We start from the raw sequence: 56,740 nt of genomic DNA on the forward strand, positions 1-56,740 counted from the left end.
GTTTCAGTCCCATAGTCAGTCTACTTTGTTGCAGTAAATGCTATCAAAGGAGCGGCATCAAACCGCGACAGGTCCAATCGCGATGCCAAGGAGTTTACATGCATGGGTAAACTGCCTGCTGATCGTGCTTGTATTATATGGGAAAACCCGAACTATCTCTCGTTCGCCATCGCGTGCAATGATATGTTTTGCCTCGTCGGTCAGAGTTGTGATGGTGTCGATGCCCTCTGGGCGCCGCGGTTGCTTCATGCCGGTTACAAGGATTTCGTCTTCTTCACAATCATCCGATCTGATGCTCGTGATTTCGGACTGGCGTCTACATTCAAAAATTGCGAACGCAAAAACCTAATGCATCGGAATGCACGGCTTGTTTCTTTCATACAGACTTGAGAAATGCTGCATTCGCTTTTCGAGCTCTTCATCGGTAGGCTGCCGATCTCGCACTTGGGATGTACCTGCAAGGCCATGCCGACGAGCAGCTCTTTTCCTTCGATCGAGCGCGTCTAAGCACACATCATACGCAGAACCAAAATCATCCTCGGCGACAGCGAGGATGTGACAAACATGGGTCAGGTAACTGGATACGATAGCTGGTGCGCGGTTCCCGAGCGCCAGTTCTTCCGCAAAGTCACGTACATCGTGGGAGGAAACGTTTTCAAGTTTGATTTCGGAAAACCTGTACCTGCCATCAGCAACAAACTTGATCACCTACAGTCTGGGACTTTTCAATAGGACCCTATTGCTCTCGATATATTTTGTCACAGCATAAGCTACGGTGAGGGACAGCTCAGGCTTTTGCGTAAATGTTGTGGGGCCGTCACTCTTGATCTGTTGCTCCATCTTCTGTGCCCATGCATTTGCCGTAATACGGCGGTCAAATGTGGCAGGTTTCTTGTGCCGCTTGCCATCAACACGCATGACAACCGCGACCTTGTATGCGGAAGTGTCGTCCGCGCGTTTACGTTTTTCGATAGATGCCATATTCAGTCCTCTAGTGGTCGGTGCTAACCTGTCCCCCATATCAGAATAGTGTCTCCTACGTGGGGGGCAGAACAATCAAAAGAGCGAGAATGTGCTGGAAATGTCTGATATAAGACAACCTTTAGGACAAAGAGTTTCCCAGCGAAATATGGGAAAAGCCATGGTTTCAAGAGCGGCGCGTCTGAGTGTGGCGCCGATGATGGACTGGACCGACACCCATTGCCGGACGTTACACCGCCTCATGAGCCGTCACACGCTGCTTTATACCGAGATGGTAACATCGCCTGCTTTGGTGCGCGGGCATGCACTTCATCTGTTGGATCACAATCCGAGTGAGCATCCCGTGGCCCTGCAACTGGGCGGGTCTGATCCGGCAGAGTTGGCGGAGGCGGCTCGGCTGGGAGCGCAAGCAGGATATGACGAGATTAACCTCAATGTCGGGTGTCCGTCGGACCGTGTTCAGTCTGGTGCCTTTGGCGCAGTACTGATGAAGGATCCTGCTTTGGTCGCGAAATGCGTCAATGCCATGCAACGCGCAGTGGATGTCGAGGTCACGGTGAAGTGCCGCATCGGCGTCGATGATCAAAACGCAGAAGAAGTTCTGCCTGAGTTCTTGAGCCGGATGGTGGGGGCGGGCATTGAGCGGATGACAATCCATGCGCGTAAGGCGTGGCTAAACGGGCTGAGTCCGAAAGAAAACCGCGATATCCCGCCGCTGGATTATCCACTCGTCCACCGCATGAAAGAGCTGTTCCCCAATCTGCACATCTCTCTCAATGGCGGGATCACCACGCTCGAGGCGGCGGAGGCAGCGCTTGATGGGGGGATGGACGGTGTGATGATCGGACGCGCGGCCTATCACCAACCCGCCGAGATCCTGTGTCAGGCGGATCGTCGTATTTTTGGCGAGGGCGAGGATACCTCTGCCGAGGATGTCGTTCTTGCCATGCTGCCATACATCGAGGCGCATTTGGACAAGGGCGGTAAGCTGCAACAAGTCACGCGGCATATGATGGGCCTTTTTGCGGGCCGCCCCGGTGCGCGTATCTGGCGACGTATATTGTCCGAAGGTGCGCATGTAGAGGGGGCGGGGACTGCCCTTGTCAAAGAAGCGCTTGACCAAATCGCGCATCAAAGCGCTCTGGCAAGCGAAGCGCGTGCAGTGTAGCACTTTGACAAATCAAACAGGAGCGCCACGATGCCAGAGACATTTTTACTGATCCAGATGGCTGTGCTGCTTTTGGTAATTGGCGCTTTTGCTGGTGTACTGGCCGGTCTTTTGGGTGTGGGAGGCGGCATCGTACTGGTGCCTGCGTTTTTCTATGCGTTTCAGACGCTTGGCTATGGCGGTGACCAGTTGATGCAGATCTGTCTGGCAACGTCGCTGGCAACGATTATCGTTACCTCTGTCCGCTCGGTTCTGTCGCACAATAAGAAAGGCGCGGTGGATTGGGAAATACTGCGTACGTGGGCGCCGGGCATTGTGATTGGTGCTGTAGTAGGCATGCTTGTGGTGTCTGGTCTACGCTCTAGCACATTGCAGGCCATCTTTGGTGTGCTGGCCCTCATTGTTGGCCTTTACATGGGATTTGGCCGTTCGGAATGGCGGCTGGGGCAGGCGATGCCAAAGGGTGTTGCGCGTGCGGCCTTGTCACCTGCTGTCGGGTTTCTGTCTGTGTTGATGGGCATTGGTGGCGGCAGTTTCGGTGTGCCGTTGATGAGTTTGTACAACACTGCCATTCACCGCGCAGTGGCGACTGCCGCAGGGTTTGGCGTTGTGATCGCAACACCTGCGGTGGTCGGTTTCCTTTTTGTGACGGTTGATCCTTTAACGCGACCTCCGTTTACCATTGGTGCGGTTAATCTCGTGGCCTTTGTGCTGGTGATTGCAATGACGCTGATCACGGCCCCCCTTGGGGCAAAACTGGCCCATGCCATGGACCCCAAACCGCTCAAGCGGGTCTTTGCCGTGTTCTTGGTGCTGGTGGCGCTCAACATGTTGCGTAAGGCGCTGATGGGGTGACGGGGGCAGACGGTTTCAGGGTTTTTGACCATGATCCGCGTACAGCCGCCTGGGCGCAGGCCGCATTGGGCGAAGCGCGCAAGATCGCCGCTGATCCAAAGATGCGAGGCCCTGATAATCTGCGCCACGGTCAGACTTGGTTTGTTGGTGTTGACGCTTTGGCCAGCGGACATGATGGCAGCATCGCTGGCGTGCCCCTTGCAGGACCGTGGAAGCCTTTCGTAGCGGAGTTGCCGCAACACAAGGCGCAACTGTCGATTATCTATGCAGGCTATCCCAAACAGGATGCGGATGAGAGTGACGCCAACCATCGTTACCGCCGCACCCGCGCGGCGGCTCATGTGGATGGATTGTTACCAATGGGTAAATTGCGGCGGCGCTTTGCGCTGGAATACCACGCATATATTCTATCGCTCCCCCTGAACGACGTGACACATAGCCCAACCGTCGTCTGGAGGGGAAGTCAGCAGATCATGCAGGCCGCCCTGCGCCGCGCCATCGGTGAGGGGCCTGTAGCGCAGGTTGATATTACCGATGCCTATCAAGCAGCCCGCCGCGAGGTGTTCGAGACCTGCGAGCAGGTACCGCTCCTGCTTAAACCCGGCCAAAGCGCGCTGCTGCATCCCTTTGTGTTGCATGGCACACAGGCGTGGGGTGATGACCCAGATCCCACAGGTGAGGGGCGTATGATCGCGTTTTTGCGACCTGAATGCGCGGGTGGTGCAACCGAATGGCTGGCCACCCCGTGACCACAACAGTCTTTTTCGCCGTCCTTACCGCCGCGTTTTTGCACGCTGCATGGAACGCGATGGTGAAGGGGGGCGTGGATAAGCGGGTCACGATGGCGGCTGTCATGTTGGGCCATGTGCCTCCCGCGACACTGGCGCTTTTATTCGTCCCGACCCCGTCAATCGAGAGTTTACCATGGATGTTTGCAGGGATACTGGCCCATCTTGGGTATCAGGTGTTCTTACTGGGAGCCTATACAAAAGGCGACCTGAGCCAAGTCTATCCTATCGCCCGTGGATTGGCACCGCTGCTGGTCACGGGGGTGTCCGTTGTGATGCTCGGCGAGCGGCTGTCGCTGCTGGAAACCGTCGCCGTTGGCATGATTGCGATGGGGTTGATGAGCATGGCATTACTGAGGGGCGCTGACGGTGCACGCAATGCTGAAGCGGTGAAACTTGCGCTGACGACCGGCTGCTTCATAGCGTCCTATTCATTGATCGACGGTTATGGTGCGCGTGTTTCGGGCAGCCCTGTGGGGTTTTATGCGTATCTCGGGACGGTCAATGCGGTGCTCTTTGCGATCTATATCCGCCTGCGCCACCCCGGTGTGTTGACCACAATGGCCACCAGTGCGCGGCGTGTGTTCATCATCGGGGGCACAGCGTCTTTTGCTGCCTATGCCATTGTTATCTGGTCCTTTACCCAAGCGCCGATCGCACTTGTTACAGCCCTGCGGGAGACAAGCATCGTATTTGCGGTCCTGATTGGCGTAGTGATTTTCAAAGAACGGCTGGACCGCAGCAAGGTAATCGCCGTGGCCGCGACCCTGCTGGGTGCCGGTCTTTTGCGTGTGGCACAATTGTAACCGTTTCGCCTCTGCACACAATTATCTTTTCCTTGCCATATTGTTGCCCAAACGAATTGGGATGTACGCTCAACGCACGCCCCCGCAAGAGGGGCAATTTGAGCATGAGGCAGGGCTATGAAACAGATCATTACAGGACCATTTGGCCGATTGGCCTATCACGATGCAGGGATGAGCGATACTGGTCTCTACCCGGCACTGAACGCGCCATGCTGTGAGTTCGCGCGGGGCAAGAAATTGGTCGCCGCAAATGATACGGGTGGATTAACAGTGCTTCAGATGCCACGACAGATGCGTCGCCGCGCTGCTGTTGCGATGTTTGGCAATCCTACGAAACGCGAAGTCTAAGTCCTCAAACGCCATTCATTTGATCTCGCTACTGTCGGATTAGGGTTTACCTGCCAGCCGTGCTGCACGGCCCCCGCGCCGTTTAGAGAACGCACCTGCACGCGATGGCAGGTCATCCATCACCGCGCGACGTACTTCCGCACTCATCTTTGACCATGCGCCAATCTCGTCGATCGAACGCAAACAGCCCGTACACAGGCGGCTCTCGGGGTGAATGACGCAAATTTTGATGCAGGGGCTTTCGACCTCGGCACGTTTCCAGACTTCATCACTCATCTTTTATCCTTCCTGCACGCGGCGTATTACGCGCAACCTGTCTAGAACCCCTTGCAGGATATACCCTGCCGCTACGTGATCGATTACCTCTGCACGACGCTTGCGCGACGTATCCGCCTCCAGCAACGCCCGTTCTGCTGCAACAGTCGACAACCGCTCGTCCCAATAGCCGATGGGCAGGGCGGGGTGCAGGCGGTCAAAATTGCGTGCAAAGGCCCGTGTCGACTGGCAGCGCGGCCCCTCGGAGCCATCCATATTGAAGGGCAGGCCAAGGATCAGACCCCCGATCCCCCGCTCGGCGATAATCTCGCCCAACCGCGCAGCATCCAGACCAAACTTCTTGCGCTTTACGGTTTCCAGTGGGGTCGCGACAGATAAGAAGCTGTCTGTGACAGCCACCCCGATGGTCTTTTCGCCCAGATCAAGGCCTATAAGCGCACGCATGGGGGGGACCGCAGCTGCGAAGGCCTTAATGTCTTCATGTATCAATCGACCACTCCCGCATCGCGGCCTGCGGCGTTGATCATATCCAATGCGTTTGGATCATCTGCAAAGACTTCAATGGCGTTGGCGTGGATTGCTTGCGCACGCTCCCACTCTCCCAACACACCCAGCGAGGAAATAAGGCGCGCCCAGTCACGGGCAGGGCCGCCTTCGGTTGCAAGGCGCTGGGACAGTCCGCTTACCATGCTGCCGATCATATCCATCCGCTCGGCAGGGGTCATGTCACGGGCGTTGTCGATATCCTCGGAACTGGGACCGCGCATCCCGCTACTGCCGATCTCGGGCAGGGCATAGCGCACGCCGGCAAGCTCGGCCAATTCTTCAATCTGGGCAACGATGGGCGGTATCCACGGAGCATCCTCGGGACCTGCACGCAGCAGGCCGTCCCAAATGCGAAACGCCTGATCAGGTCTCCCCGTCTGCAACAGCATCAGGCCAAGGTAATATCGTGCGGTGCCGCTGGTTCCATCTTGTGCGAGCGCTGCACGCAAGCTCATTTCCGCCTCGGGGGAGACATAGCCCCCCGCTGCAAGAACCTGTAATTCGCCCAAATCCGCAAGATCCTGCGCATTGACGCTGTCGCCTTTGAGCTTGGCAATCCGCAGCTGTGCTTCTTTCGCGGCGGCGAAATTTCCTATGCGCCGCTCCTGTTGCATCAATAGAGTGTGGCCCTGAATGTCGTCAGGCCGCTGAGCGACGGTGGTACGAAGCTGTTCCAGCAGGGTCTTATACCGCTCGTTCATATCGGCAGGGTCCACAAACGGCGGGAGGGAATTTTCGGCGACTTCCTGCGCGGGACGTGTTTTGCGCACTTCCTCGGCAAAGGCGATGCGGTCCTTGAGCGCCATATCACCATAGCCGGGTGCGCCTAACCACCAGTAAGTGCCAACACTTGCTGCCAGTCCGACAAGGATTAGCGCCAAAGCTACCGATGCGGGTGCCTTGCCGGTGCTTTGAGTCTCGTCCGACTGCGCCTTGTCGGCAGCGATGAGGCGTCGGGCCACTTCCGCATGAACGCGCTCCGCATCCGCTTTGCCGATGACGCCGCGTGCTACGTCACGGTCAACTTCAGCGAGTTGTGCGCGGTAGACATCGACATCCGATGCGGCTCTTGATCCAACTTGTCGGCTTCCACCGCGGATCACGGCGCTTGCAAGGATAAATGCAACCATCAGTGTGATCGCACCTGCGACAATCCAGAAACTCATCATGACGATCGATCTCCCGTTATTCTTGTCCCATGTAGTACGCGCAGCCCGCGATCAAAAGAGGGCAAAACCCATCCCGCGACGAATAGACCCTCTCTGATTATGCCCGCTTGCGGCGGATGTCGCAAAATTGATAAAGAGTGCCGCGCGGGGTATCCTCTTTTCCGGCTGTTCCCCCATGAAGAAGCCACGGGATACCCGATACCCCGAATCCATTCTTTATCTGCCCCACGATATGCTCCAAGGACACCAGCGATGAAAAAATACTCGGTATTTGCAGTGGCACGCGAAGCAATGCGCCACCACACAGGCTGGACCCGCGCTTGGCGGGATGCCGCCCCCAAAAAACGCTATGATGCGATCATCATCGGGGCAGGGGGGCACGGGCTAGCTACGGCGTATTATCTGGGCAAGAATTTCGGCATTACCAACGTCGCGATCCTCGAGAAGGGCTGGCTTGGCGGTGGCAACACGGGGCGCAACACAACCATAATTCGCTCCAACTATTTGCAGGATCCATCCGCCGCAATCTATGAAAAGTCGCGTTCGCTCTATGAGACGATGTCGCAGGATCTCAACTATAACGTGATGTTTTCCCCACGTGGCGTCATCATGCTTGCACAAACCGAACATGAGGTCCGTGGATACAAGCGCACAGCCCATGCCAACATGTTGCAAGGGGTCACAACCGAATTCATCACCCCCGCCAAGGTAAAACAGCTGGTTCCGATCATCAATATTGACGGTCCGCGCTATCCTGTCTTGGGCGGCTTGTGGCAGGCGCGTGGCGGTACGGCGCGACATGACGCAGTTGCTTGGGGCTATGCGCGTGCCTGTTCGGACATGGGTATGGACGTGATCCAGCAGTGTGAAGTTACTGGTATCCAACGTGAGGGTGGTAAGGTCACGGGTGTCAGTACAACAAAGGGCGATATCGGCTGTGACAAACTGGGCATCGTAGTCGCGGGCCATTCTGGTCATCTGGCCGATATGGCGGGGTTCCGCATGCCAATCGAATCTGTGGCCCTACAGGCTTTGGTCTCCGAACCGATCAAACCTTGCATGGATGTCGTTGTGATGGCCAACACGGTTCACGGCTATATGAGCCAGTCCGACAAAGGCGAAATGGTCATCGGCGGCGGCACTGACGGATACAACAACTATACCCAGCGCGGCTCGTTTCATCACATCGAGGAAACCGTCCGCGCGCTGATCGAGACATTCCCGATGGTCTCTCGCCTCAAAATGCTGCGCCAATGGGGCGGTATCGTGGATGTGACGGGCGACCGCTCCCCAATTCTATCCAAAACCCCCGTTGACGGCGTGTTCATCAACTGTGGCTGGGGCACAGGCGGGTTCAAAGCCATCCCGGGCTCCGGTTGGGCCATGGCTGAACTGATGGCCAAAGGCCGCTCGCCGCTCACCGATGCCTTTGGCATGGAACGCTTCACCGAAGGGCGGTTTATTGACGAGAGCGTTGCCGCAGGGGTGGCGCACTAATGATACTAGCGGTCAAATCCGGAAATGCGGTGGATGGTGGCATGTTCGGCTTGGATCTGGGCGGCATTCGTATGCGGATCGCGGCGTGCCTGCAAATTAAGGTCGTGCTTGAGAAGGTTGCGTTTGTTTTTTCTCTCGAAGAGAGCAATCGCCACGCCGATTACTGCGAAGGCGACGATGATCGCGAAAATCCATTCCATTCATCTGATGTGGGCGTAGCGCCCCGAAATTACAAGTTTGGAGCCTCTTAATGCTAATCGTATCCTGCCCCAACTGCGGCATAACCGCTGAGGAAACCGAATTTCACGCCCATGGCGAAGCACACATCACGCGCCACACGGTAGGTTCGTCCGATGACCAGATGGAAACATATCTGTTCATGCGCAAAAACCCCAAGGGGGTGCATTTCGAGCGTTGGCGCCACCAGAACGGCTGCGGCAAGTGGTTCCATATGGCCCGCGATACGATGACGTTGGAAGTTTTTGGCACCTACTCGGCCCAGACCTACAACCCGCCCAAAGACCTGCTGGCCGAAATCGACGCAAAACGGCCCGGATGGCGGGACGTCTCGTGATGGATTTTCTTCATTCGGCCCTTAAACTCATTGCGCCCTCACACCCTACGCTGGAGCTAATTCTATGAGCACCCGTCTCGCAACAGGCGGCCGCCTGATCAACAAGTCCAACACGGTGAAGTTCCGCTTTAATGGCAAGCATATGCACGGCTATGAGGGAGATACGCTTGCCTCTGCCTTGCTTGCCAATGACCAGATGCTGGTGGGACGTTCGTTCAAATACCACCGTCCGCGGGGCATCGTGGCCGCAGGTCCAGAAGAGCCGAATGCCCTTGTAAACCTCGGCTCCGAAGGCAAGTTCGAGCCGAACGCCCGTGTCACCACGACCGAGCTGTTTGATGGTCTGCGCGCCGAGAGCCAGAACCACTGGCCCAGCCTTGAGTTCGACGTGGGCGCGATCAACAAGCACCTTAGCCGCTTCTTACCCGCTGGATTCTATTACAAGATGTTCATCCATCCACGGCCTTTGTGGAAGCACGTTTATGAGCCGATCATCCGCCATTCGGCAGGCCTTGGCCGTGCGCCAAAGACGCGTGATGAGGACACTTACGAGCATTTCTATGCGTTCTGCGATGTTTTGGTCGTTGGCGGCGGTGTTGCAGGGCTGGAAGCGGCCCGCGCAGCGGCCCTGTCAGGTGCACGTGTTATCGTGCTGGAGCAGACGGCCCATTGGGGCGGTCGCACGCCCGTAGATGGCGGCGAGATCGACGGCGCGCCCGCGCAGACTTGGATCGATGCAACGCTCGCGCAGCTGGCAGGTATGCAGAACGTCACTCTGCGCACCCGCACCATGGGCGCTGGTGTTTACGATCACGGTTATGTGCTGGGCTACGAACAGTTGACCGACCATGATCCTGATAAGCCAGGCCCACGTCACCGCCTCTGGCGTATTCGTGCAGGTCACGTGATCACGGCCACAGGGGCGATTGAGCGTCCGCTCAGTTTTGCTGGCAATGACATTCCGGGTGTGATGCTAGCGGCCGCTGTACGCGACTATGTGGTGAATTTCGGTGTCTCCGTTGGCGACCGTACCGTTGTGGTGACAAATAACGACGATGCCTACCACACGGCCTTTGCGCTCAAGCATGCTGGTCTTGATGTGCCTGCTATCCTCGATGCACGCGACATCAAGCAAGATAGCGAAGTGATGACGCAGGCCCGTGCATTGGGCATCCGCGTTATGATGGGTCATGCGATCTCATCGGTAAAAGGCGGCAAGCGTGTGACAGGGGTCACCGTCTGCGCCCAAGCAGGCGAAGGCGCTGTGCTTGAAGAGATTAGTTGCGATGCGGTTGCCATGTCAGGCGGCTGGTCCCCTGTTGTGCACCTATGGTCCCATTGTGGTGGCAAACTGATCTGGGATGAGGTCAATGCCTGCTTTAGTCCTGATCCAGATCGCCCTCCAAAGGGTGCGGACGGGGGGCAATTTGTGTCCACAGCAGGGGCGGCCTCTGGCAGTTTCCAGCTGGATGATGCGCTCAACGATGCTTTTGCTGCGGCAGACGGTACTCTGCGCTGTCTGGGCATGAAACTGCCCCGCGAAGCGAAGGCCGCCAAGGGGAGCCGCCGCGAGGAGGCACCGATGGCACCTGTTTGGCTGATGCCGCAAGGAGCAAGCGTGAAGCTGCGTGAGAAAGCATGGCTGGACTACCAAAACGATGTCAAAGTGTCCGACGTGCGTCTCGCCGCCCAAGAGGGCTTTGTCTCTGTTGAGCATGCCAAACGCTACACCACTTTGGGCATGGCGACTGATCAAGGTAAATTGAGTAATATCAATGGTCTTGCAACCTTAGCTAATGCATTGGGTGAGGCAATTCCGAATGTTGGAACCACCACATTCCGCCCACCATACCATCCGATTTCAATGGCCTCTATCGGCGGCGAAGCACGTGATGCAGTATTTCAGCCTATCCGACGCACGCCGATGCACGACTGGCACGATGCGAACGGTGCCGAGTGGGAGCCCGTGGGCCAGTGGCGGCGCCCCTATGCTTACCGACGCGGGGGGGAAAGCACCCATGATGCTGTAAGCAACGAAGTGAAAAACACTCGCGAGAACATGGGTCTGCTAGACGCTTCCACTTTGGGCAAGCTCATCGTCAAAGGGCCTGATGCAGGCAAGTTCCTCGACATGCTCTACACCAACATGATGAGCACGCTGAAGATCGGCAAATGCCGCTATGGCCTGATGTGTAACGACAACGGTTTCCTGATCGACGATGGCGTTGTTGCGCGCATCGACGAGGACACGTGGCTGTGCCACACTACGACAGGCGGCGCAGAAAGCATTCACGCCCATATGGAAGAATGGCTTCAAACCGAGTGGTGGGACTGGAAAGTTTATGTCGCCAATGTAACCGAGCAATTTGCCCAGATCGCCGTGGTTGGGCCCAATGCTCGCAAGGCGCTGGAAAAGCTTGGTGGCATGGATGTTTCCAAAGAGGCCTTGGGCTTCATGGAGTGGGCAGATGGCGAGATTGGCGGCTTTAAATGCCGCGTCTATCGCATCTCCTTCTCAGGGGAACTGTCCTACGAGATTGCAGTCAATGCAAGCGTCGGGCTGGCCTTTTGGGAGGCGCTGATGGCTGTTGGCGAAGATCTGGGCCTCAGACCCTATGGCACCGAGGCGCTACACATCTTGCGGGCGGAGAAGGGCTTTATCATGATCGGGGACGAGACGGATGGCACGGTCATTCCGCAGGACCTCAATCTGCATTGGGCGCTGTCCAAAAAGAAAGAAGATTATCTGGGCAAACGCGCGCACCTGCGCTCCCATATGGCTGATCCGAACCGCTGGAAGCTGGTGGGGCTTGAGACCGTTGACGGTGCGGTGCTGCCGGATGGCGCTTATGCCGTAGGCACCGGCAAAAACGACAATGGTCAGCGCAACATGATCGGCCGCGTCACATCGAGCTATTATTCGCCGACATTGGATAAGGGCATCGCAATGGGGCTGGTTCATAATGGGCCTGACCGCATGGGCGAAGTTCTCGAGTTTCCGGGTACAGATGGTGTGACCTATAGTGCGCGGATTGTTGATCCAGTGTTCTACGATAAAGAAGGGGAGAAGCAGAATGTCTGATCCAGTTTCCGCGTTGAAGAACGCCACATATGTCGCTGATATTGCTGAAATAAAAGAAGTTGGTCCCGTGGGGATGATCACGCTGCGCGGTGATCTAGCGTCTAAGCCAGTGCAAAAAGCATGCATGACTGCGGCAGGTTTGAAAATTCCCCAACAGCGACATTGCTTCACGCAGGATGGCAACAGTATTGCGTGGATGTCACCTGATGAGGTGCTTATCATCTGCGCCTACGACGATGTGGCGGCAATGTTGGGAAAGCTCAACAATGCACTTAAAGGCAGCCACGCCTTGGCTGCAAATGTCTCCGACGCACGCGCCGTTTTCGACGTGAGCGGCCCCTCTGCGCGCGAGGTAATGGCAAAACTGGCACCTGTTGACCTTGATCCAAGCCAGTTTACCGCAGGCATGTTCCGCCGCACACGCATCGCACAGGTGCCTGCCGCCTTCTGGATGCCGCAAGAGGACATGTTCCGCGTGATCTGCTTTCGCTCTGTTGCGCAATACGTCTTCGACGTACTTGGTGTCGCGGCGCAGCCTGGCTCGGAGGTTGGGGTGTTCCGACGCTAAGCTACCGATAACATTTACTTTCCCTTCCGTCTTAGGTAACGATGCGTTAAATGAATGCTATCAGGAGTTGTTGTGATGTTAAGCCGTGTTTTGTGCATTGTAGGTCTAATGAGTGCGCTGGCGACACCCGCGTTTGCAGCAAGACAGTTTTATGCCTGTGATGTGGACGCAAAGCGTTCGTTGGGATGGGTCTCTCCTAAAATGGGCTTTGTCTTTGACGGTAAGGGTGGGGTGCAGGTTATTGATGGCGTGATCATGCATTTCATTGGCAAACCTGTTGCTGCGCGCGTCAGGGCGCAGGGCGATACCCTGCGCATCACATGGTCTATCTCTGGCGCAAGGGACAAAGCTGGTCAGATTATTCCTGGTCTGGGGTATATCGCAACGCTGAACACCAAGACCAAGTCGGTCTCGGTGATTTCAAAATCAGGCAGTTTTCCTCAGCGCTTTACGGGCAAGGGGACATGCAAAATACGGAAAAATGCAAAAGGCTTCCTGAGGGGGTGAACAAAAGATTGCGCATGCCAGCCCTTGACGAGAGCGCATTGCGCGCTTCATGTGAGCCATACCCTTTTTTAACTTTTGAGGAGGCCCATAATGGCTTTTGAACTTCCCGATCTTCCCTATGCCCACGACGCCCTCGCATCCAAAGGGATGAGCGCCGAGACGCTGGAATTCCACCACGACAAGCACCACAACGCCTATGTAACGAACGGCAACAAGGCGATTGAAGGCACTGAATGGGCTGGTAAGTCCCTCGAAGAGATCATCAAAGGCACCTACGACGCGTCCAGCGTTGCCCAAAGCGGCATCTTCAACAACATTTCCCAGCTGTGGAACCACAACCAGTTCTGGGAAATGATGGGGCCAAACGACAGTGCCATGCCATCCGAGCTTGAGAAGGCCCTGATCGAGAGCTTTGGCTCCGTGGACAAGTTCAAGGACGAGTTCAAAGCCGCTGGCGCAGGCCAGTTCGGCTCGGGCTGGGCATGGCTGGTGAAGGACACAGATGGCGGCCTGAAGGTCACCAAGACCGAGAACGGCGTTAACCCGCTGTGCTTTGGCCAGACAACGCTGCTGGGCTGTGACGTGTGGGAGCACTCCTATTACATCGACTTCCGTAACGCGCGCCCTGACTACCTGACAAATTTCCTCGATAATCTTGTGAACTGGGAAAACGTAGCTTCTCGTATGTGATCTGAGGGTGGCCCTTGAAGTCACCATTTCATTATACGTTCCAAGATAAATCTAAAGGAAAGCCCCGCAATCATCGCGCTGCGGGGCTTTCCTTTGAGCGGTGAGAAGCGTTAACCTGTTGTTAAGTCGCCGTCCAATGCCGCCAGCACGGCTTGTGCATCAGGCACCCAAGTCAGGAACTCCAGCAAGCTTTGATCGGCAAACCCCCGAGCGGCAACATGGTTCATCAGTTGCTTTAACGGGTCCCAGTAGCCATTTGTATTAACAATATAAATTGGCTTCGAATGCAGGCCCAACTGACGCCACGTGAGCACCTCGAACAGCTCGTCCAGTGACCCAGCGCCACCAGGCAAAACGACCAGTGCATCGCAGTTCATGAACATCACTTTCTTACGCTCGTGCATGGTCTCGGTCACGATGTAGCGAGTCAGGTCCGTTTTGCCGACTTCCCACGCGACCAGATGGGCGGGAATCACGCCGAAGGTGTCGCCGCCTGCATCTTGGGCCGCACGCGCTACGGTGCCCATCAGCCCGACATCGCCTGCGCCGTAAACCAATCGCCAGCCGTTCGCAGCGATACCCGTGCCCAAGCTTTTCGCATCGGCGATAAAGGCAGGGTCATCCCCTGCGCGAGAGCCGCAAAAAACGCAGACTGATTTGGCGGGGGCTATTGGGGACATTGGATACTCCTGCATCACTTGTGAGAATAAATCGGGCATACTGATTGGTGTTTTGACCCGTGATAGCCTCTCAGGTAAAAAGGCTCAACGCAGGTGATAACTGCAACCTCTTCAGGGAGCGCTGTGATGAGCAAATTGATGACAGGCCTTGGTGGCAATACAGGCGCGATTGTCGCGGGCGGCGGCATGATCGTGGCGCTGGCATTCGGTGCATATCTCGGCTTTGGCCGTGGGGGCGACGCGCCAGTTTCGACCGAAGCTGCCATGACCACTGAACCACAGGCTCCAGAGATCAAGTCTGAAATGGACGCAGGCGAACAGGCCATCCCCCAGACGGCCGAAACAAGGCCTGCCAAGCCCAGCTTTGACGAGCTGCGCCGCGAGACGGATGGAACAACTATTATTGCAGGCCGCGCCGAGCCGTTGAGCGATGTTAAGATTCTGGTGGATGGCGCTGAGGTTGCGACCACAAAAGCGGATAACACTGGCGGCTTTGCTGCTATCGCCTCTCTGCCCGCAAAAGACACGGCTCAGGTTGTGAGCTTGTCCGCGACAAGCGGCGAGGAGGTCACGGCCTCCACCGATGAGATATTGCTGGCGCCTTCGGTTGCGCCACCTGTGGCACAAGCAGTTGTTGAGGCCCCAAACGAGACTTCTACAGCAGAGCTACCCACGCCAATAGAAAATGCAACCAGTCAGCAAGCTGTTCAAGAGACAGCGGAGCCCCCCCGCATTGCAGTGCTGAAATCGGATGCGGAAGGGGTCAGCCTGCTGAACCCGGTTGTCGCGAGTGAGGTCGCACTGGACACCATCGGCTATTCTGACCTCGGCGAGGTGCAGCTGACGGGGCGTGCAAAGCCCGACACAGCGAAGGTTCGCGTGTATCTGGACAACCAGTCGGTCATCAGCTTGCCTGTTGACGCAGACGGGCGTTGGCGCGGTGATTTACCGAATGTGGACGAGGGGGTCTATACCCTCAGAGTAGACGAAGTGAACGCCCAAGGCACCGTGAGCAGCCGCGTCGAAACACCGTTCAAGCGTGAGTCTGCCGCCGTTCTGGCACAGGCCGTAGCCGGCATCGATGGGCCTATCAAATCAATCACCGTACAGGCAGGTGCGACACTTTGGGCGATAGCGCGGGATAGATATGGCGATGGTACGCTTTATCTGCGGGTGGTTGAGGCCAATGGCGACACGATACGTAATCCCGATCTGATTTATCCTGGACAGGTGTTTGATTTGCCAAACTAAGGTGGTCCTTGGGCGATAGACATTCTATGTAGTGAATGCACCGCATAGGAACTTCCATGACCGCTGACAGAGCCCGACCCAACCCGAACGCTACCCCCAAAAAAGAAGCTGTGACCGAAGAAGAGATTGCCGCTGAACAAGAGCGCCAATCCTCGTTGCGGGTGCTGCGTAAAGTTGCACCATATCTCTGGCCTGCGGACATGCCGTGGGTGCGCAAGCGTGTCGTCTGGGCGATGCTGGCGCTGATTGTCTCCAAGCTGGTAATTGTGGCAACACCGCAATTCTACCGCGGTGCCGTAGACGCGCTTGCGGGTGAGGGCGTGCCGATGTTTGCGCTCGGCGCGATCAGCCTTACCGTAGTCTACGGGATTGCCCGCATGATGGGCGTCGGGTTCCAGCAATTGCGTGATGCGATCTTTGCCCGTGTGGCACAGCGTGCCTTGCGGATGTTGGCCCTTGAGACATTCAACCACATTCACCGCCTCTCAATGCGCTATCACATGACGCGCAAAACAGGCGGCCTGAGCCGTATCATCGAACGCGGTGTAAAAGGCGTCGACTTCCTGCTGCGCTTTTTGCTGTTCAGCATCGGTCCGCTCATCCTTGAGTTGCTGCTGATCGGGATCATCCTCACGGTGCAATTCGACGCGAGCTATATGCTGGTCGTGGCGGTGACCATCGCCCTTTATGTCTGGTTCACATTTGCCGTGACCGAGTGGCGGGTAAAATTACGCCGCCAGATGAACGATCAGGACACCGACGCCAATCAAAAGGCAATCGACAGTCTACTCAACTATGAAACTGTAAAATATTTCGGCGCGGAGCAGCGTGAAGCCTTTCGCTATGATGGCGCGATGGAGAAATACGAGGAAGCGGCGATCAAGACGAACTACTCGCTCGCCTTCCTGAACTTTGGCCAAGCGGTGATTATTACTGCAGGTCTGATTGCCGTTATGGTGATGGCCGCAATCGGCGTGCAAAACGGTGAGCTGACCGTGGGCGAATTTGTGATGATCAACGCCTATATGATCCAGATCACTGTGCCGCTGAACTTCCTCGGGACGGTGTACCGTGAGATCAGGCAGTCCTTGGTGGATATGGGGCAGATGTTTGATTTGCTGGAACAGCCCTCCGAGGTGACGGACAAACCCGACGCTGTCGAGCTGAAGGTTACGGGCGGGCAGGTAGAACTCGACAACGTGCAGTTTGCCTATAACGAGGACCGTCAGATCCTTAACGGTGTGAGCCTTGTGGCCGAGCCGGGTGAAATGATTGCGATTGTCGGCTCTACGGGATCGGGCAAGTCGACGATCGGACGGCTGTTGTTCCGCTTTTACGATGTGCAGGGCGGCAGTGTGCGCATTGACGGCCAGGACGTGCGCGACGTGACCCAAAACTCGCTGCACCGCCAGATCGGTGTGGTGCCTCAGGATACCGTGCTGTTCAACGATACCATCGGGTATAACATCGCTTACGGTCGTGATGGCGCGACCCAAGCGGAGATTGAGGCCGCGGCCCAAGCAGCCCAAATCCACGACTTCATCAAGAGCTTGCCAGAGGGCTATGATACCTCCGTAGGGGAACGTGGGCTCAAGTTGTCGGGCGGTGAGAAGCAGCGTGTGGGCATTGCACGCACCTTGCTCAAGGACCCGCCTATATTGCTGTTGGACGAGGCGACAAGTGCGCTTGATAGCGAGACAGAGCACGAGATACAGGACGCGCTGCGCCAAGCAGGTCAGGGGCGCACCGTCATCACCATCGCCCACCGTCTGAGCACGATTGCAGAGGCGGACCGTATTATTGTGCTGGAGAAGGGTGTGGTCGTGGAGCAGGGTGCCCACGATGATCTGCTTACGAAAAATGGACGTTATGCCCAGCTCTGGTATCGCCAGCAAAACGAAGAGTGATCCCGCAGTCAGGCCCGCCCGATAGGCGGACCTGAAGATATTTTTGTGCATGCGCCCGTGTCACGGTGAGTGCTCTGGAACAGGCAGGCGTGTTTTGCTGCGGCGTTACTCCGCTGCGACCGCTTTGCCTGTCAGCTTGTCGAGCGCTCCGGTCATCATCTTGAGATAGGCGGCATCAGCGGGCAGGCCGTGGTCTGCGACAAGGCTGTTCGGGGCATGATATGTCACATGCACCACACCTTCGGAATCGGCATAGGCCAGAACGCGCAGGGGCAGGTCAAGGCCTGCAGTTTGCGCATCCTGCATCGCGGGGGTGCCCAGTTTCGGGTTTCCGAAAATCAGCAACTGGGTCGGGCGTAATTCTTGTTCGACCTTCATTGCACCGGCAGCGTGATCGACACGTGCAAATACCGTTGCACCCGCCGCAGTCACCGCAGCTTCGAGCCGGTCCATGGTTTCTGAGACGGAATGGGGGCTGGTCTTGGCGATCATCTCGGCATGTGCGGGGGCGGTGAGGGCTGCAATGCTCAAAACAGCGACAGCGGTCAGGTTCTTGAAGGGAAGAGGCATAGTGAATCCTTTTATAAAATACCAACATTGCAAAGCATAAGGCCCCCCGTAATCAATGCGAGGGGCCTTGTGTAACAATCAGGTGATGGTGCGTTATTCCGCCGGTTGGTTCGGCGTTACAGGGCGTGTCAGATCAAGAGTTTCGTCGCTCCACAGCAACTCGCCCGTGCGCGACCGCTTTGCCTCGCGCTGGAGCGCCCAGTCCCGTGCTGCGCGGCTGGCGCGGCCCATGGACATGCGCGCAAGAAGCTGTGCAATCCAGCCGACATAGGTGCTTGCCCAGACGCGGATCGCCAACAATGACGGCGTCAGGACCAGCGTGAGAACGGTCGCCACACCAAGGCCAAAGACAACAGCTGTTGCCAACTGCTTCCACCACAAGGCGGTGGGGCTGTCGATTGTATAACCGCCTTCGGCAAAATTGAGCGAGAGGCCGAACATCATTGGTGCAAGGCCCGCCATGGTGGTGATCGTGGTGAGTAATACAGGTCGGATACGCGCCTGCGCCGTGCGAATGATCGCCTCAACACGTGGCATATACTGGCTCAACTCCTGATAGGTATCGATCAGGATAATGTTGTTGTTCACCACAATGCCAGCAAGGGCCACAATCCCCGTCCCTGTCATAATGATCGAGAAGGTCTGGTCCATGACTAGCATACCGATCAGCACTCCTGCAGTGGACAGAACCACAGCAACTAGAACCAAAACAGCGTTGTAAAAGGAGTTGAATTGCGCCAGCAGGATGATGAACATCAGGCCAAGGGCTGCGGTAAATGCGGAGCTGAGAAACGCCTGACTGTCCGCCTGATCTTCCTGATCACCAGTCCATTCATACGAAATCCCGTCGGGAAGGTCCGCCGTTTCGATCCATTTTGTGATCTCAGCAATCCGTTCGTTCGCGTTGACGGGAACAAGGCGTAGCTTTTGGGCAGAATAGTCTTCCTGCAAGTTCAGATCAGCGGCGGCCGCAGTGCGGTCAGTGATCTTGTACCGTGTTCCTTCAGCGTCGTGGAAGTCATAATCTTCCCCCGCAGGGCGTAATGTGGCAAGGGTAACTGCTGCAGCGGGATCCCCTCCTGCGCGGGTTGCGGCGACGATCTTCATCAAGCCGGGGGTCACATCTGCCTTCACATCCATATAGCGTTGCTGGTCGATGCGGCTGATCTCGGCCAGTTTTGGGACAGGAGTGCGTGTGATAAAGTTCGAGAGAGGGATTAACCCGTCAGGCGTACGTACTTTCAGCGTATCAAGTGTTGAGAGCAAGCGGTCCTCCTCAGGGAGGCGAACACGTATCTCGATCTCTTCGTCCGAGGTGTCTACCCGCATAGTGTCCAGCAGCAAACCGCGTGTCACAAGCTGAACCATGGCGCCGACACTCAGCACATCCGCGCCGTATTGGCCTGCCTTCTCCACATCAACGTCGATTTGCCAGTCGATGCCGGGCAGGGGGCGCGTGTCTTCAATCAGAACCAACCCCGGCACGTCATCAAAATGCGCACGCGCCATGGCAGTCGCTTCCACCAGATGGTCAAAGCGGTCGCCCTTGAAGCGCAGGTGCACAGGCTTGCCCGAGGCAGGACCACGGTCAAGCGAGAGCACTTCAATCTGAATTCCAGGGATATTTGACAACTGCTCGGTCAGTTCTGCGATGATGATGTCCCCGTCGAGTTCAGGGTTCATCATGCGGTCTTCCCACGCGATTGTTTCGAACTGGATTTGCCCGACAAGGTCTTTGGGCGCTTGGGAGCCGCCTGTGTTACTGTCCAATCCGCCCTCGCCAGCAAAGGCAAATGCAGTTGCGATACCGGGGTGTGCAATGACGACTTCTTCGGCCTCCCGCAGCAGATCGTCCTTCTCATTCAGTGAGAGGTTCCCACGGGCAAGGACATAAACAATGGCCTGCTCGGGCTCGGATTCCACAAAGAATTCAACCCCTTTGGAGTTGTTGGAGAAGTAAATTACCGTCGTGCCGACAAAGACAAACACCGCGCCCGCCATGACAAGAGGCATCACCGGATTGCCCGCGATGAACTCGATCACACGGCCAAATCGCGAGCGTTTGTATCCTGCGTTGATGCGGTTGCTTTCCTTGCGGAACAGCTTGGATGCCAACCACTGACCCCATTTGCCAAAACGCGTGAGAATGGCAAAAACGGCAAGCAAGAACAGCATGAACCCGCCAAGTGCGAGCAAGAGAACTGCAACGCCGATGAGGACAAGGCCGAACACTTTGATAAAGGTGGGGATAACTGACGATAGCAGGTCAAGACCGTCCATGGCGGTAAACTGTGCGCCGATCCAACCGAACAAGGTGCCAGAGGCCAGCAAAGACAACGCAGGAACGATCATGGCGAATGCGGCAGGAAATAGCAGGATGTGCAGGTACCACGGCAGGCTTGCAATACGCTCCATATTTGCGGCCATCCACTGCTCTAGACGGCCCGTGACACCGCCCATAACAGGAAGATAAACAAGCGCCACGACCAGCGAGGCGGAGAGCACAAAAATCAGGGTGACAGGCAACATGCCCATGAATTGCCCAGGGACGCCGGGCCAGAACAGCATCGGCAAAAAGGCGCAAAGCGTGGTCGCTGTAGAGGAGATCACAGGCCAAAACATCCGCTTGGCGGATTCCACATAGGCGGCCATCGGGCCTGCGCCTTCTTGTTGTTTCTGGTCGGCGTATTCGACCACAACAATCGCGCTATCCACCAGCATTCCCACAGCTAGAATAAGGCCAAACATCACGATGTTGGAAATCGAAATCCCCATGAGCGCAAGAAAGGCGAAACACAGCAGAAACGATGTTGGAATGGCAAAACCGACCAACAATGCCGCACGGATACCGAGGGCGGCAAGCACCACGATCATCACCAGCGCAATCGCGGTGAAAACAGAACCCAAAAGCTGCTGCACCATGCTGTCGACAACGCGGCTTTGATCGTTCGAAGTGCCCACTTCAACGGCTGCTTTCAACTCATCCGGCCACTGCGCACTGGCCTCTGCGACGGCAAGTTTCACCGCGGATGCGGTATCAATGAGGTTGAAACCTTTGCGCTTGACCACTTGGAGCGCCACGGAGGGTTCACCATCAAAACGCGCTGTTCCAAGACGATCCTCAAACGTCAGGTGGATTTCCGCGAGATCACCCAGCGTGACCACACGGTCGCCGTTGGTTTTGACAGGCAAGTTATAAACGTCGCGCGGATCATCAAAGCTGGATGGAATTTTCACCGCGAAAGAGCCAGAGCGGCTCTCGACTTCGCCTGCTGCGATCAACTGGTTGTTGTTCTGGACGGTCTGGATCAACTCATTGGCGGTAACGTCATAGGATTCCAGCTTGAGCGGATCGATCAGCACTTCGAGCATTTCGTCGCGGTTGCCTGCGATACCCGCCTCAAGAACGGCTTCCATACCTTCAAGATCATCCTGAAGCTGCTTTGCATAGCGTGCCATGGTCCGTTCGGGGACTGGGCCTGTAAGATTGACGATAATGATGGGAAATTCGGAGAAGTTTATCTCGTTGATGGAATAGGTTTCCGCGCCGTCCGGAAACTGGGACTCGGCAGTGCCCATAGCATCGCGTACATCTGCGATGATGGAAGTTTTGTCCCAACCGAATTCAAACTCCAGTGCCAGACCTGCATAGTTCTCTGCGGCGGTGCCTGTCATGGTTTTCAGGCCGTCCAAGTCGCTCAGCTCGGTCTCCATCGGCTTGAGCAGGAGTGTCTCCGCATCCGATGCAGAAATACCGGGAAAGGGGACAGAGACAAAAAGCGCGGGGATTTCGATGTCGGGCTCACCCTCTTTGGGCAGGGTGGTATAGGCATAAGCCCCGACAACGAGACTCAGCAGGATAAAGGCGAGAACCATCCGTGCACGAGAGGCGGCCCAATCAACGATACCTGTCATTGTGTCACCTCACGCATGGTCGGTGCAACTTCGACACCCTCGACCACATACTCCTGACCTACAACGATGATGTTCGCCTCTTGGGGCAGGCCTGTGACCCATGCGCCGTTGATCGTATCGCGCACCAAATTGATTTCGTGGAACTCGACGATGTTGGCATCATCCACCAGCCTAAGACCCAACGCACCCTCGTCATTGAGGGTCAGTGCGCTTTGCGGCACCAGATGGGCATTTGCCCCAGCGGACGAAATCAGGATTTCAGCGGTTTGACCGTCGCGGATTGCAAGATCGGGATTTGGTACTTCGATTTCGGTAAGGAAAGTCCGCGTTGTGGGATCGGAAGAGCGCGATACGAACGTGACCCGTCCCTGCACTTCGCCGCCACCAGCAGCAAGGCGCGCGCCTGCAATGGCACCAACCTGCACGCGGTTTACCTGCGCTTCTGGGATGAAGCCGACCAATTTAATCGGGTTCAGCTGTACAATCGTGGCGCAAAGTGCGCCGGGCTGCAGCAAGGAGCCAAGCTCGGCTGTGTCACTCTCGAGCAGTCCTTTGAACGGAGCCTTGATCACCAGACGGGCAAGTTCCGCTTCAGCGCTGGCAATAGCGGCTTGCGCCCCCTCGATGCCAGAGCGTGCTGCACTCAGCCCTGATTGGGCCGAGCTGACGCCTGCTTGGGCTGTGGCCACCGCTGCATCAGAACTCGCGACGCGGGAGGTCGAGGCAAACCCATCTTCTTTCAAGCGGGAGGAGGCGTTCTGGTTAATCTTGGCTTCTTCAAGGCGGGCTTGGGCTTCTTGCACACGGGCTTCTGCTTCGGGGACGCGCGATTGTGCTTCGGCCAGTTGCGCCCGTGCTTGGCTCAGCGCAGCACTGCGCGTACCTTCATCCAGTTTACACAAGATTTGACCAGCTTCGATTAACGTGCCTTTGCGCAGTGGCTCTGAAACGACAACGGCAGAAGTTTCGGCGCGCACATCAACTTGGCGAGCGGCGGCTGTTTGTCCGCGCAACACAACGGCGCTGTCGATATTTTGCCCCATTACTTTCTGCACGACAACCTTTACGCGTTTATCTGCAAGCTTGGCGTTCAGCGTATTTGCGGTGGCAGGCTCGGCTGTGACTTCCTCTTTACTCATGCCGAAGAACGCCATGAGCGTTGGACGCTCAAGCACTGCCATATAAAGAAGAACCGCCAGTGCAATGGCAGCAAGAATTGGAAAAATACGCATGCGAAGCCTCGTCTATTGCGACGGCGCAGAGGGAGATGCGACATACATCCATACAAAAGCCCGTCTTTGCGCTCTATGTAGTGCAACAAGCCGGCGCTGGACAGTTCACAACCCGTTTTTTTTCACACAGTATATATGCGTACCAGTAGGCGATGCATTTGTAGGCAGTCCCTTGGCCCTTGGCTTGGACCTATAGCTCCGCTAAGAGGGGCGAAACGCATTGAGACAAAGGCCAAAGCCGGATGAGTAATAGCGACGGATTTATTGAAGAAGTCACAGAAGAGTTGCGCCGTGACCAGATGATGGCAACGCTCAAGCGGTATGGCTGGATAGCCGTCTTGGTGGTGTTGCTGATCGTTGGTGGTGCTGCATTTTCAGAATATCGCAAGGCACAGACGCGCGCGCAGGCCGAAGGGTTGGGCGATGCCATCCTTTCCGCATTGAACAATGACGATGCCGCCGCAAGAGTTGCTGGATTACAAAGTGTCGAGGCAGGCAGTGCGCAGGCATCTGCCATGCTGGCGCTGCTTACGGCCTCTGAGCAATTGGCCGCAGATGATCTTGAAGGCGCAATTGCGAATTTGAACACGGTTGCGATTAACGGTGAAATTCCGCTGATTTATCGCCAGATCGCCCAATTCAAAGCGCTGACCCTTCAGTCCGATACAATGCCTGCCGCCGAGCGCAAGCAGGGGTTTGAGGCGCTTGGCGCTGCGGGGAGTAATTTGAGCTTGCTTGCGCAAGAGCAGCTTGCCCTTATCGCCATTCAGGAAGGTGACGTCGAAAGTGCGATTGCGACATATCAGGCCGTGCTGAGCGATGCGGGTGTGACACCGGACTTGCAACAACGCGCATTGCAGGTGATTGTAGCGCTGGGCGGGGAGCCTGAACTGAACGGTACCCCAACCGACGAGAATAACGGATAAGAATGCTGACATTTGATCGTTGCAAGGCGCAGCGACGGGGAGAGGCAGACCAGAGTGAGCAGGCCATGACAGAATTTCGTACCCCATCGCACCCAAAGCGCTCAGTCGCGTCGCGTGCCTTCTTTGTTGGTATCCTTGGGGCCGCGACATTCCTCTCTGCATGTGCCGAACCCGAAATTGTTTTGCCGGGCCAGCGCGAAAACGTCCGCTCTGTACTTCAGGATCAAGGGGACACGGCGCAAGAGCAAGGCGCGTTCGAGGGCAATAGCAACCGCGCAATTTCACTTCCTGCTGCACGCGCAAATGCGGAGTGGTCCCAGACGTTCGGCAGCCCTGCCAACCGCGTGGTCCATCCCGCGCTCGGTGGGAGCCTGACCCTCCAGTGGGCCGCGAATATCGGCGAAGGCGATAGCCGCAAACATCGCATTACGGCTGATCCTGTTGTAGCAGGCAACCGCATCTTCACACTTGACGCACAATCGGTTGTTTCGGCGACATCCATTGCGGGTGCTACTTTGTGGCAGGCTGATTTGCGCCCTGCGCGTGATCAAGCAGGGGATGCCAGCGGTGGCGGCCTCGTTGTCGCGGGAGATACTGTTTATGTCTCCATCGGATTTGGCGTCTTGGCTGCGCTCGATGCAAACACGGGTGCTGTGCGTTGGACACAGCAGCTGGATGCGAGCGGCTCAGGCACGCCCACGGTTTCAGGCGATTTGGTCTATGTGACAGCTGGCGACAACACCGGCTGGGCCGTGAATCGCAAGGATGGCACAGTTGAATGGCAGATCGGCTCAACGGGTGATACCAATAACGTTCTGGGCGCACCCGCACCCGCGCTCACCGATGATCTGGCGATATTCGCCTTTGGCTCTGGCGAAGTGCAGGCCGTGTTCCGTCGGGGCGGGTTGAACCGATGGGATGCTTCGGTGCTTGGCAAGCGTCGCGGTCGCGCATTGAGCAATGTCTCTGACGTTACAGCAGCACCTGTTGTGTCGGGTGACCGTGTTTATGTCGGCAACCAGTCAGGCCGCATTGCCGCCCTTGATGTGGCATCTGGCGCACGTGTCTGGACTGCCCGCGAAGGGGCGATTGGTCCTGTCTGGCCTGTTGGTGGCAGTGTGTTTGCGGTTAGTGATTTAAACGAGTTGATCCGCCTTGATGCTGCTGATGGTTCAAAAATTTGGGGTGTAGAGCTGCCGAACTTTGTAAAGCGCAAGCCGCTCAAGCAAAGTCGGGTTGTTGCACATCACGGCCCAATCGTTGCGGGCGGCCGTGTGATCATCGCCTCTGGAGATGGTCAGTTGCGCAGCTTCGATCCTACTAATGGCGCGCTTGTATCTTCGGCAGAAATTCCCGGCGGTGCAACATCGGCACCTGTTGTTGCGGGTCGCACGCTTTATGTTGTGTCCAAAAACGGTCAATTGCTCGCCTATCGCTAGGCCTCGTTTGAGACAGGGCTTTCACAGTCACGTGCTTTGGGCTATGGCGCAGGTCTAACCCTGCTCGGAGCGTAACCATGTCCTTCACCCTCGCAATCGTGGGCCGTCCCAATGTGGGCAAATCCACGCTGTTCAACCGCCTTGTCGGCAAACGCCTTGCTCTGGTCGATGACCAGCCCGGTGTGACGCGCGATTTGCGCGAGGGTGCCGCGCGTTTGGCCGACTTGCGCTTTACCGTGATTGACACAGCGGGTCTGGAAGAAGTGACCGATGACAGTCTTCAGGGCCGGATGCGCCGCCTGACAGAGCGTGCGGTTGATATGGCCGATATTTGTCTCTTCATGGTCGATGCTCGGGTGGGAATCACCCCGTCCGATCTCGTATTCGCCGACATTTTACGCAAACGCTCGGCCCATGTGATTTTGGTGGCGAACAAGGCAGAAGGCAACGCTGGAGAAGCAGGCTTTCTGGAGGCCTACGGGCTGGGGTTGGGCGAACCGATCCGTTTGTCTGCCGAACACGGCGAAGGTTTGACCGATCTTTACACTGTTCTAATGCCGCTTGCTGATGGTTTCGCGGAATCGCGTCCTGATGACGGCCCCGAGACGGATGTCGATCTGAGTGAAGAAGACGGCGATGATATGGATGCGGTCCCGGTGCCAACCCGCGCCAAGCCATTGCAGGTTGCTGTCGTAGGCCGTCCGAACGCTGGTAAATCCACGCTGATCAATCAGATCGTAAAAGAGGACCGCTTGTTGACGGGACCCGAGGCGGGAATCACCCGCGATGCGATATCCTTGATCACCGAGTGGGACGGCGTGCCGATGCGTATCTTTGATACGGCAGGCATGCGCAAAAAGGCGAAAATTCAGGAAAAGCTGGAAAAGCTGAGCGTTAGTGACGGCCTACGTGCGGTTAAATTTGCTGAAGTCGTCGTTGTCTTGCTTGATGCTGAAATTCCGTTTGAGCAGCAGGATTTACGCATTGCCGATTTGGCAGAGCGCGAAGGCCGTGCTGTTGTCATCGCGGTGAATAAATGGGACGTCGAGGAAGACAAACAGGGCAAGCTGAAAGAGCTCAAAGAGAGCTTTGAACGGTTGCTGCCCCAATTGCGTGGGGCTCCACTCATTACGGTTTCTGCAAAAACGGGCAGGGGGCTAGACCGTTTGCAACAGGCCATCATGCGCGCCTACGATATGTGGAACCGCCGCGTGAGCACCGCGCAGCTCAACCGCTGGCTTGCGGGTATGCTGGAGGCGCATCCGCCCCCCGCGCCGCAAGGTAAACGAATCAAGATGAAGTATATGACGCAGGCCAAAACGCGGCCTCCGGGATTTGTTGTGATGTGTAGCCACCCGGACAAAGTACCAGAAAGCTATAGCCGCTATTTGGTGAACGGTTTGCGCATTGATTTTGACATGCCCGGCACACCCATCCGTCTATGGATGCGCGGCCAGTCCGATGCCAACCCGTATAAGGGTCGCAAGAAGGCACCACCGTCAAAATTGCGTAAACACGTAGGCGGCAAGCCCAACGACGGCAGCAGGTAGTCGGGTTCTCTGAAAGAAAACGGAACGGAATTTTTTAAAATTCCTGCTCCTTCAGATTGCGTTACGTATCGCTTTGGATGTTGGTAGCAAGAGCGCAATTGCGCCACCGGCGGCCAGCGCGGCAACCGTCATGTTGCCCGTTGCAATGTTCTGCACAACCACAGCAATCAGCGCCCAGATCACAGCGATGCCATAGGTCGGCGCGCGCTTAAGCTGGCTTTGCACAGCAGACGCGATGACGAGCGCGAGAAAGATCGCTCCAAGTGCGGCTGTTGTCTCACTTGTGTAACCGTATCCAGCGGCCAGCAAACCCAGAGACACGCAAGATGCCGCACTGAGCCAACCTGCGTATAGGCCGAGTGGAAGGGCGGCGAACCATTTGTCCTCCAAAGGGCTGCGAAACAGCGCGATGAGCGCTGAGATAAGCATGATCCAGATCAGCACTGCCGCCCAGACAGGGCTGGCAACAGCAGCGGCAAGCCAAATCGAGCCAACAGCCAGCGACGGCATCAGCGCAACGCGCATGGGGTGCCACGCCGCATCGTCACGCCGTTTCCAAACGCCATAGCCCATTCCGATAATGAGCCAAAGATAGATAAGCCCCCAAATCGCAAAGGCGTAGCCCGCAGGCTGCACGGCGGGATTGTCCTGCGGGACAGGGAACTGGTCGGGATCAAAGCCGCCGAAATCAGGCACAAAGGCGGGCGAAGCAGCAAACAAGACTGCAAGAATAAACACTAAAATCGCGGCGAGGGGACGTGACATGGGGACCTTTCTGGTCAAAACTATGCGTTGCTACCCGACATATAGCACAAAGGAATTTTGCCAATGGCACGGATCGCTATTTTTTGCGACGGCACGTGGAACAGCCCCACGATGAAGCAACCGACCCATGTGGTGCGCCTGTATCAACATACTCGCCGCACCAACGCACAGCACGCCCATTATTTCGAGGGCGTTGGGACGGGCGGGGGCGAGGTCAACTTCTTCGCCAAAGCGCTTATGAAGGTTGGCGGCGGCGCATTTGGCTGGGGGCTGAATGAAAACATTAAGCAAGCATATGCGGCACTGTGTGATCAATATGAGGCGGGAGACGAGATTTTTATCTTTGGCTTCTCGCGCGGCGCGTACACTGCACGTTCGCTTGCGGGGATGATCCGAAAATGTGGAGTTGTAGCGGACCCAACCCCCGATGCATTAGACGAGGCTTTCCGCCTGTACCGCAAACCGGGGATCGAGAACCACCCCGATGCGCTGCATGTGCTGCAAGAGCGGCGCAAGCTGTCGCCGCGGTTTGCCACATCGGATCAGGATATGAACTGGCGTTCTGTGACGCCGTGGCGCAATGATCCTGCGCAGATGCACAAGGTCGAGATTGCCTATATGGGTATTTGGGATACTGTTGGCTCCTTGGGTGTGCCAGCACCGCTGCTGGGGCCTGTGGCAACGGTCTGGAACAGTAAATACCGTTTCCACGATACGTTGCTTACCTCAATGGTGAAGTCAGCGCGTCATGCCGTGGCTTTGGACGAGCGGCGCGTTTTCTACCGTCCCGCGCTTTGGGATAATCTTGAGGCGTCGCGCGGCCATGCTGGTCTGAACAAGGGCGACCGGAGCGAAGCACGCCGTTATCAGCAGGTCTGGTTTACGGGGACACATGCGATCGTTGGCGGCTCTGCCCCCAAAGCGCGTGCGCTGACGGGACAGTCGATGCTTTGGATTGCCGAAGGGGCGCAAAAGGCAGGACTGGACATAAACATAGACGATCTGCTCGACCGTGTCCCCGATCCGATGGCCGACAGTCATACGCTGAGCCAGCCGCCGTGGCTTTATACCGTCGCGGGCAATCTGCTGAAATGGCGCAAAGGGCCAGGCCATCCTATTGACTTGCATATCAGTGCGGACCAGCGTGTCAAAGGGCGCAGGGATTACCGTCCGCGTTCGCTCAAGAGCCTGTTGCCTCATCTGTTTGGCGACGCGCCAGCGCCAAAACCGCCAAACGAGCGGGATGAGCCGGGACGCTAAGCGCCCCGACTGCCACTCTTAGACGAGCGTGCCGTCGAGACCCAATGTCGTTTTGCCGCCAAGATAGGGCGCAAGCACAGCGGGCAGGACAACTGTGCCGTTTTCTTGCTGGCCGTTCTCCAGAACCGCAATCAAGCAGCGACCGACCGCAAGGCCGGAACCGTTGAGCGTGTGAACAAACTGCGGCTTGCCACCGTCGGCAGGCTTGAACCGTGCATTCATGCGGCGGGCCTGAAAATCACCCGTGGTCGAGACCGAGCTGATCTCGCGGTAGGCATCCTGTCCGGGCAACCATGCCTCAATGTCATAAGTGCGGCGTGCGCCAAAACCTGTATCGCCCGAGCACAAAAGAACAGTGCGGTAAGGAATACCAAGTTTCTCCAGAATACCTTCGGCACAGGCCAGCATGCGCTTTTGCTCCGCGTCAGACTCCTCAGGCAGCGTGATAGAGACCATCTCGACTTTTTCGAACTGGTGCTGACGCAGCATGCCTGATGTATCACGACCCGCAGAGCCTGCCTCGGAACGGAAGCACAGCGTATGCGAGGTCATGCGCCGTGGCAGGTCTGCTGCCTCAAGCGTGTCACCCGCAACCGTATAGGTCAGCGGTACTTCGGACGTAGGCACAAGCCACATGCCCTCAGTCGTCTGGTAGCTGTCATCGCCGAATTTTGGCAACTTATCCGTGCCATACATCGCCTCGTCGCGTACCAACACGGGCGAGTTCACTTCTGTTAGGCCGTTCTCATCCACATGGGTGTCGAGCATGAACTGCGCCAGCGCACGGTGGATGCGGGCCACCCCGCGCTTGAGCATAACAAACCGCGCACCAGAGGTTTTGGCCGCAGTCTCGAAATCCATTGAGGCAGCAACGCTGTCCAGATCGTAGTGTTCTTTGGGCGCAAAAGCGAACGACGGTAGATCGCCCCATTTCTTCACTTCGACATTTTCTGTCTCGTCCGCACCCTCTGGCACATCATCGGCCAGCACATTGGGAATACGCGACAGCATATCGGTCAGCTTTGCATCAAGCTCCTTGGCTTCGGTCTGCATTGCGGCCACTTCGGCCTTCTTGTCGGAGACCAGTGCACGCAAACGCTCGAATTCTGCATCGTCGCCTTTGGCCTTGGCAGCGCCTACTTGCTTGGAGGCGGCGTTCTGGTCCGCTTGCGCCGCTTCCGCCGCCTGAATTTTGGCACGCCGTGCTGTATCAAGCTCTAGGATCGAGGAGGACAGCGCCGCATCGCCGCGCCGCGCAAGAGCGGCGTCAAAAGCATCGGGGTTGTCGCGTATGGCACGAATGTCATGCATGGTCGTATCCTCCATCAAAAGATCTTTGCGGGCCGTATGAGTGACTCGCATGGGCCGCGTTATGACCCATTATATGGCAGCGGCATAGAGGGGCTGCTAAATCTCCGCAATAGGCCCGATATTAGGCCCTGCGGTACCTTGCAAAGCGCGCAACCCGCGCATAGGTTCCTGCCAACTTCAGACACGACTTGCGATCATGGGGCAGCCCCGCGCGAGACCCATATAAAAGGACCACTCCATGTCAGGCATCGAGCAATTTATCCCGCTGATCCTTATCTTCGGTATCATGTATTTCCTTCTGATCCGCCCCCAGCAGAAAAAGCTCAAGGATCATCAGGCGATGGTCGCAGCGCTGCGCCGTGGGGATCAGGTTATCACCCAAGGTGGCATTATCGGTAAAGTGGTTAAGGTCAAAGATGATGGTGAGCTTGAGCTTGAAATTGCAGACGGTGTCAAAGTCCGTGTGATCCAGAGCACCATCGCGACCGTGATCAACAAGACCGAACCGGCCAAGTAAACCCACCACACGACCAAGACAAAGGCGGGCGACATGCTCCAGATATCCGTATGGAAACGCATCGCCATTTGGCTGACCTGCGCAGTTGGCATCTTTTTGGCGATGCCCAATGGGTTTTACACAGTCGTCGAGGGCCACAATGACGCTGTTAAAGAGATCGAGTTGTCAGGTGCGACGCCCGAATTGGAAGCGCAGCGTGGCTTGTGGCCTGACTGGCTGCCCAACCGTCTCGTAAATCTGGGCCTTGATCTGCGCGGTGGTGCGCATCTTCTGGCCGAAGTGCGGGTTGAGGACGTTTACGCTGCACGGCTTGAGGCGATGTGGCCCGAAGTGCGCGATGCGGTGCGTGGACTGACGCCTGTCAATTTGCAACAATCCGCACCAACCGAGCTGAAAGTCCGACTGACCGATCCGAGCAAAATGGCCGAGGCAATGGCGGTGGTACGCAGCCTTGGTCGTCCGGTGCAGACCCTTACAGGTGCAGGGGCCAATGACATCAACGTAAGCGGCGATGATGGAATCATCACAGTTGTGTTGTCCGAGGCAGAAAAAAGCGCAACCGACGAACGCACGATGCAGCAGTCGCTCGAAATTATTCGTCGTCGTATCGATGAGGTCGGCACGCGGGAGCCTACAATTCAGCGTCAAGGCACTGAGCGTATCCTTATCCAAGTACCGGGCATCGGTTCTGCAGCCGAGCTCAAAGAGATCATCGGTACCACAGCGCAACTCACCTTTAATCCAGTGATCCGGCGTAGCACCGACGCGTCCGAGCGTCCGGGCATCGGAAACGAGATTGTCCCATCGTTGGACCAACCGGGTGTATTTTACGTTATAGAGAGTGCGCCGGTTGTGACCGGTGAAGAGCTTGTCGATGCGCAGCCGAGCTTTGACCAGAATGGCGCTCCTGCCGTAAGTTTCCGTTTTAATACAACGGGTGCGCGTAAATTTGGGGACTACACTGCCGAGAATATCGGCTCGCCCTTTGCCATCGTTCTTGATGATGAAGTGGTGAGCGCACCAACGATCCAGAGCCACATTCCGGGCGGGTCGGGCATCATTACTGGTAACTTTGCCGTTGAGGAATCGACGCGGCTGGCGGTTTTGCTGCGGGCAGGGGCCTTGCCTGCGCAGCTTGACTTCCTTGAGGAACGCACGATTGGTCCAGAGCTGGGTCAAGACAGTATTGACGCGGGTAAGATCGCGACTGTGGTCGCATTCTCGCTGGTGCTGTTTTTTATGTTCGCAGCCTACGGGTTGTTTGGTCTGTTCGCCAATATCGCACTAATCATCAACGTGGCGTTGCTGTTCGGCTTGCTGAGCCTGATCGGCGCCACGCTGACCTTGCCTGGTATTGCGGGGATTGTTCTGACCGTCGGTATGGCGGTGGATGCCAACGTGCTGATCTTTGAGCGTATCCGCGAGGAGCTCAATACCGCCAAAGGACCTGCACGCGCGATCGAGCTTGGCTATGAGAAGGCCCTGAGCGCTATTCTGGATGCGAATATCACCACCTTCATTACGGCGGTGATCCTGTTCGCTATGGGCTCCGGCCCTGTGCGCGGCTTTGCGATTACGCTGGGCCTTGGTATTCTCACGTCGGTCTTTACGGCGATCTTTGTAACACGTCTGATAGTGGTCATCTGGTATGAGCGCCGCCGTCCCAAAACGATAGAGCTTTGATATGCGCCTGAGACTGGTCAAACAAAACACAAGTTTCGATTTCTTTACCCGTTGGAAGCTGTGGCTGGGGATTTCTGGCATCATGGTGCTGGTCGCGGCGGCGTCCTTCCTGATCCAAGGGCTGAATTTCGGCATCGATTTCCGCGGCGGGACAACCATCCGCACCGAAAGCCCGCGCCCTGTCATCATCTCTGAATACCGTGATGCTATGACCACGCTGGGCCTAGGCGACATTACGATTACCGAAGTTTTTGATCCGACATTCCGCCCCGATCAAAACGTGGCGATGGTACGTATTCAGGCGCAGGATGATCAAGAAGCGGTCACAACCGAACTCATTGAAGCGGTTGAAGGTGCACTTAAGGAAGTGCGGCCTGACATCAAATTCATCTCTGTAGAGTCGGTGGGTCCGAAAGTTTCGGGTGAGTTGATTAATACGGCCATCATTGCGGTGGTTTTGGCGATTGGGGCGGTGCTTATCTACATCTGGCTCAGGTTTGAATGGCAATTTGCTGCAGGGGCCGTTCTGGCGCTCATCCATGATGTTGTTCTCACCATCGGTGTCTTTTCGGAGCTACAAATCCGCTTTGACCTCGCGATTATCGCAGCCTTGCTCACCATTGTCGGCTACTCTCTCAACGATACTGTGGTGGTGTTTGACCGCGTGCGGGAAAATCTGCGCAAATACAAAAACCGTCCCCTGAAAGAGGTCCTCAATATGTCTATTAACGAGACATTGAGCCGGACATTCATGACTTCTGTCACCACATTACTGGCGCTCATCGCGCTGTTTGTGCTCGGCGGTGACGTGATCCGCGGGTTCGTTTTTGCGATGATATGGGGTGTGATTGTAGGGACATACTCGTCAATCTTTGTGGCAACTGCTGCTCTCCTTTACTTCGGAGTGAAGCGGGATTGGTCCAAACCTGATCTAAACGCAGGTAATCAGTACGCAAATATTGATGCCTGACATTCTGGCATCAGCCCTCGCAACTGACGGGCTGATCTGGCTGGTAGTGACAGTGTTTGTGGCAGGGTTGGTGCGTGGATTTGCAGGCTTTGGCTCGGCCATGATTATTATGCCGGTTGCCAGCTCCGTTCTTTCCCCTGTCGAGGCGGTGATTTTCTTGATCTGTGCAGAATTGGTAGGACCGTTGCCCAACACTCCTGCGGCATGGCGCGAAGGCACGCCGCGCGAAGTCGGACTGCTGGTACTGGGTGCTGTTATAGCGCTGCCGCTAGGGCTTTGGGCGCTGACCAGCATGGACCCCACAGCGTTTGGCTGGGTTGTATCAATCTCTGTTTTCACACTCTTGGCACTAACCGTCTCGGGCTGGCGCCTAAAAGGTGCGCTTACCCAACGCCTCATCGTTGCAACAGGGGCAGTGGGCGGTTTTATGACGGGCTTTGCGGGCATTCCGGGGCCACCTGTAATCATGCTTTATATGGCCAGCACATTGCCCGTTAAAACCATTCGAGCCAATTTTTTGCTCTATCTAGTAGGCCTTGACCTGATCCTTTTTCCGCTGCTTTGGGCAGTGGGTTTGATGAATTGGCCAATCGCATTTCTTGGGATGCTTGTTGGCGTACCAAACCTCATCGCAAATATGATAGGTGCGCGTCTTTTTGACCCATCGGCAGAGCGCCTTTTTCGCAACGTGGCCTATCTCGTCATTGCGGCATCGGCTATTATCGGGTTGCCGCTTTGGAAAGGGTGAAACATGCGTCACGTTTTTTATCAGGAGATCAGCCATGAGGCTGAATGAGATTGTATTCAACGATGCCAAACCTGTTGAAGGCTATGGCCCCGGTTTCTTCCGTATTGGCGGACAGGTTGTCCACGGGGCGGTGATTGCGGCCCCGTCTGGCACGCGCACGTGGGGCGGTTTTGATGATATTGCAGCGCTCGAAGCGCTTGTAGCTGAAACTGATGTGATTTTCATCGGAACAGGTGCCGAGATTGCACATCTTCCCAAAGGGCTGCGTGCCCAGTTGGAAGAGGCTGGGGTCGGTGTCGAGGCGATGGCTTCTCCTGCTGCCGCACGCACCTATAACGTCTTGCTGAGCGAGGGGCGCCGTGTGGCCCTTGCCATGTTGCCGGTCTAAACGGTGAGCCTGCGCCTCGCAGATATCGCAGTCGCGCGCGGCGGCGTCCCTGTGCTGAGCGGGGTGTCTTTTAACTTGCCTGTCGGCAAGGCGCTTATCCTGCGGGGGCCCAACGGCTCGGGCAAGACGACGCTTTTGCGCACCATTGCTGGGCTTCAGCCGCCCCTTTCGGGAGAGATAGAAGGCGCTGTCGATGCTGTCGCCTATGCAGGCCACGCGGACGGGTTGAAATCGATGTTGAGTGTTGCCGAGAACTTGCAGTTTTGGGCGGCCGTGTATGGCCAGCACGACATTGCTCCTGCGCTTGAAGCTTACGGGCTCGCGCCTTTGGCGGGTCGTTTGACGGGAACGCTGTCTGCGGGGCAAAAACGCCGTGCGGGTCTGGCGCGTCTAATGGTGACGGGGAGGCCTATTTGGATATTGGATGAACCGACAGTATCGCTTGATACTGACGCCGTTACGATGTTTGCGAATGCGGTGCAGCGCCATCTGGCAACAGGTGGTATGGCTTTGCTGGCGACGCATATTGATCTGGGGATTGAGGCTCAGGTGCTGGACGTCGCCCCTCTTCGCGCAGTAGCGAGCGAGCTTCACGGCGCAAGCGACGAGGCCTTTCTATGATCGCTTTACTATTGCGTGACCTTAAATTGGCCCTGAGGGCAGGGGGCGGGTTTGGCCTTGGCCTTGCGTTCTTCTTGATCCTCACGGTGCTGGTCCCATTCAGCGTGGGGCCGCAAAGCGCGCTGCTGTCGTCTATTGCGCCGGGCATTCTGTGGCTCGGAGCACTGCTGGCTTGTCTGCTTTCGCTGGACCGCTTGTTAGCGCTGGATTTTGAGGACGGCACATTGGATGTGCTGGCGACAGCGCCCCTCCCGCTTGAGGCCGCATTGGCTGTAAAGGGGCTAGCGCATTGGATTACAACGGGATTGCCCTTGGTATTGGCCGCACCGTTTTTGGGCGTGCTGCTCAATCTGCCTCCTGAGGGCTTTGGTTGGCTCGTGATTTCGCTACTGCTCGGGACACCTGCGCTGTCAATGATCGGGACCTTTGGTGCTGCGCTCACTGTAGGCATCAAGCGTGGCGGCTTGCTCATGTCGCTCTTGGTGCTGCCGCTTTATGTGCCCACGTTGATCTTCGGTGCGGAGGCCGCGCGACGGGGGGCAATTGGTATGGATGCCGAAACCCCATTGTTCTTGCTCGCAGGGATCAGTCTTGGTTCAATTGCGCTGCTGCCTTTCGCCGCTGCGGCCGCTTTGCGGATGACAATCCGGTGAGAAATCCCTTAACCATTGAGCTCATACACACGGAGTATTAAGTACCTGCTATGTCATTATGGGAATACGCCAATCCGGTGAAATTTTTGGCGCTGAGTGCGCGTGTGCAGCCCTTTGCATGGGGCGCTGCGGCGCTTGGCATTGCTGTTGGCCTAGTCTGGGGTTTCTTCGCGACCCCAGATGACTTCCGCCAAGGGTCCACGATCAAGATCATCTACATTCATGTACCTTCCGCATGGATTGCGATCAACGCGTGGATCATGATGCTGGTTGCGTCCCTGATCTGGCTCGTCCGGCGCCACCATGTCAGTGCTTTGGCCGCAAAAGCGGCAGCCCCCATCGGCCTGGTCATGACAGTTATTGGGCTGCTCACAGGAGCGATATGGGGCCAGCCGATGTGGGGGACATGGTGGGCATGGGACCCGCGCTTGACCTCATTTTTGATCCTGTTCTTGTTCTACCTCGGCTATATTGCGCTGTGGGAAGCAGTCGAAGATCCCGATACCGCCGCTGACCTGACCTCGGTGCTGTGCCTTGTGGGCTCTGTCTTTGCGTTGATGTCACGCTATGCTGTGTTGTTCTGGAGCCAAGGTTTGCATCAAGGAGCGTCCCTCAGCCTTGATAAAGAAGAGAACATCTCGGATGTATTCTGGGTGCCGCTGGTGATTTCGATTGCGGGGTTCACTCTGTTGTTTCTGGCTCTCGTTTTGTACCGCACGGGCACGGAAATCGCTCTGCGCCGCAGCCGCGCCCTAAGCGTTCGATTGGACAGGAACACATGATGCCCGAACTTGGAAAATACGCGACTGAAGTGCTGAGCGCTTATGGTGTGGCGCTTTTGTTGATGGCAGGCCTTGTCTGGCTCAGCCTGCGCCGCGGGTCAAAAGCCCGCGCCGCTCTCAAACAGATAGAGCAGGAGACAGCACGCAATGCCAAAGGTTAGCCCGCTAATGATCGCTCCGCCGCTTATCTTTGCGGCCTTTGTCGGATTGGCGTTTGTGGGGATGTATCGCGATAACCCGAACGGCATGCCTTCCACTTTGGTCGGACAAACAGCGCCCGGCGTGCCAGAGCGTGGCTTAGAGGGCTTTCCCCAAACGACACCTGAAATGTTAGTTGCAGGCGAAGTAACGCTGGTGAATTTCTGGGCCAGTTGGTGCCCGCCTTGCCGCGCCGAGCATCCATCTTTACTAAAAATGAATGCGGAAGGTTTTAATATCATTGGCATGAATTTCAAAGATACCGAACGCGCCGCCACCAAATACCTTATCGACGATGATAGCCCGTTCTCAAGCATTTCGTTCGATCCCGAAGGGCGCAATGCAATCGATTGGGGCGTGACCGCCCCGCCAGAGACATTTATTCTGGACGCGGAGGGGAAAATTCTCTTCCGGTTCGCTGGGCCACTGATTGGTAGTGACTGCGAACAACGGTTCTTGCCAGCGCTTGAAGTAGCGATGGCAAGAACACTTGATGCACGGATTGTTTGCGCAAAAAGAGACTGATGTAGTCCCCGAAATGCGTTGAAGCTACAGCGACCCCATGACGATCACCATGATAATCGAATAAACTGCGATGCCGCCTCCTATAAGAAACGGGGCCCAATTCTTGCTTATTGTGGCAGTTGTGATTGATTTGAGCTGATAGATCAGGTCCGGCCATGTATAGGAAACGAAATCACCTTGTGTGAACACTGCCTTGATCCTGTTTTCCGCATCAACGACGGGCAATCTGCGAAAACGCTCATTCGACATGATGCGCAACCAATCCACAAGGTCGTCGGTTTCACGCGCAAGACGCGGGTTTTCGGTCATGATATCAGACAGCTTAGTCGTTTTGCTGTCCAACCCCTTGCCGACAAGTTTGTTCATCACATCGCGCTCGGTGACCACACCGATCACTTTCTCCTGTGCATCGACCACAATGACTGAGCCATAGTTTTTTTCGGACATGGCCGAAACCGCATCGAACACGCTGGTATCGGGTGAACGCGTCAGCGGTTTTTGCTTTGACTTATATTCGGGGCGATCCATCAAGCGGTTCCCGGGTCGCTGCGCTGTTTGCGGCATGTCATAATCCTCTAACATCTACTGTTTCATTATATCAGTTAGCGCGTTCCAGTAGCTCTGCCAGTAATAGCGGTTTCCGCTGCAGACTTCTGCAAACGAAAAGGCCCCAGTTGAGGGTTCAACTGGGGCCAAGATCATCTGATTTGTACGAATGTTATTCGGCTGCGATGCTCTTATTCGCCAAATCCCGCAGAACGTAGTGCAGAACGCCGCCGTGTTCGATGTACTCAATCTCGATTGCTGTATCGATACGGCATTTGATCATGATGTTCTTCACGGTGCCGTCGGCCATGGTGATCACGCAAGGCACTTCTTGTAGCGGCTGGATGCTGTCCAGACCGCTGATGCTGACGGTTTCCTCACCAGTAAGGCCTAACGACTTGCGGCTGTCGCCATTTGTGAACTCCAACGGGATGACACCCATACCAACGAGGTTCGAGCGGTGGATTCGCTCGAAGCTCTCGGCGATGACCGCCTTCACACCCAGCAGCGCTGTGCCTTTGGCAGCCCAGTCGCGGGAGGAACCTGCGCCGTACTGCTCACCGCCAAAGATTACCAGCGGTGTGCCAGCAGCCTGATGCGCCATTGCGGCATCAAAGATCGAGGTCTGCTGACCATCGGGACCTTTGGTATAGCCGCCCTCGACACCGTCTAGCATCTCGTTCTTGATGCGGATGTTAGCAAAGGTGCCGCGCATCATGACTTCGTGGTTGCCACGACGCGAGCCATAGGAGTTGAATTCCCGTACAGGCACCTGACGTTCGGTGAGGTACTGACCCGCAGGTGTGTCCTCTTTGAACGAGCCAGCAGGGGAGATGTGGTCCGTGGTAATCATATCGCCCAACACGGCGAGGACTTTTGCACCCTCGATGTTGGTGATCACACCCGGTTCTTTGCTCATTCCCTGAAAGTAGGGCGGGTTCTGAACATAGGTGGATTGTGGTGGCCAGTCATAGGTCATGGCGTCTGTTGTCTCGACGCTCTGCCATTTTTCATCGCCCTTGAAGACATCCGCATATTTGGTCTGGAACGCCTCGCGCGTAACCGTCTGCTCAACCAGCTCTGCCACTTCTTGTGTAGTGGGCCAGATGTCGCGCAGATATACGTCTTTGCCGTCTGGGGTCTGGGCAATCGGGTCTGTTGCCAGATTGATATCCATGGTCCCTGCCAGTGCATAGGCCACAACCAGTGGCGGGGAGGCCAGATAGTTGGCGCGCACATCAGGGGAGATACGGCCCTCAAAGTTGCGGTTACCCGACAGCACAGAAGTCGCAACCAGATCGCCATCATGAATCGCTTTGCTGATCTCGGGCTGAAGCGGACCAGAATTACCAATACAGGTCGTGCAGCCGTAACCGACAAGGTTGAAACCGATCTTGTCGAGGTCGGTTTGAAGGCCAGCAGCTTCAAGATACGCACTCACCACCTGCGATCCGGGCGCGAGGGATGTCTTGACCCAAGGCTTCCGGTCCAGACCCAAAGCAGCAGCTTTGCGCGCCACGAGGCCCGCACCAATCATCACGTAAGGGTTGGAGGTGTTGGTACAAGAGGTGATCGAAGCGATCACAACTTTACCTGATTCCAGCGTATAGTCTTCGCCATCCACGGCCACTTCTTTGCCCATAGGGCGCTTGAAGGTTTCAGCCATTTCTTTTGCAAATGCCGATTTGCCGTCTGTGAGCGCAACATAGTCCTGCGGGCGCTTTGGGCCCGAGATTGCAGGCACGATTGTACCCATGTCGAGCGACAGCGTATCAGTGTAGATCGGCGCATAGTCATCGCCGCGCCACATGCCGTTTTCTTTTGCATAGGCTTCAACCAGCGCGATGCGATCTTCGTCGCGGCCTGTGGTGCGCATGTAGCGGAGTGTCTCACCGTCAATCGGGAAGAAGCCACAGGTTGCACCATATTCAGGCGCCATGTTGGCGATGGTCGCACGGTCGGCGAGCGGCAGATGGTCCAAACCCTCGCCGTAGAATTCAACGAATTTGCTGACCACACCTTTGGCGCGCAGCATTTCGACCACTTTAAGCACCAGATCGGTCCCTGTCGTGCCTTCCATCATCCGACCCGTCAGCTCGAAACCGACAACTTCAGGGATGAGCATGGAGATGGGCTGACCCAGCATCGCGGCTTCGGCCTCGATCCCGCCAACACCCCAGCCCAGAACAGCCATGCCATTAACCATGGTGGTGTGGCTGTCGGTCCCGACAAGCGTATCAGGGTAGGCAACCTCATCGCCATGCTGGTCCTTGTCTGTCCAGACGGTCTGGGCCAGATACTCAAGGTTCACCTGGTGACAGATACCTGTGCCCGGAGGAACTACACGGAAGTTGTTAAATGCGTTCTGACCCCATTTCAGGAATGTATACCGCTCCATGTTGCGCTCGTATTCACGGTCCACGTTCATCTGGAACGCACGCGGATTGCCGAACTCGTCAATCATGACTGAGTGATCGATGACCAGATCAACAGGGTTCAGCGGGTTAATCTGATCCGCTTTGCCGCCCAAGGCAACGAGGCCGTCCCGCATGGCAGCGAGGTCAACAACGGCAGGAACGCCAGTGAAATCCTGCATCAATACGCGCGCAGGGCGGTAGGCAATCTCGCGCGGGTTTTTGCCACCTTTGACACCCCATTCGGCGAATGCTTTGATATCGTCGACGGTAACGGTTTTGCCATCTTCAAAGCGCAACATGTTTTCCAAAACCACCTTTAGGGCGGCGGGAAGGTTCGAGAAATCACCCAAACCTGCGGCCTGTGCGGCGGGGATGGAGTAATAGGCAATAGATTGATCACCCGATTTGATCGTTTTGCGGGCTTTGGCAGTATCCTGACCGACGATGATTGTCATATGTAGCTCCGAATATAAGGTTGCTGCGTGTCGAAATTAGTGTCCTAATGGCCTATTCCTGTGCAGTTTTCAACTGCTAACAGGTAAATTGTATACCATTGTACACCAAAATTTCCATAATTTCGCCGCAGGAAGCGACTATTGTGGTACTCTCGAAACCTTGATTGGTTATTTCAAGACCGTGAAGGTAAATACACCGAGCGATCCTTACTCCGATTGGAATCAAATGTCCCGCGTTGTCCATATCCTTACTGCATCTGCCGTAGCGCTTGGCGTCGCTTTTGCTGCCCCCGCAATTGCGGAGCAACGCCCTGTTGTTGTGGAGTTGTTTACGTCGCAGGGATGCTCAAGCTGTCCGCCAGCAGATGAAATTTTCTCTCAATTGAAGGATATTGATGACGTTATCGCGATAGCGCTGCACGTGGATTATTGGGATTACATCGGCTGGAAAGACGAGTTCGGCCAACCGGCTCATGCTGAGCGACAGCGGGCTTATGCGAACAAGGCGGGGCGCCGCTCGATCTATACTCCTGAAATGGTGGTGAACGGGCAGACGGATATCGTGGGGGCAAAACCTATGATGCTGTCCAAAGCGATTGCGAAATACAGCGCCGAGATTCCCCGCACAATGTTGGACACGCAACGCACGGGTGACACGCTGAGCATAAAAGCGGATGTGCCATTAGGAACGGTGACGGAGATGGACGTGCATGTTTTGCGCCTTACCCCTGTCCAGACAAGCAAGATTACCCGTGGAGAGAACCGTGGCGAAACTTATGAATACACTAACATCGCCCATAGCTGGCAGGTGGTAGGGGCGTGGGATGGATCGGCACCCTTGGACATGACAGTGGATCTGAGCGGGGATGATCCAGTTGTCGTTTTGGTACAAGAAGCGGGCGCGGGAAAGATCGTCGCAGCGGCGCGGCTCGACTAATTATGCGGTCGCCAGCGGCGGTGAACCCAAAACCATTGCGTGGGATCAGTAAGAATGCGCGCGGCAAGGCTGTCCGAGATCGCTTGCGTCATTGTTGTGGCATCTGTTGCTGGAACAGGCGCTTCCAATACCGTCTCGAAGGTAAGGCCGTCAGGCTGACGAATGCCATAGAAAGGGATCAGCAACCCGTCATAGCGCAGCGCAAGATCAGCGGCAGACGTGGCGGTATTGGCCGGTTGCCCCAAAAAGTCGAAATAGGGCGCCTCAAATACATGCTGGTCAAACAGCAAGACCAGCTGGCCACCGTCTTTGAGGTGGCGCACAAACCCTGCTGTCCCGCGTCGCCCCTGGGGAAATACGGGGCCGCCGAACGCTTCCATCGTTTTGACATAATGGGCGTTGAAATAGGGGTTCTTCATATCGCGGTAGAGCCCACCAATATTGAGCCCTTGCGCGACAAGGGTGGCGCGCACAGCCTCATAATTTCCGTAGTGCCCTGTTACAAGGATCACAGGACGCCCGTTGGCCACTGCGTCGCGGAGCGCGGCAACCCCGTCACCAGTGAGCCTATTGTTAGCCATCCGCGCTGGGAAATCCTTGGACGAGTAATTCTCTATAAAAGTTCTGCCCACGTTATTGAGACATTTTGATGCGATCTGCTCGCGCTCGGAGAGCGGCATCTGGGGCCAGATCAACGCAAGGTTGTCGAGGGCTCTACGGCGGTAGCCTGCAACTGGACCGATGATCCGCTCAACGACTTTTCCCATGCCGCGAACCCGTAAGGCATAGGGAAGCATAAGCGCCAGCCGGATTAAACCAACAATCACCAAATTACTGAGGTAATGGCCAATCTTGCGCGATAGGGCAGGCGTATTCTCTGAATTGGATGTGGACATAATAGCCTGATGCAAATGCGTGGAGTTCAGACATAGACTGTGCCTTGGCGGCCAACAAGAGGGGCTATCAGGCTTCCTCGGTCTCTTCCTCCTCGATCAACACCAACTCGCCGCTCTGCTCCAACTCGCGGATCGCCGCGACTACGGCAGACATCGCCTCGTCGACATCGGCGGGTTTCGCTTTTGGTGCTTCTGCTATGTCCTCACGCATCTGGTCAGCCATTCGGCCAGACATATTTTCAAGGATATAGTCGCGCGGATCGGCAAACCCCGCAGTCTCAGCGCCCGCCATCGCAGTCAGCAACATCGCAGGTTCAACGACACGCAGCACACGCGGAATATCGCGGGGCGAAATCCGTGCAGGGATATTTGCGAATGTAAAGATTGTCTTGCGCACTGCACTGGCCAATGCCTGATCGGATTCGTCCAAACCTGACAGGACGTCGTCTCGCGTGGGCGTTGAGGACGAGTTGAGGATTGCGCCCAACCGCTCTGCCGCCCCTGACGCGAAAGCGGGGATTTTTTGAACATCCAGTTGCGCAGCAAGAGACAGGCCAATGCGGTCAACAGCCTCGGGCGTCACATCACTTGTCAACGAAACGGCATAGGTGATCCGCCGTGCCTCTGGTCCAGACAGGCGGCCCAGCAGACCTGCGGCGACCGACACCTCGAGCTTCGAGAGCATAACAGCGGCGACTTCAGTGCTTTCTTTCTCAACAATTTTTTGCAGATCTTCCGCGGGCAATGCCCGCAAACGTTCCCATGGGTCGCCAGATGCGCGAACACCCGCCTCTTTGCGCAGCCGTGCCGCTGTCTCACGGCTAATTTTTCCGTCCAAAGCATCAATTGCGCCTGCGATGCCGCCAGGAAAAGCCAAACCAATCGACTCAACAGCTTCGGTGAATTCCTCAATCACCGCTGCAAGTGTTACGCGGTCCACCACACGCATCGCGCCCATCTGCTGTGTCAATTGCGCCTGAAGCTCTGGCGAGAGTTCTTCAAGCGCGATGTCAGCCCCCTCATTGATAAGGAGTCTCACAACGATAGCGGCCTTTGCGCTCTTGCTCAGTGTTGCAGGAACAATGCGCGATATTTCGGAAGGGCGGTGCGCTGTGGGGAGAGAGGTGAAATCGTTCATCTATGCCATTCTTCAAAAAGAGTATTGACCTAGATATGAGCGTCAAAAGTAAAAATGGACTGAAAAGCCAAGAAGTTTTTGAGCTATTCAAAACAAAAGAATGGCGCCACCATTTCCGGTCGCGCCATTCGAAAAATTAAGTGTGAGATTACCAGTTGAAGGTTTCGCCCGTAGCAATTGCCGTACGCAGGGAGGCCTCGGCCCATGTTCCAGTGCCACCATAGGCACGGATTTCGCGCAGTTGATCAATCGCTGCAGTCACGTTGCCATCCTCAACAAAACCCTGTCCCATGTAGGAGCGTGCCATCACGTTGCCGGGATTACGTTCCAGAGCACGGGCGTAATACTGCATCGCGGCTTCAACGTTGCCCATTTTGCGGTTGGTAAAGCCCATGTAGGTCAGCACGCGATCATCATCGGCTGGCATCATTGCAAGCAATTCCTGCGCATCAGTATAGCGACCGTCATATGACAATGACCGGACCTCCTGGTACAGAGTGTCAAAATCAAATGTATTGCCGTTGCTGCTCACACATTTTTTGGATTTCTTATCATAGACAAAGCCACTGTCACACTTTGGCTTTTTCGGCGGCGCGGTTTCGTCCATTGCGGCAAATGCCGTCACAGGGAGGATAACGGCAAGAGCAGTAGCAAGTAGTAGACGCATCATTTAACTCCAAAGAATTCTGAACTGACACAAAGGTAACTCGGAAATGCGCGCGGTAAAGAAAATACTTTACCGCGCAAGATCACAATTTTATATTCTGGCCGTTGGTGAAACGGCACTGCATTTTTTATTAGGTAGAAACAGGCAAGCAGGTCTTGGTTTCGCTATCGTAGGTTGAGCCTGTGGCGCATGACATCGCCTGCTTGTCATAATTACAGCCCGCAGCCATGCTCAGGGTCGGCAGCAGCATTAGGGTAGCAGTAGCAAGTGCAATCTTCATTTTCATGTCCATTACTCCTTTTTGTGACATGACGTAAGGGTAACGCAGTACGGCGCAATTTCAAAAGAAATCACGCCGTATGGTAGAATATGTGTCACACTGCCGCAGTTTTATTGCATAACTGCCTGTGGTTTAGGCAATAATCAGTCGCCAAAGACGCGTTTAAAAATCGTATCCACGTGCTTGGTATGATAGCCCATATCGAATTTCTCTTCGATTTCTTCAACGCTAAGGGCGGCCAGCACTTCGGCGTCGCCCAGCAATTCGGTTTTGAAATCCTTACCGTGATCCCAAACCTTCATCGCATTGCGCTGCACCATTTTATAGCTGTCCTCGCGGCTCACACCTGCTTGGGTCAGGGCCAACAATACGCGCTGTGACATGACCAGACCGCTAAATTTGTTCATGTTAGCGAGCATGTTGTCGGGATAGATCAGCATCTTGTCGATCACACCTGTCAGGCGGTGCAGGGCGAAATCAAGCGTTATGGTCGTATCGGGACCAATCGCACGCTCAACAGAGGAATGCGAGATGTCGCGCTCGTGCCACAGGGTCACGTTTTCCATGGCAGGGATCACAGCCATGCGGATCGTGCGGGCCAGACCCGTAAGGTTCTCGGTTAGTACAGGGTTCTTCTTGTGCGGCATCGCGGAGGAGCCTTTTTGACCCGCCGAGAAGAATTCCGCACCCTCAAGGACTTCGGTGCGCTGCATGTGGCGCACTTCCGTCGCGACATTCTCGATGCTGCTGGCAATGACGCCGAGGCAAGCAAAGAAGGCGGCATGACGGTCGCGCGGAATAACTTGGGTGCTGATCGGCTCTGGCGTGAGGCCCAGCTTTTCGCAGACATGCTCTTCAATCCGCGGATCAATGTTTGCGAATGTACCAACTGCGCCTGAAACTGCACCTGTGGCGATTTCGGAACGTGCAACATGCAGACGGGCAAGGTTGCGGTCCATCTCGGCATAGAAACGCGCGAAGGTCAGGCCCATCGTGGTCGGCTCGGCATGGATGCCGTGGCTGCGGCCTACACGCAGCGTATCTTTGTGCTCCAATGCGCGGCGCTTGAGCGCGGCGAGCAGCGCCTCCATATCGGCGATGAGAATATCGGCCGCGCGGGTAAGCTGAATGTTGAAGGCGGTGTCCAGAACGTCCGAGCTGGTCATGCCCTGATGCACAAAGCGCGCCTCGTCCGATCCTACATGCTCCGCCAGATGGGTGAGAAAGGCAATAACGTCATGTTTGGTCACGGCCTCGATCTCGTCGATGCGGGCCACGTCGAATTCAACGTCTTTCGCTTTCCACACCGCGTCGGCATTTGCGCGGGGGATCACACCGATATCGGCCATCGCGTCACAGGCATGCGCCTCGATCTCGAACCAAATGCGGAATTTGGTTTCTGGTGACCAGATGGAAACCATTTCAGGGCGGGAATAACGGGGGATCATCGGCATACCTATCTGTGAGACTGCGGGATAGGGGCGCAATAGCCCTTGATCCGCCCAAGGACAAGTCGGGAGCGGGTATTATTCAGCGCATAATGGCGTAGAATAGCCCTGAAGGTTCAAGCCGCGCGTAAGTTGGTCTCAACGACGGAAGTACGTTCAAGCGTGCGGTGGACCGGACAGCGATCCGCAATTTCCAACAACCGCTGCCGCTGGTCTGGGGTCAGATCAGGGCCGGTCAGGGTGATACATCTGCTAAAGCTGTCGATTTGTTCACCGTTGCTCAGGGCGGCATCCTGCGCGTGCACCTTGTTATGGCTCACATCCACGCTCACATGGTCCAGCGGCCATTTTTTGCGCCACGCATACATGCGGATCGTCATGGAGGTGCAAGCTCCGAGGCTGGCTGATAAAAACCCGTAAGGTGACATGCCCATGTTGGTGCCGCCGTAGGCCAGCGGCTCATCTGCGAGCATATGAACATGACTGCCAGAAGTTATATCCTGCAAAAAGCCATCGGGATTGGCCTCTGATACGCGCACCACGCCTTCGGGCGCACCGATGGGCGGGGCGGGAAGAGGGCGGTGAATGTAGCGTGCGGCCCATGTGGCAATCACTTCCGCTGCATATTCGGCATCCGCAGCTTTTGTGATCAGATGGTCAGCATCATCCAGCGAGACAAAACTTTTGGGATGTTTGGCAGCTGTGAATATCTGGGCGGCACTGTCCACACTTACGATGGCATCCCGCGGCGCATGCAAAACGAGTAATGCGGTATGCAAATGCGCCAGCACATCACCGAGTGCACCATTACCAGTATCCTCGATAAAGGATTTGCCGATGGTAAAAGGACGCCCACCGAGGGAGACTTCGGCGGCACCTGTGCGCTCGATCTCGGGCAGGGCATCAGCAAAATGGTGATTTACATGGGCGGGATCGAAGGGGGCGCCGATCGTCGCAACGGCCTTGATCCCGTCAAGCATGCTGGCCGCTTTGATTACCGCTGCCCCGCCAAGAGAATGGCCGATGAGCAAGCTTGGCGGCATGCCTTGCTGTGCACACCAAGTGGCGGCGGCGATGAGGTCGTCAACGTTGCTTGAGAAAGAAGTGTTGTGAAATTCACCCTCCGAATGGCCCAACCCCGTGAAGTCAAAGCGCAAGACCGCAATGCCCATGGCCGCAAGGCGTGCGGCAATCCGGCGTGCGGCGGGAATATCCTTGCCGCAGGTGAAACAATGCGCAAAGAGCGCTGTCGCTAGATGTGGTCCTGTGGGCAAGTCGAGACGCGCCGAAAGGGTAGAGCCGTCATGGCCGGGAAAGGTAATGCGCTTGGGGGCCATTCTGAGTTCTCCTTGGATTGCCATTAAGGTGGCGCAGGAGACGGAGTGGTACAAGGGGCTGACATCTGGCTCACGGGTGCGTGACGGAACGTTTGCACAGATGCGATGCGCCGCCTAAACCTAAGGCTGTTCAATATTACAGCCCAAAGCGGAGCCGCCCCATGTCCCAAAACCCCAAACCATCGCTTCATCCCGCGACAATCGCTGCACAGGCGGGGGGGCTTTTGGATGCGGATACGGGCGGTGTTGTCCCGCCAATTCACCCCGCGACTACGTTTGTGCGCGGTGAAGATTATGCGCCTGTGGTCGAAGGAAATGTGTATTCGCGCACAGCTGCTCCAAATGGTCGCATGGTCGAAGGGGTCTTGGCCGAGCTTGAAGGCGCACAGGACGCAATGGTCTTCCCCTCAGGCATGGCAGCGGTCGCTGCAGTGTTCCGCACGCTCCCCGCGGGGGCCTGCGTGCTGGTGCAAAGCCAGATTTACTGGGGCACAACCGCATGGATTCGCGACTTCTGCACCCGTCGCACTATTACGCTGATCGAAGTGGAAGCCTCGGACACGGACGCGTTTGTAGCTGCTTGCGCCGCGCATAAACCCGCGCTGGCGTGGATCGAGACGCCTTCGAACCCTTGGCTGCGCATTGTCGACATCAGTGCGTGCGCGCAGGCGGTTCATGGGGAAGGGGGCATTCTGGTGGCGGATATGACTACTTGCACACCAATCCTGACACGGGCGCTGGATTTTGGCGCGGATATCGTCATGCACTCGGCCACCAAAGGGTTGAATGGCCATTCCGATGTGCTGGCGGGAGCGCTGAGCGTTGCTGACGCCAACAGTTACATCTGGCAGGCGATTCGCACGGACCGCGATATGGCAGGCGCAGTGCTGGGGCCATTTGAGGCGTGGCTGCTGTTGCGCGGCATGCGTACACTGCCGTTGCGGGTTGAACGTATGTCGTCCAACGCGCAAAAGCTGGCGGAATACCTGTCGGATCATCCGGCAGTCGAGACTGTCCTCTACCCCGGTCTGACAACGCACACAGGCCACGCCCTCGCGGTGCAACAGATGAAAGGCGGCTTTGGCCCACTGTTGTCTTTTGTCGTAAAAGGCGAGGCCGAGGCCGCTCTTGCTGCTGTCGCACGCCTCAAGCTTTTTCACCGCGCAACATCGCTGGGCGGGGTAGAAAGCCTTGTGGAGCACCGTCACACCATCGAGCCGCATACAGGTATCCCCGAGGGTCTGCTGCGTCTGTCTGTTGGCATCGAGGATGCGGGGGATCTGATTGAGGATCTGGGTCAGGCGCTGGGCCAATAACAAGAAGCTCTAACGCAAAAGCGCGGGAGAATGCTCCCGCGCCCTGAACTGTTCGAAGGGTCCAGATTTACGCGCTTGGAATGCGCAACCGCTGGCCCACGCGAATATCGTTCGGCTGCGAAATCTGGCCACGGTTTGCCTCGTAAATGCGGGTATAATCATTGGTGTTGCCGTAAAATTGCAGCGCGATATAGGCAAGACTGTCACCCGGCTCAACAACATAGAACTTCTCACCTTGAGCATTTTCAGGCTCGCCCACGACCACATCTTTTGCGAGCATTTCCTGCGCTTTGCGCATCATTTCGGCACCTGCCCGCTGCTCTTCCAAAGTGCCATTTTCCAAAGCCCGCTCAACCAGATCAAAGAGCAGGATGTGGCCGTTAACCCGACCGTTGCCGTCCACAACAGCATTGGAGTGCTTCACAATCCCCGCTTCGGCAGCATTGGCCAGAAGGCGTTCAAGCTCTGTCTGGTCTTCCTCATGGCCAACAAATGCAAAATGGATGCGACCCGAAAAGTCCTCATCTTCATAGTTAGTGTGGATGTCATACTGACCATTTACAACAGCAGTTACCAGCTGTTGCACGCCCGCCTGAATGATGGCGAGTGTTTCGAATTTGCGTGCATTGGCCAGCGTTTCGGCATCGATGTTTGTGGTGTTTGCTTGTGGCGCAACGGCAGCATTCACGAGAGAGCGAATTTTGTCAGCGGTGCTGTCTGGCGAGACGGCAGCAGTCACCGCCTCGGGGACAGAAGGGGCTGCTTGCATTGGGGTTGTGGTCCCTGCGGCGACGGCCAGTTGCACCAGTTCAGCAGGCGATGTGGGCTGTGCTGCGGGTGCTGCCGCGGCAACAGGCGCTACTGGTGCTGGCGCAGGTGCTTGTGCGGTAACACTCAAAAGGTCCGTTGCAACGGTGCGGGTCACGTCCTGATCGGCATCACGCTGCTGCGCCATCTGGGCGACCATTTCATTCATCTGGGCGATCTGCGCCTTTTGGGAATTGAGCTGTACAATCCCCAACGTGATCACAATGCCCAGCACAAAGGCACCGACACCCAGACCTGCAATGAGCGCAATGCGCGATGTTTCTGACTGCCGTTGAGGCGTGTGCATAGATCCGTTCAGCATGTTCGCTGTCCTTCTGATTGAGGGGTCGGGAGCGCAGCGAGCGCAGTATCCGGTCCGTAAGAATAACTTGGGGGGGCGGCGTGGCTTGATTTGATGCGGGGGAGTATGACGGCAGCCATTTGGTAATGGTCGCGCACTGCACTGTTGGACTGGCTAACACCCTTTGGCATCGCCGAGGGGCAATGCAGAGAATTACACACTGAGACGCATCCCAAAAGCGGGAAAGCATTCTGTTCCATGTTTAAATGATCCCCCAGATCATACCACTATATATCGCTCATAGGGCTGGCAGGCCCGCAATCAATAGTAGTGAAACATATTGCAGTGATGTGTTTTCACGTCAACTTGGAATCTCGACTTTTTAGCCATTGGTGCCGAAAAACAGGTAAAACATCATGTGGCACGGCGGGAATTCCCAACGCAGTTCTTACAACCTTGAGGATTCTTTACAGGGGGCTTAGGCAGATATATTGCCCATAAGGGCCGCATCAAATGGATATCTGGTCAGGTTCTCAAAACCGTCCTCGGTAATCAGCACCTGATCCTCCAGTTTTATCGAAAAATCACCGCCCTCGGGACTGACCAGCGCCTCCACGCACAGCACCATCCCCGCTTCAAGTGGATAGTCGTAAGCCCCCTCAACCGCGTGATCGGGATAAGCGACCAAAGGCCATTCGTCACACAAGCCCACGCCGTGCATTAAGCAGCCGTATTTGAGTTTCTGAAACTGTGGATCAAGGACGTGGGTATTCGCCGACAACTCAGGGATCATCACACCAGGTTTGAGCATGGCCATGTTCTGCTGGATATGCTCGACCCCGTGCTGCATGGCATAGACCATATCGCGGGGCGGTTTTTGTTCGCCGATCCACCAGCTGCGCGAGATATCGACGCAAATACCATAGCTGCCGACAAGGTCCGTATCGAAGCTGATAATCTCGTTATTTTGCGTAATACGGGGGCCGCATTCTTGAAACCACGGATTGGTACGCGGGCCAGAAGACAGCAGCCGCGTCTCGATCCATTCGCCACCACGGCGGATATTCTCGGCATGCATGACGGCCCAGATGTCATCCTCGGAAGTTTGACCCAAGGGTACGTTGGTGCGTGCAAAGTCTTCCATCAACTTTACAGAAGTCTCGCAAGCATTGCTGGCGCATCGCATGGCGAGAATTTCATCGGGCCCTTTGATGCTGCGCGATTTCTCGGTGACTTCTTCCCCGTCCATCACCTCAAAGCCCGCACGCTCAAGCGCGCGCAGGCCGTGGAGCATAATCTTATCCACTGCGACCCGCATTTCACCGCCACCGTGTTCGGCTATAAGCTCGCGTATCTCACCTGCTAGGACGTCGGAAGCGGGCCCGACCTTATCCCCACGGTCAAAATAAAAAAGATCCGCACCAGAGCGTTGTTCGCGCACCAGCGGGTTGAATTCGCTCAGGAATGGCGAGTTTTTGTAGTCCCACATAACCATATAGCCATCCGCACAGAGCAGCACTGCGCGAAAGGGATTATGCGTGTTCCAAAGCTGCATGTTGGTGCTGTCTGTAGCGTAGCGGATGTTGAGGGGGTCAAACAGCAAAAGGCCGCCATATCCACGCTCCACCACATGCCGCGTAAGCCGCTCCCAGCGGTAGCGCCGCATGTTGGCAAGGTTTGGAAGCACCAGCCCCGCCGCTTCCCACTCGCGAAAGGCGAGTTGCGTGGGGCCAATCTCGACGCGGTCGGCATCATTTGGAGAGCCGTCTGGCAGGGTTGCCCCTTTGGTCGGGTCAATTTTGCGCGTCTCGCGGTAATGCTGGTTCATATGAGACCCTCCATTGCTTCCAGCGTGGCGCAAAAATAACAGCTTGCATGGTGGTCTGCGACATTTGCACCGTCGCTTTTGCCTCCGACGCAGAGCCGTCGTAAGAAGAGGGATGAGCGAGATTTTACAAAATGCCCTGCCGCCAGAAATGTGCGGCGAGACTGGATTGCCGGGGATGGCCCCCGCCGCGCCCCATGACTGGCTGCGCGTAGATGAAGCGTACAATGCGCAGATGCAGAGACGATTGGCGCTGCTACGGGACCAGCGCGATGATGTGCTGTGGATGGATGCACAGGTGCGGGGCGCGGCCCAAGAGGTGCTTGATCAGGTTTTGCAATTGTTGCCCGCCTTGGGTTTTGAGGTCACGGCGGAAACCACAGTTTGCCCTGACGGGCGGAGCGTCGGGATTGACCGTGCCGCACCGCTGCTCACATTGGGGCAGCTCGTTCAGCAAGACATCTGCCTGCTGCAAAAGCGCGGCGCGGAGCATGTGCTGGTTGGGGCGATCCTGTGCTTTCCTGCCAGCTGGCGCTTGGCCGAGAAGGCGGGCAGACCGCTTATTGGCATCCATGAACCTGTTGAGGAGTATGACGAAAACCTTGCCCGCCGTGTGCAACGCCTGTTTGACGGGGTGCGGGTCGGGCGGCCGTTGTGGCGATTCAATAGGTTATGGTACGATGACCCAGAATTGCATCAGCCGCGCTCTGCAAATGCTCCACGCCGTATCCAGCCGAACCAGCAGGCCGCGCCCTATATCAGGTCCGAGCGGCAGTGCGTTGTGCGTATGCCGGTGAGCGATGTGGTTGTTTTTTCCATCCATACTTATGTGGTCGCAAGCTAAAGACACGCCCGACAGATCAATCCACCGGACGCGCTTGGATTACTCAGGGCCTACGATCATGTGGGGCTGGCCGTTCGAGGTCTTTTGTGGCGATTCTCCCTGCGCATTAACCGTCACGTTGATCTGTTGGCGCAGGGAGGTAAAATGCTCCGACTCCACCACATCCACAGGTTCGTCAAACCGCACGGTGAGCGACCAAAACCCTGACGAGGCCAGCTGTGCCGCCTTTATGACGCCCTTGAAAGGATGCCCCAGATATCGGCCCGAGGCGCGTTGACCGGGGTACCACTGCACGGCATTTACATCTGCTTTTGCGGCCAGCGTATTCCAGTCGCGCATGCCCCATTGATGCGCGACCGTCTCTAAGGCGGCAGCATGTGTCATGTCGGTGCCTTTGTCGCCCAGATCGGCGCGTAGGCGTTTTGCTTGTGCCTTAAGCACATCGCGGGAAGGTATTTGTGTCATTGTCCATCACTCCATATGCGCAGGTTAAGTGGTGTCCGCGTTGCCATCTTCCCACGTAATGGTGTGGTTGAGGACGAAATTCATTGAACAGGACTTCACCAGTTTGCGGACGGCAGGGGCCTGACCCTTTGACTACAATAAGGAAGGGTGCCGCCTAAAGACAAGCCCCCGACGCACTACTGCATCGGGGGCTGCGACATTTCGGTACTGTGAAGCTATGTTTAGCCGTCGATCTTGGCAGCCATGATCGCAATGGCCTGCTGGTACACAGTTGCGGCGTTCCACTGTTTTATCACGTTAAAGTTGGGCTGACCCTGCTGATATCCCTGACCGGGCTTCCAGCCCTTCTTGCGCAGGAAGTTGGCTGTTGAGGCCATAGCGTCGGTTTGGTTGTAAAGATCTACACGCCCGTCACCGTTGCCATCCACGCCGTATCGCTTTGCGTTGCCGGGCAGGAATTGGGTATGGCCCAACTCACCATGTGCAGCGCCTTTTGTATTGCCGTCGATGGTCCCCTGATCCACCAAGAGCAGTGCACCGATGGCATGTGGTACAAAAAAATCAGAGCGGCGGCAGTCGTAGGCCAGCGTGGTGATGGCGGAGACAACACGGCTGTTGCCCATAAACCCGCCAAAGCCGGTCTCCATCCCGTGGATTGCAAGCAGGACACCAGCAGGCACGCCGTATTGTTTCTCAAGTGAGTTGTAGAACCCAGCATTACGCGCTTTGCGCTTACGACCTTGGCTCACAATTGTATTAGCACCGCGGACCTGCATAAATTTATCAAGCGTATATTTGAACGACTTCTGGTTGCGGTCCGCCTTGATCGTGGCAGAGGCATATTGGGCATTGGCAAGGGCGTTGAGACCGCGCTGTCCCACGCCCGCCCGCTGCGCCTCGGAGGCGAAGGCCGCTTTCCACGCGTTAAACCCATTGGCATTGTTACCGCACTGCGCAGCAATTGCAGGGGCCGCCAAAAACCCTGTTATGATGCCCGCAAGCGCCAGATTTTTCACTAATTTCATGTCAAATGTTCCCTAATCCATAATTATCGGCAGAATAGCGAACTGGCTTGCCCATGCAAACAGTAAGATTGGAGAGCAGGGACGCTAGTTCATGGGCAGCCCTGTAAGCTGGTCGAGATTGTCACTGACGTTTTGCAGCTCGCGTTGCTTGAGCTCCATCCCTTCGGCTGTGAAATCATCAAGATCGATATTTTCGACGAAGTGGTCTGATTGCCGTTTTTTGAAGGGTGGCAATGAACCCTGTGGGCGGGGCGGGGGCATTCTCGAACACGCTGCGCTGGCGGCCCGGATCAAGCGGCCGGCCGCTTTTGTCGAGTACGACTGACGCGCTTGGCGCACTCAGGGTTTCAGGATCGTAATTGAGATAAATGCCATTCTCGTCGAGGGCGGCCATAGCTGCCGATTTTACTGTCTGCGTGCCTGCAAAAATACTGTCGGCAAAAAGACCGATCGTTACACCTACCGTGAGGCCAAGCCCGCATGCGATGGCAAGTGGCATGTGGATGTCTGGTTGGTCTCGGGGAGCTTTCGGAGCAGGAGTTGCACGGATCGGCTTATCCGACTTGGTGAAGTCGAACATGACCTCGCGCGGAGGCGCGTTTTTCTCCAGTCTTGCAAGACGGTCATGAAAGCTTTGTTGTGCGGGGTCCATGCCGTAACTCTTCTGCTGCTCCTGCGATTAGGAGTAGCGTAGGCTACTTGCATGGCAGGAATCTGGCGCAGATAAAATGAAAAAAGGGCACTCCAAAGAGCGCCCCTAATTCTGCTCATAAAAGACGGCTTAGCAGCTATAATACATGCCGAACTCGACAGGGTGTGGTGTGTGCTCGTAGGTGTGCACTTCTTCCATCTTCAGGCCGACATAGCCTTCAATCTGGTCACGGGTGAACACGTCACCTGCGAGCAGGTAATCCATGTCTTTTTCCAACTCTTCGAGCGCTTCGCGTAAGGAACCACAAACCGTTGGGATACCAGCCAGCTCTTCTGCGGGCAGATCATAGAGGTTCTTGTCCATGGCTTCGCCCGGATCGATCTTGTTCTTGATACCGTCAAGACCAGCCATCAAGAGCGCTGCAAAGCACAGGTAAGGGTTTGCTGCTGGATCGGGGAAACGTGCTTCGACGCGCTTTGCCTTGGGGGATTCTGTCCACGGGATCCGTACACAGCCAGAGCGGTTGCGTGCAGAGTAGGCGCGCAGAACAGGAGCCTCAAAGCCGGGGATCAAACGCTTGTAGCTGTTTGTCGCGGGGTTCGTGAAGGCATTGAGCGACTTTGCGTGTGTTAGAATGCCGCCGATGAAGTAGAGCGCTTCTTGGGACAGGTCTGCGTATTTGTCACCTGCGAACAAGGGCTTGCCATCTTTCCAGATGGACATGTTCACGTGCATGCCCGAGCCGTTGTCGCCGTAAATTGGCTTTGGCATGAATGTTGCGGATTTTCCATACGCATGGGCTACGTTGTGGATGACATATTTGAACTTCTGAAGCTCGTCTGCCTGCTCAGTCAAGGAGCCGAAGATCAGGCCAAGTTCGTGCTGACAAGAGGCAACTTCGTGGTGGTGCTTGTCCACTTTCATGCCGAGGCGCTTCATGGTGGAGAGCATCTCGCCACGCAGGTCATGCGCTTCGTCAATCGGGTTGACGGGAAAGTAGCCGCCCTTAAGGCCCGGGCGGTGGCCCATGTTGCCCATCTCATAGTCGGTGTCGGTGTTCCACGAGCCGTCGGATGCGTCGACTTCATAGGATACTTTATTGATGCTGTTGGAATACTTCACATCGTCAAACAGGAAGAATTCGGCCTCTGGGCCAAAGTATGCCACATCTCCGATGCCTGAAGACTTCAGGTACGCTTCGGCTTTTTGTGCTGTGCCACGTGGGTCACGCTCGTAAGCTTCGCCTGTGTCGGGCTCAACGATCGAGCAGTGAATGCAGAGTGTTTTCTCGGCATAGAAGGGGTCAATGTAGGCCGTGGCTACGTCTGGCATTAACTTCATGTCGGACGCTTCAATGGACTTCCAGCCTGCGATGGACGAGCCGTCAAACATGAACCCTTCCTCAAGGAAGTCCTCATCCACAAGATCGTTCACCAGTGTCACGTGCTGTACTTTGCCGCGTGTGTCGGTGAAGCGGATATCGACGTATTCGATTTCCTCGTCTTTGATGCGTTTAATCAGGTCTGCATTGGCGCTCATGGCGGTGTCCTTTTACTGATGTCTTATCTTGATTGTGTGATGTTACAGCGCGTCCGAGCCGGTCTCACCGGTGCGGATGCGGATTGTTTGCTCAACCGG

The 56,740-nt window shown here is 56.2% G+C and carries 57 protein-coding genes (1 of these 57 cut by a window edge); 30 read left to right on the plus strand and 27 right to left on the minus strand.

Annotation, left to right across the window (positions count from 1 at the left end; genetic code table 11):
• Positions 1-345: 345 nt before the first annotated feature.
• Positions 346-708, minus strand: coding sequence for a hypothetical protein (locus Q0775_RS13570; RefSeq protein ID WP_298861833.1), 363 nt, complete (start codon positions 706-708; stop codon positions 346-348).
• On the minus strand, positions 709-981 hold the full coding sequence (locus Q0775_RS13575; RefSeq protein WP_298861836.1) for a hypothetical protein: 273 nt from the start codon (positions 979-981) through the stop codon (positions 709-711).
• Between the two features lie 148 nt (positions 982-1,129).
• On the opposite strand from Q0775_RS13575, the gene dusA reads away from it, so the two are divergent.
• The 5 genes from dusA (at position 1,130) to Q0775_RS13600 (ending at position 4,946) form a co-directional block, all read left to right on the plus strand.
• Entirely contained in the window at positions 1,130-2,149 is a 1,020-nt protein-coding gene (dusA, locus tag Q0775_RS13580; protein WP_298861840.1) for a tRNA dihydrouridine(20/20a) synthase DusA, read from the plus strand.
• A 30-nt stretch (positions 2,150-2,179) separates the two neighbouring features.
• Positions 2,180-3,004 (plus strand): sulfite exporter TauE/SafE family protein, encoded by an 825-nt coding sequence (locus Q0775_RS13585; protein ID WP_298861842.1) that lies wholly within the window; start codon positions 2,180-2,182, stop codon positions 3,002-3,004.
• Positions 3,001-3,753 carry a hypothetical protein gene (locus tag Q0775_RS13590; protein ID WP_298861844.1) on the plus strand — a complete coding sequence of 251 codons (753 nt, stop codon included), beginning with the start codon at positions 3,001-3,003 and terminating at the stop codon, positions 3,751-3,753. Before Q0775_RS13585 ends, Q0775_RS13590 begins: the two co-directional genes overlap by 4 nt.
• Positions 3,735-4,598, plus strand: a complete 864-nt coding sequence (locus Q0775_RS13595) for a DMT family transporter (protein WP_298861847.1) — start codon at positions 3,735-3,737, stop codon at positions 4,596-4,598. Before Q0775_RS13590 ends, Q0775_RS13595 begins: the two co-directional genes overlap by 19 nt.
• Before the next feature lie 117 nt (positions 4,599-4,715).
• Positions 4,716-4,946, plus strand: coding sequence for a hypothetical protein (locus tag Q0775_RS13600; protein WP_298861850.1), 231 nt, complete (start codon positions 4,716-4,718; stop codon positions 4,944-4,946).
• A gap of 39 nt (positions 4,947-4,985) precedes the next feature.
• Here Q0775_RS13600 and Q0775_RS13605 read toward each other — a convergent pair whose 3' ends face one another.
• From Q0775_RS13605 to ccmI, 3 genes are read right to left on the minus strand one after another with little or no spacing between them, the layout of a single operon-like run.
• Positions 4,986-5,222: a DUF1289 domain-containing protein gene (locus Q0775_RS13605; protein ID WP_298861853.1), complete on the minus strand. Its 237-nt coding sequence runs from the start codon at positions 5,220-5,222 to the stop codon at positions 4,986-4,988.
• A gap of 3 nt (positions 5,223-5,225) precedes the next feature.
• Positions 5,226-5,711: a Holliday junction resolvase RuvX gene (gene ruvX, locus Q0775_RS13610; protein WP_298861856.1), complete on the minus strand. Its 486-nt coding sequence runs from the start codon at positions 5,709-5,711 to the stop codon at positions 5,226-5,228.
• Positions 5,708-6,937, minus strand: a complete 1,230-nt coding sequence (gene ccmI, locus Q0775_RS13615; RefSeq protein ID WP_366863650.1) for a c-type cytochrome biogenesis protein CcmI — start codon at positions 6,935-6,937, stop codon at positions 5,708-5,710. Before ccmI ends, ruvX begins: the two co-directional genes overlap by 4 nt.
• A gap of 252 nt (positions 6,938-7,189) precedes the next feature.
• Between ccmI and Q0775_RS13620 the strand changes: the two genes are divergently transcribed.
• A complete protein-coding gene (locus Q0775_RS13620; RefSeq protein WP_298861859.1) occupies positions 7,190-8,434 on the plus strand; it encodes a sarcosine oxidase subunit beta family protein in 1,245 nt (414 codons plus the stop codon).
• A 5-nt stretch (positions 8,435-8,439) separates the two neighbouring features.
• Here Q0775_RS13620 and Q0775_RS13625 read toward each other — a convergent pair whose 3' ends face one another.
• Positions 8,440-8,634 carry a hypothetical protein gene (locus Q0775_RS13625; RefSeq protein WP_298861862.1) on the minus strand — a complete coding sequence of 65 codons (195 nt, stop codon included), beginning with the start codon at positions 8,632-8,634 and terminating at the stop codon, positions 8,440-8,442.
• Positions 8,635-8,684: 50 nt separating this feature from the next.
• Between Q0775_RS13625 and Q0775_RS13630 the strand changes: the two genes are divergently transcribed.
• The 5 genes from Q0775_RS13630 (at position 8,685) to Q0775_RS13650 (ending at position 13,855) form a co-directional block, all read left to right on the plus strand.
• Complete coding sequence (locus Q0775_RS13630; protein WP_298861865.1) at positions 8,685-9,008, plus strand: sarcosine oxidase subunit delta; 324 nt, start codon at positions 8,685-8,687, stop codon at positions 9,006-9,008.
• A gap of 64 nt (positions 9,009-9,072) precedes the next feature.
• Positions 9,073-12,090 carry a sarcosine oxidase subunit alpha family protein gene (locus Q0775_RS13635; RefSeq protein ID WP_298861868.1) on the plus strand — a complete coding sequence of 1,006 codons (3,018 nt, stop codon included), beginning with the start codon at positions 9,073-9,075 and terminating at the stop codon, positions 12,088-12,090.
• Positions 12,083-12,658, plus strand: coding sequence for a sarcosine oxidase subunit gamma family protein (locus Q0775_RS13640; RefSeq protein WP_298861871.1), 576 nt, complete (start codon positions 12,083-12,085; stop codon positions 12,656-12,658). The genes Q0775_RS13635 and Q0775_RS13640 overlap by 8 nt, the downstream gene beginning before the upstream one ends.
• A 75-nt stretch (positions 12,659-12,733) precedes the next feature.
• Positions 12,734-13,165, plus strand: a complete 432-nt coding sequence (locus Q0775_RS13645; RefSeq protein ID WP_298861874.1) for a hypothetical protein — start codon at positions 12,734-12,736, stop codon at positions 13,163-13,165.
• A 90-nt stretch (positions 13,166-13,255) separates the two neighbouring features.
• A complete protein-coding gene (locus Q0775_RS13650) occupies positions 13,256-13,855 on the plus strand; it encodes a superoxide dismutase (protein ID WP_298861877.1) in 600 nt (199 codons plus the stop codon).
• Positions 13,856-13,965: 110 nt separating this feature from the next.
• On the opposite strand, the gene Q0775_RS13655 is transcribed toward Q0775_RS13650, so the two are convergent.
• Positions 13,966-14,535: a TIGR00730 family Rossman fold protein gene (locus tag Q0775_RS13655; RefSeq protein WP_298861880.1), complete on the minus strand. Its 570-nt coding sequence runs from the start codon at positions 14,533-14,535 to the stop codon at positions 13,966-13,968.
• A gap of 126 nt (positions 14,536-14,661) precedes the next feature.
• Here Q0775_RS13655 and Q0775_RS13660 point away from each other — a divergent pair, with 126 nt between their 5' ends.
• Complete coding sequence (locus Q0775_RS13660) at positions 14,662-15,786, plus strand: LysM peptidoglycan-binding domain-containing protein (RefSeq protein WP_298861882.1); 1,125 nt, start codon at positions 14,662-14,664, stop codon at positions 15,784-15,786.
• Positions 15,787-15,842: 56 nt separating this feature from the next.
• Positions 15,843-17,693, plus strand: a complete 1,851-nt coding sequence (locus Q0775_RS13665; protein ID WP_298861885.1) for an ABC transporter ATP-binding protein/permease — start codon at positions 15,843-15,845, stop codon at positions 17,691-17,693.
• A 105-nt stretch (positions 17,694-17,798) separates the two neighbouring features.
• Here the strand turns inward: Q0775_RS13665 and Q0775_RS13670 are convergent, their stop codons facing one another.
• From Q0775_RS13670 to Q0775_RS13680, 3 genes are all read right to left on the minus strand, one after another.
• On the minus strand, positions 17,799-18,263 hold the full coding sequence (locus Q0775_RS13670; protein ID WP_298861888.1) for a DUF302 domain-containing protein: 465 nt from the start codon (positions 18,261-18,263) through the stop codon (positions 17,799-17,801).
• A 93-nt stretch (positions 18,264-18,356) separates the two neighbouring features.
• Positions 18,357-22,178, minus strand: coding sequence for an efflux RND transporter permease subunit (locus tag Q0775_RS13675; RefSeq protein ID WP_298861891.1), 3,822 nt, complete (start codon positions 22,176-22,178; stop codon positions 18,357-18,359).
• Positions 22,175-23,410, minus strand: a complete 1,236-nt coding sequence (locus Q0775_RS13680; protein ID WP_298861894.1) for an efflux RND transporter periplasmic adaptor subunit — start codon at positions 23,408-23,410, stop codon at positions 22,175-22,177. Before Q0775_RS13680 ends, Q0775_RS13675 begins: the two co-directional genes overlap by 4 nt.
• Positions 23,411-23,652: 242 nt before the next feature.
• Here Q0775_RS13680 and Q0775_RS13685 point away from each other — a divergent pair, with 242 nt between their 5' ends.
• From Q0775_RS13685 to der, 3 genes are all read left to right on the plus strand, one after another.
• Positions 23,653-24,336, plus strand: a complete 684-nt coding sequence (locus Q0775_RS13685) for a hypothetical protein (protein WP_298861897.1) — start codon at positions 23,653-23,655, stop codon at positions 24,334-24,336.
• Between the two features lie 65 nt (positions 24,337-24,401).
• Entirely contained in the window at positions 24,402-25,775 is a 1,374-nt protein-coding gene (locus tag Q0775_RS13690) for a PQQ-binding-like beta-propeller repeat protein (protein WP_298861900.1), read from the plus strand.
• Positions 25,776-25,852: 77 nt separating this feature from the next.
• Positions 25,853-27,325, plus strand: coding sequence for a ribosome biogenesis GTPase Der (der, locus tag Q0775_RS13695; RefSeq protein ID WP_298861903.1), 1,473 nt, complete (start codon positions 25,853-25,855; stop codon positions 27,323-27,325).
• Between the two features lie 51 nt (positions 27,326-27,376).
• On the opposite strand, the gene Q0775_RS13700 is transcribed toward der, so the two are convergent.
• Positions 27,377-28,090, minus strand: a complete 714-nt coding sequence (locus tag Q0775_RS13700) for a hypothetical protein (RefSeq protein ID WP_298861906.1) — start codon at positions 28,088-28,090, stop codon at positions 27,377-27,379.
• 63 nt (positions 28,091-28,153) lie between these two features.
• On the opposite strand from Q0775_RS13700, the gene Q0775_RS13705 reads away from it, so the two are divergent.
• On the plus strand, positions 28,154-29,350 hold the full coding sequence (locus Q0775_RS13705; RefSeq protein ID WP_298861909.1) for a DUF2235 domain-containing protein: 1,197 nt from the start codon (positions 28,154-28,156) through the stop codon (positions 29,348-29,350).
• 18 nt (positions 29,351-29,368) lie between these two features.
• Here Q0775_RS13705 and serS read toward each other — a convergent pair whose 3' ends face one another.
• The gene (serS, locus tag Q0775_RS13710) at positions 29,369-30,661 is read right to left on the minus strand and encodes a serine--tRNA ligase (RefSeq protein ID WP_298862842.1); all 1,293 of its coding nucleotides are present in this window, start codon (positions 30,659-30,661) and stop codon (positions 29,369-29,371) included.
• A 238-nt stretch (positions 30,662-30,899) separates the two neighbouring features.
• Here serS and yajC point away from each other — a divergent pair, with 238 nt between their 5' ends.
• From yajC to Q0775_RS13760, 10 genes are read left to right on the plus strand one after another with little or no spacing between them, the layout of a single operon-like run.
• Positions 30,900-31,178 carry a preprotein translocase subunit YajC gene (gene yajC, locus Q0775_RS13715; protein ID WP_298861912.1) on the plus strand — a complete coding sequence of 93 codons (279 nt, stop codon included), beginning with the start codon at positions 30,900-30,902 and terminating at the stop codon, positions 31,176-31,178.
• A 33-nt stretch (positions 31,179-31,211) separates the two neighbouring features.
• The gene (gene secD / locus Q0775_RS13720) at positions 31,212-32,861 is read left to right on the plus strand and encodes a protein translocase subunit SecD (protein WP_298861915.1); all 1,650 of its coding nucleotides are present in this window, start codon (positions 31,212-31,214) and stop codon (positions 32,859-32,861) included.
• A 1-nt stretch (position 32,862) separates the two neighbouring features.
• A complete protein-coding gene (gene secF, locus Q0775_RS13725; protein ID WP_298861918.1) occupies positions 32,863-33,831 on the plus strand; it encodes a protein translocase subunit SecF in 969 nt (322 codons plus the stop codon).
• A complete protein-coding gene (locus tag Q0775_RS13730) occupies positions 33,824-34,579 on the plus strand; it encodes a sulfite exporter TauE/SafE family protein (protein WP_298861921.1) in 756 nt (251 codons plus the stop codon). The genes secF and Q0775_RS13730 overlap by 8 nt, the downstream gene beginning before the upstream one ends.
• Before the next feature lie 34 nt (positions 34,580-34,613).
• Positions 34,614-34,967 (plus strand): Mth938-like domain-containing protein, encoded by a 354-nt coding sequence (locus Q0775_RS13735; protein ID WP_298861924.1) that lies wholly within the window; start codon positions 34,614-34,616, stop codon positions 34,965-34,967.
• 3 nt (positions 34,968-34,970) lie between these two features.
• Positions 34,971-35,588 (plus strand): heme ABC exporter ATP-binding protein CcmA, encoded by a 618-nt coding sequence (ccmA, locus tag Q0775_RS13740; RefSeq protein ID WP_298861927.1) that lies wholly within the window; start codon positions 34,971-34,973, stop codon positions 35,586-35,588.
• Positions 35,585-36,241, plus strand: coding sequence for a heme exporter protein CcmB (ccmB, locus tag Q0775_RS13745; protein ID WP_298861930.1), 657 nt, complete (start codon positions 35,585-35,587; stop codon positions 36,239-36,241). Before ccmA ends, ccmB begins: the two co-directional genes overlap by 4 nt.
• A 50-nt stretch (positions 36,242-36,291) precedes the next feature.
• Positions 36,292-37,023: a heme ABC transporter permease gene (locus Q0775_RS13750; protein WP_298861933.1), complete on the plus strand. Its 732-nt coding sequence runs from the start codon at positions 36,292-36,294 to the stop codon at positions 37,021-37,023.
• On the plus strand, positions 37,020-37,184 hold the full coding sequence (gene ccmD / locus Q0775_RS13755; protein WP_298861935.1) for a heme exporter protein CcmD: 165 nt from the start codon (positions 37,020-37,022) through the stop codon (positions 37,182-37,184). Before Q0775_RS13750 ends, ccmD begins: the two co-directional genes overlap by 4 nt.
• The gene (locus Q0775_RS13760; protein ID WP_298861938.1) at positions 37,171-37,746 is read left to right on the plus strand and encodes a DsbE family thiol:disulfide interchange protein; all 576 of its coding nucleotides are present in this window, start codon (positions 37,171-37,173) and stop codon (positions 37,744-37,746) included. Before ccmD ends, Q0775_RS13760 begins: the two co-directional genes overlap by 14 nt.
• A gap of 24 nt (positions 37,747-37,770) precedes the next feature.
• Here the strand turns inward: Q0775_RS13760 and Q0775_RS13765 are convergent, their stop codons facing one another.
• Together Q0775_RS13765 and acnA are read right to left on the minus strand one after the other, a co-directional pair.
• Positions 37,771-38,310, minus strand: a complete 540-nt coding sequence (locus tag Q0775_RS13765) for a CBS domain-containing protein (protein WP_298862845.1) — start codon at positions 38,308-38,310, stop codon at positions 37,771-37,773.
• Positions 38,311-38,464: 154 nt separating this feature from the next.
• Entirely contained in the window at positions 38,465-41,164 is a 2,700-nt protein-coding gene (gene acnA / locus Q0775_RS13770; protein ID WP_298861941.1) for an aconitate hydratase AcnA, read from the minus strand.
• Positions 41,165-41,390: 226 nt separating this feature from the next.
• Between acnA and Q0775_RS13775 the strand changes: the two genes are divergently transcribed.
• Positions 41,391-42,101, plus strand: a complete 711-nt coding sequence (locus Q0775_RS13775) for a thioredoxin family protein (protein ID WP_298861943.1) — start codon at positions 41,391-41,393, stop codon at positions 42,099-42,101.
• On the opposite strand, the gene Q0775_RS13780 is transcribed toward Q0775_RS13775, so the two are convergent.
• From Q0775_RS13780 to Q0775_RS13805, 6 genes are all read right to left on the minus strand, one after another.
• Positions 42,098-42,997, minus strand: a complete 900-nt coding sequence (locus Q0775_RS13780) for a lysophospholipid acyltransferase family protein (protein WP_298861945.1) — start codon at positions 42,995-42,997, stop codon at positions 42,098-42,100. The genes Q0775_RS13775 and Q0775_RS13780 overlap by 4 nt on opposite strands.
• 67 nt (positions 42,998-43,064) lie before the next feature.
• The gene (locus tag Q0775_RS13785; RefSeq protein WP_298861947.1) at positions 43,065-44,135 is read right to left on the minus strand and encodes a FliG C-terminal domain-containing protein; all 1,071 of its coding nucleotides are present in this window, start codon (positions 44,133-44,135) and stop codon (positions 43,065-43,067) included.
• A gap of 148 nt (positions 44,136-44,283) precedes the next feature.
• A complete protein-coding gene (locus tag Q0775_RS13790) occupies positions 44,284-44,805 on the minus strand; it encodes a hypothetical protein (RefSeq protein ID WP_298861949.1) in 522 nt (173 codons plus the stop codon).
• Between the two features lie 127 nt (positions 44,806-44,932).
• Positions 44,933-45,088, minus strand: coding sequence for a hypothetical protein (locus Q0775_RS13795; protein ID WP_298861951.1), 156 nt, complete (start codon positions 45,086-45,088; stop codon positions 44,933-44,935).
• Between the two features lie 137 nt (positions 45,089-45,225).
• Positions 45,226-46,530 carry an adenylosuccinate lyase gene (gene purB, locus Q0775_RS13800; protein ID WP_298861953.1) on the minus strand — a complete coding sequence of 435 codons (1,305 nt, stop codon included), beginning with the start codon at positions 46,528-46,530 and terminating at the stop codon, positions 45,226-45,228.
• A 116-nt stretch (positions 46,531-46,646) separates the two neighbouring features.
• Positions 46,647-47,867 carry a bifunctional alpha/beta hydrolase/OsmC family protein gene (locus Q0775_RS13805; protein WP_298861955.1) on the minus strand — a complete coding sequence of 407 codons (1,221 nt, stop codon included), beginning with the start codon at positions 47,865-47,867 and terminating at the stop codon, positions 46,647-46,649.
• A 161-nt stretch (positions 47,868-48,028) separates the two neighbouring features.
• Here Q0775_RS13805 and Q0775_RS13810 point away from each other — a divergent pair, with 161 nt between their 5' ends.
• A complete protein-coding gene (locus Q0775_RS13810; protein ID WP_298861957.1) occupies positions 48,029-49,183 on the plus strand; it encodes an aminotransferase class I/II-fold pyridoxal phosphate-dependent enzyme in 1,155 nt (384 codons plus the stop codon).
• Between the two features lie 67 nt (positions 49,184-49,250).
• Here the strand turns inward: Q0775_RS13810 and Q0775_RS13815 are convergent, their stop codons facing one another.
• Both Q0775_RS13815 and dddP read right to left on the minus strand, forming a co-directional pair.
• Positions 49,251-50,312 (minus strand): LysM peptidoglycan-binding domain-containing protein, encoded by a 1,062-nt coding sequence (locus Q0775_RS13815; RefSeq protein WP_298861959.1) that lies wholly within the window; start codon positions 50,310-50,312, stop codon positions 49,251-49,253.
• Between the two features lie 457 nt (positions 50,313-50,769).
• Positions 50,770-52,119, minus strand: a complete 1,350-nt coding sequence (gene dddP, locus Q0775_RS13820) for a dimethylsulfonioproprionate lyase DddP (RefSeq protein ID WP_298861960.1) — start codon at positions 52,117-52,119, stop codon at positions 50,770-50,772.
• A 112-nt stretch (positions 52,120-52,231) separates the two neighbouring features.
• Between dddP and Q0775_RS13825 the strand changes: the two genes are divergently transcribed.
• Positions 52,232-52,960 carry a DUF3445 domain-containing protein gene (locus Q0775_RS13825; protein ID WP_298861962.1) on the plus strand — a complete coding sequence of 243 codons (729 nt, stop codon included), beginning with the start codon at positions 52,232-52,234 and terminating at the stop codon, positions 52,958-52,960.
• A gap of 39 nt (positions 52,961-52,999) precedes the next feature.
• Here Q0775_RS13825 and Q0775_RS13830 read toward each other — a convergent pair whose 3' ends face one another.
• The 5 genes from Q0775_RS13830 to Q0775_RS13850 form a co-directional block, all read right to left on the minus strand.
• Complete coding sequence (locus tag Q0775_RS13830; protein WP_298861964.1) at positions 53,000-53,425, minus strand: glyoxalase superfamily protein; 426 nt, start codon at positions 53,423-53,425, stop codon at positions 53,000-53,002.
• A gap of 221 nt (positions 53,426-53,646) precedes the next feature.
• On the minus strand, positions 53,647-54,450 hold the full coding sequence (locus Q0775_RS13835) for a lytic transglycosylase domain-containing protein (protein WP_298861966.1): 804 nt from the start codon (positions 54,448-54,450) through the stop codon (positions 53,647-53,649).
• A 178-nt stretch (positions 54,451-54,628) separates the two neighbouring features.
• A complete protein-coding gene (locus Q0775_RS13840) occupies positions 54,629-55,102 on the minus strand; it encodes a hypothetical protein (RefSeq protein WP_298861968.1) in 474 nt (157 codons plus the stop codon).
• A gap of 129 nt (positions 55,103-55,231) precedes the next feature.
• Positions 55,232-56,641 (minus strand): type I glutamate--ammonia ligase, encoded by a 1,410-nt coding sequence (glnA, locus tag Q0775_RS13845; protein ID WP_298861970.1) that lies wholly within the window; start codon positions 56,639-56,641, stop codon positions 55,232-55,234.
• Positions 56,642-56,683: 42 nt separating this feature from the next.
• Positions 56,684-56,740, minus strand: partial view of a P-II family nitrogen regulator gene (locus tag Q0775_RS13850; RefSeq protein WP_259995692.1) — the final stretch only. The gene runs 282 nt beyond the window's last position; the window shows 57 of its 339 coding nt (coding positions 283-339); its start codon lies off the right edge, out of view; it ends in the stop codon at positions 56,684-56,686.

Origin of the sequence: uncultured Sulfitobacter sp. (assembly GCF_947499945.1) — a bacterium.
In the GTDB taxonomy this organism is placed as follows: Bacteria; Pseudomonadota; Alphaproteobacteria; order Rhodobacterales; family Rhodobacteraceae; genus Sulfitobacter.

Bases quoted from the DNA above. Each gene is read 5' to 3' on its own strand.
- Q0775_RS13775 (WP_298861943.1), top strand. From the start codon at position 41,391: ATGTCCCGCGTTGTCCATATCCTTACTGCATCTGCCGTAGCGCTTGGC.
- Q0775_RS13750 (WP_298861933.1), top strand. From the start codon at position 36,292: ATGTCATTATGGGAATACGCCAATCCGGTGAAATTTTTGGCGCTGAGT.
- Q0775_RS13790 (WP_298861949.1), bottom strand. From the start codon at position 44,805: ATGATGCGTCTACTACTTGCTACTGCTCTTGCCGTTATCCTCCCTGTG.
- Q0775_RS13650 (WP_298861877.1), top strand. From the start codon at position 13,256: ATGGCTTTTGAACTTCCCGATCTTCCCTATGCCCACGACGCCCTCGCA.
- serS (WP_298862842.1), bottom strand. From the start codon at position 30,661: ATGCATGACATTCGTGCCATACGCGACAACCCCGATGCTTTTGACGCC.
- Q0775_RS13760 (WP_298861938.1), top strand. From the start codon at position 37,171: ATGCCAAAGGTTAGCCCGCTAATGATCGCTCCGCCGCTTATCTTTGCG.
- ccmI (WP_366863650.1), bottom strand. From the start codon at position 6,937: ATGATGAGTTTCTGGATTGTCGCAGGTGCGATCACACTGATGGTTGCA.
- Q0775_RS13635 (WP_298861868.1), top strand. From the start codon at position 9,073: ATGAGCACCCGTCTCGCAACAGGCGGCCGCCTGATCAACAAGTCCAAC.
- Q0775_RS13685 (WP_298861897.1), top strand. From the start codon at position 23,653: ATGAGTAATAGCGACGGATTTATTGAAGAAGTCACAGAAGAGTTGCGC.
- ccmB (WP_298861930.1), top strand. From the start codon at position 35,585: ATGATCGCTTTACTATTGCGTGACCTTAAATTGGCCCTGAGGGCAGGG.
- purB (WP_298861953.1), bottom strand. From the start codon at position 46,530: ATGATCCCCCGTTATTCCCGCCCTGAAATGGTTTCCATCTGGTCACCA.
- Q0775_RS13830 (WP_298861964.1), bottom strand. From the start codon at position 53,425: ATGACACAAATACCTTCCCGCGATGTGCTTAAGGCACAAGCAAAACGC.
- Q0775_RS13705 (WP_298861909.1), top strand. From the start codon at position 28,154: ATGGCACGGATCGCTATTTTTTGCGACGGCACGTGGAACAGCCCCACG.
- Q0775_RS13675 (WP_298861891.1), bottom strand. From the start codon at position 22,178: ATGACAGGTATCGTTGATTGGGCCGCCTCTCGTGCACGGATGGTTCTC.
- Q0775_RS13730 (WP_298861921.1), top strand. From the start codon at position 33,824: ATGCCTGACATTCTGGCATCAGCCCTCGCAACTGACGGGCTGATCTGG.
- Q0775_RS13640 (WP_298861871.1), top strand. From the start codon at position 12,083: ATGTCTGATCCAGTTTCCGCGTTGAAGAACGCCACATATGTCGCTGAT.
- Q0775_RS13700 (WP_298861906.1), bottom strand. From the start codon at position 28,090: ATGTCACGTCCCCTCGCCGCGATTTTAGTGTTTATTCTTGCAGTCTTG.
- Q0775_RS13785 (WP_298861947.1), bottom strand. From the start codon at position 44,135: ATGAACGATTTCACCTCTCTCCCCACAGCGCACCGCCCTTCCGAAATA.
- Q0775_RS13680 (WP_298861894.1), bottom strand. From the start codon at position 23,410: ATGCGTATTTTTCCAATTCTTGCTGCCATTGCACTGGCGGTTCTTCTT.
- Q0775_RS13620 (WP_298861859.1), top strand. From the start codon at position 7,190: ATGAAAAAATACTCGGTATTTGCAGTGGCACGCGAAGCAATGCGCCAC.
- Q0775_RS13585 (WP_298861842.1), top strand. From the start codon at position 2,180: ATGCCAGAGACATTTTTACTGATCCAGATGGCTGTGCTGCTTTTGGTA.
- Q0775_RS13805 (WP_298861955.1), bottom strand. From the start codon at position 47,867: ATGGCCCCCAAGCGCATTACCTTTCCCGGCCATGACGGCTCTACCCTT.
- Q0775_RS13840 (WP_298861968.1), bottom strand. From the start codon at position 55,102: ATGGACCCCGCACAACAAAGCTTTCATGACCGTCTTGCAAGACTGGAG.
- Q0775_RS13605 (WP_298861853.1), bottom strand. From the start codon at position 5,222: ATGAGTGATGAAGTCTGGAAACGTGCCGAGGTCGAAAGCCCCTGCATC.
- Q0775_RS13575 (WP_298861836.1), bottom strand. From the start codon at position 981: ATGGCATCTATCGAAAAACGTAAACGCGCGGACGACACTTCCGCATAC.
- Q0775_RS13780 (WP_298861945.1), bottom strand. From the start codon at position 42,997: ATGTCCACATCCAATTCAGAGAATACGCCTGCCCTATCGCGCAAGATT.
- ccmD (WP_298861935.1), top strand. From the start codon at position 37,020: ATGATGCCCGAACTTGGAAAATACGCGACTGAAGTGCTGAGCGCTTAT.
- acnA (WP_298861941.1), bottom strand. From the start codon at position 41,164: ATGACAATCATCGTCGGTCAGGATACTGCCAAAGCCCGCAAAACGATC.
- Q0775_RS13600 (WP_298861850.1), top strand. From the start codon at position 4,716: ATGAAACAGATCATTACAGGACCATTTGGCCGATTGGCCTATCACGAT.
- Q0775_RS13690 (WP_298861900.1), top strand. From the start codon at position 24,402: ATGACAGAATTTCGTACCCCATCGCACCCAAAGCGCTCAGTCGCGTCG.
- Q0775_RS13645 (WP_298861874.1), top strand. From the start codon at position 12,734: ATGTTAAGCCGTGTTTTGTGCATTGTAGGTCTAATGAGTGCGCTGGCG.
- Q0775_RS13810 (WP_298861957.1), top strand. From the start codon at position 48,029: ATGTCCCAAAACCCCAAACCATCGCTTCATCCCGCGACAATCGCTGCA.
- glnA (WP_298861970.1), bottom strand. From the start codon at position 56,641: ATGAGCGCCAATGCAGACCTGATTAAACGCATCAAAGACGAGGAAATC.
- Q0775_RS13815 (WP_298861959.1), bottom strand. From the start codon at position 50,312: ATGCTGAACGGATCTATGCACACGCCTCAACGGCAGTCAGAAACATCG.
- der (WP_298861903.1), top strand. From the start codon at position 25,853: ATGTCCTTCACCCTCGCAATCGTGGGCCGTCCCAATGTGGGCAAATCC.
- Q0775_RS13735 (WP_298861924.1), top strand. From the start codon at position 34,614: ATGAGGCTGAATGAGATTGTATTCAACGATGCCAAACCTGTTGAAGGC.
- Q0775_RS13660 (WP_298861882.1), top strand. From the start codon at position 14,662: ATGAGCAAATTGATGACAGGCCTTGGTGGCAATACAGGCGCGATTGTC.
- Q0775_RS13825 (WP_298861962.1), top strand. From the start codon at position 52,232: ATGAGCGAGATTTTACAAAATGCCCTGCCGCCAGAAATGTGCGGCGAG.
- Q0775_RS13795 (WP_298861951.1), bottom strand. From the start codon at position 45,088: ATGAAAATGAAGATTGCACTTGCTACTGCTACCCTAATGCTGCTGCCG.
- Q0775_RS13665 (WP_298861885.1), top strand. From the start codon at position 15,843: ATGACCGCTGACAGAGCCCGACCCAACCCGAACGCTACCCCCAAAAAA.
- Q0775_RS13630 (WP_298861865.1), top strand. From the start codon at position 8,685: ATGCTAATCGTATCCTGCCCCAACTGCGGCATAACCGCTGAGGAAACC.
- dusA (WP_298861840.1), top strand. From the start codon at position 1,130: ATGGGAAAAGCCATGGTTTCAAGAGCGGCGCGTCTGAGTGTGGCGCCG.
- Q0775_RS13835 (WP_298861966.1), bottom strand. From the start codon at position 54,450: ATGAAATTAGTGAAAAATCTGGCGCTTGCGGGCATCATAACAGGGTTT.
- Q0775_RS13655 (WP_298861880.1), bottom strand. From the start codon at position 14,535: ATGTCCCCAATAGCCCCCGCCAAATCAGTCTGCGTTTTTTGCGGCTCT.
- yajC (WP_298861912.1), top strand. From the start codon at position 30,900: ATGTCAGGCATCGAGCAATTTATCCCGCTGATCCTTATCTTCGGTATC.
- secF (WP_298861918.1), top strand. From the start codon at position 32,863: ATGCGCCTGAGACTGGTCAAACAAAACACAAGTTTCGATTTCTTTACC.
- dddP (WP_298861960.1), bottom strand. From the start codon at position 52,119: ATGAACCAGCATTACCGCGAGACGCGCAAAATTGACCCGACCAAAGGG.
- Q0775_RS13595 (WP_298861847.1), top strand. From the start codon at position 3,735: ATGGCTGGCCACCCCGTGACCACAACAGTCTTTTTCGCCGTCCTTACC.
- Q0775_RS13765 (WP_298862845.1), bottom strand. From the start codon at position 38,310: ATGCCGCAAACAGCGCAGCGACCCGGGAACCGCTTGATGGATCGCCCC.
- Q0775_RS13625 (WP_298861862.1), bottom strand. From the start codon at position 8,634: ATGGAATGGATTTTCGCGATCATCGTCGCCTTCGCAGTAATCGGCGTG.
- Q0775_RS13670 (WP_298861888.1), bottom strand. From the start codon at position 18,263: ATGCCTCTTCCCTTCAAGAACCTGACCGCTGTCGCTGTTTTGAGCATT.
- secD (WP_298861915.1), top strand. From the start codon at position 31,212: ATGCTCCAGATATCCGTATGGAAACGCATCGCCATTTGGCTGACCTGC.